Origin of the sequence: Actinomadura sp. NPDC048032 (genome assembly GCF_040653175.1) — a bacterium.
GTDB classification, from domain to species: domain Bacteria; phylum Actinomycetota; class Actinomycetes; order Streptosporangiales; family Streptosporangiaceae; genus Spirillospora; species Spirillospora verrucosospora.
This window is the reverse complement of record NZ_JBEZJP010000004.1, coordinates 1-55,734: the sequence shown is the minus strand read 5'-3', so window position 1 is coordinate 55,734 and position 55,734 is coordinate 1. Positions and strand designations below refer to the sequence as shown.

53 protein-coding genes and 1 pseudogene (1 of these 54 only partly in view) are annotated in these 55,734 nt (G+C 73.4%); 29 read left to right on the top strand and 25 right to left on the bottom strand.

Annotation, left to right across the window (positions count from 1 at the left end):
* From AB0C69_RS01475 to AB0C69_RS01465, 3 genes are all read right to left on the bottom strand, one after another.
* A protein-coding gene (locus tag AB0C69_RS01475) for an FAD-binding oxidoreductase (RefSeq protein WP_360348300.1) crosses the window boundary here: on the bottom strand, positions 1-33 show its 5' end (the start). Its footprint begins 1,515 nt before the window's first position; only the first 33 of its 1,548 coding nucleotides appear in the window; the start codon lies at positions 31-33; its stop codon lies off the left edge, out of view.
* A gap of 257 nt (positions 34-290) precedes the next feature.
* Entirely contained in the window at positions 291-1,175 is an 885-nt protein-coding gene (locus AB0C69_RS01470; protein WP_360348297.1) for a hypothetical protein, read from the bottom strand.
* Positions 1,176-1,536: 361 nt separating this feature from the next.
* A complete protein-coding gene (locus AB0C69_RS01465) occupies positions 1,537-2,475 on the bottom strand; it encodes a helix-turn-helix domain-containing protein (protein WP_345183348.1) in 939 nt (312 codons plus the stop codon).
* 129 nt (positions 2,476-2,604) lie between these two features.
* Here AB0C69_RS01465 and AB0C69_RS01460 point away from each other — a divergent pair, with 129 nt between their 5' ends.
* A complete protein-coding gene (locus AB0C69_RS01460; protein ID WP_360348293.1) occupies positions 2,605-4,881 on the top strand; it encodes a PA domain-containing protein in 2,277 nt (758 codons plus the stop codon).
* 93 nt (positions 4,882-4,974) lie between these two features.
* On the opposite strand, the gene AB0C69_RS01455 is transcribed toward AB0C69_RS01460, so the two are convergent.
* Positions 4,975-5,466, bottom strand: a complete 492-nt coding sequence (locus AB0C69_RS01455; protein ID WP_345183352.1) for a hypothetical protein — start codon at positions 5,464-5,466, stop codon at positions 4,975-4,977.
* Between the two features lie 703 nt (positions 5,467-6,169).
* On the opposite strand from AB0C69_RS01455, the gene AB0C69_RS01450 reads away from it, so the two are divergent.
* Positions 6,170-7,447 (top strand): M14 family metallopeptidase, encoded by a 1,278-nt coding sequence (locus AB0C69_RS01450; RefSeq protein ID WP_360348290.1) that lies wholly within the window; start codon positions 6,170-6,172, stop codon positions 7,445-7,447.
* A 47-nt stretch (positions 7,448-7,494) separates the two neighbouring features.
* On the opposite strand, the gene AB0C69_RS01445 is transcribed toward AB0C69_RS01450, so the two are convergent.
* Both AB0C69_RS01445 and AB0C69_RS01440 read right to left on the bottom strand, forming a co-directional pair.
* Positions 7,495-8,463: a TIGR03557 family F420-dependent LLM class oxidoreductase gene (locus AB0C69_RS01445; RefSeq protein ID WP_360348287.1), complete on the bottom strand. Its 969-nt coding sequence runs from the start codon at positions 8,461-8,463 to the stop codon at positions 7,495-7,497.
* A gap of 1 nt (position 8,464) precedes the next feature.
* Positions 8,465-9,001 (bottom strand): DUF892 family protein, encoded by a 537-nt coding sequence (locus AB0C69_RS01440; protein ID WP_360348284.1) that lies wholly within the window; start codon positions 8,999-9,001, stop codon positions 8,465-8,467.
* Positions 9,002-9,218: 217 nt separating this feature from the next.
* Here AB0C69_RS01440 and AB0C69_RS01435 point away from each other — a divergent pair, with 217 nt between their 5' ends.
* From AB0C69_RS01435 to AB0C69_RS01420, 4 genes are all read left to right on the top strand, one after another.
* Positions 9,219-9,494: a hypothetical protein gene (locus AB0C69_RS01435; RefSeq protein WP_360348281.1), complete on the top strand. Its 276-nt coding sequence runs from the start codon at positions 9,219-9,221 to the stop codon at positions 9,492-9,494.
* A 98-nt stretch (positions 9,495-9,592) separates the two neighbouring features.
* Entirely contained in the window at positions 9,593-9,847 is a 255-nt protein-coding gene (locus tag AB0C69_RS01430) for a hypothetical protein (RefSeq protein ID WP_360348278.1), read from the top strand.
* Entirely contained in the window at positions 9,844-11,160 is a 1,317-nt protein-coding gene (locus AB0C69_RS01425) for a hypothetical protein (RefSeq protein WP_360348275.1), read from the top strand. The genes AB0C69_RS01430 and AB0C69_RS01425 overlap by 4 nt, the downstream gene beginning before the upstream one ends.
* A gap of 219 nt (positions 11,161-11,379) precedes the next feature.
* Positions 11,380-12,375, top strand: a complete 996-nt coding sequence (locus AB0C69_RS01420; RefSeq protein ID WP_360348272.1) for an alpha/beta hydrolase family protein — start codon at positions 11,380-11,382, stop codon at positions 12,373-12,375.
* On the opposite strand, the gene AB0C69_RS01415 is transcribed toward AB0C69_RS01420, so the two are convergent.
* From AB0C69_RS01415 to AB0C69_RS01405, 3 genes are all read right to left on the bottom strand, one after another.
* Positions 12,362-13,579: a PP2C family protein-serine/threonine phosphatase gene (locus AB0C69_RS01415; RefSeq protein ID WP_360348269.1), complete on the bottom strand. Its 1,218-nt coding sequence runs from the start codon at positions 13,577-13,579 to the stop codon at positions 12,362-12,364. The two genes, AB0C69_RS01420 and AB0C69_RS01415, sit on opposite strands and share 14 nt — an antisense overlap.
* Positions 13,580-13,684: 105 nt before the next feature.
* Positions 13,685-14,173: an MSMEG_6728 family protein gene (locus AB0C69_RS01410; protein WP_345183369.1), complete on the bottom strand. Its 489-nt coding sequence runs from the start codon at positions 14,171-14,173 to the stop codon at positions 13,685-13,687.
* Between the two features lie 71 nt (positions 14,174-14,244).
* Positions 14,245-16,062 carry a serine/threonine-protein kinase gene (locus tag AB0C69_RS01405; RefSeq protein ID WP_360348266.1) on the bottom strand — a complete coding sequence of 606 codons (1,818 nt, stop codon included), beginning with the start codon at positions 16,060-16,062 and terminating at the stop codon, positions 14,245-14,247.
* Between the two features lie 302 nt (positions 16,063-16,364).
* On the opposite strand from AB0C69_RS01405, the gene AB0C69_RS01400 reads away from it, so the two are divergent.
* The 3 genes from AB0C69_RS01400 to AB0C69_RS01390 are packed head-to-tail and all read left to right on the top strand — an operon-like array spanning position 16,365 to position 19,859.
* Positions 16,365-17,228: an arpA protein gene (locus AB0C69_RS01400; RefSeq protein WP_360348263.1), complete on the top strand. Its 864-nt coding sequence runs from the start codon at positions 16,365-16,367 to the stop codon at positions 17,226-17,228.
* Positions 17,229-17,241: 13 nt separating this feature from the next.
* Positions 17,242-18,069 carry a class I SAM-dependent methyltransferase gene (locus AB0C69_RS01395; RefSeq protein WP_360348260.1) on the top strand — a complete coding sequence of 276 codons (828 nt, stop codon included), beginning with the start codon at positions 17,242-17,244 and terminating at the stop codon, positions 18,067-18,069.
* Positions 18,066-19,859, top strand: coding sequence for a choline/carnitine O-acyltransferase (locus AB0C69_RS01390; protein ID WP_360348257.1), 1,794 nt, complete (start codon positions 18,066-18,068; stop codon positions 19,857-19,859). Before AB0C69_RS01395 ends, AB0C69_RS01390 begins: the two co-directional genes overlap by 4 nt.
* Here the strand turns inward: AB0C69_RS01390 and AB0C69_RS01385 are convergent, their stop codons facing one another.
* From AB0C69_RS01385 to AB0C69_RS01365, 5 genes are read right to left on the bottom strand one after another with little or no spacing between them, the layout of a single operon-like run.
* Positions 19,860-20,435, bottom strand: coding sequence for an antibiotic biosynthesis monooxygenase (locus AB0C69_RS01385; RefSeq protein WP_360348254.1), 576 nt, complete (start codon positions 20,433-20,435; stop codon positions 19,860-19,862). It lies immediately after the preceding gene.
* A gap of 47 nt (positions 20,436-20,482) precedes the next feature.
* On the bottom strand, positions 20,483-21,688 hold the full coding sequence (locus tag AB0C69_RS01380) for an ABC transporter permease (RefSeq protein ID WP_360348251.1): 1,206 nt from the start codon (positions 21,686-21,688) through the stop codon (positions 20,483-20,485).
* On the bottom strand, positions 21,685-22,428 hold the full coding sequence (locus tag AB0C69_RS01375; protein WP_360348248.1) for an ABC transporter ATP-binding protein: 744 nt from the start codon (positions 22,426-22,428) through the stop codon (positions 21,685-21,687). The genes AB0C69_RS01380 and AB0C69_RS01375 overlap by 4 nt, the downstream gene beginning before the upstream one ends.
* Positions 22,425-23,552, bottom strand: a complete 1,128-nt coding sequence (locus tag AB0C69_RS01370; protein WP_360348245.1) for a peptidoglycan-binding protein — start codon at positions 23,550-23,552, stop codon at positions 22,425-22,427. Before AB0C69_RS01370 ends, AB0C69_RS01375 begins: the two co-directional genes overlap by 4 nt.
* Positions 23,549-24,061 carry a hypothetical protein gene (locus AB0C69_RS01365; protein WP_360348242.1) on the bottom strand — a complete coding sequence of 171 codons (513 nt, stop codon included), beginning with the start codon at positions 24,059-24,061 and terminating at the stop codon, positions 23,549-23,551. Before AB0C69_RS01365 ends, AB0C69_RS01370 begins: the two co-directional genes overlap by 4 nt.
* Positions 24,062-24,226: 165 nt before the next feature.
* Between AB0C69_RS01365 and AB0C69_RS01360 the strand changes: the two genes are divergently transcribed.
* The 4 genes from AB0C69_RS01360 to AB0C69_RS01345 all read left to right on the top strand — a co-directional run bounded on the left by AB0C69_RS01360 (position 24,227) and on the right by AB0C69_RS01345 (position 27,719).
* A complete protein-coding gene (locus tag AB0C69_RS01360) occupies positions 24,227-24,883 on the top strand; it encodes a response regulator transcription factor (protein ID WP_345185011.1) in 657 nt (218 codons plus the stop codon).
* On the top strand, positions 24,880-26,130 hold the full coding sequence (locus AB0C69_RS01355; RefSeq protein WP_360348239.1) for a HAMP domain-containing sensor histidine kinase: 1,251 nt from the start codon (positions 24,880-24,882) through the stop codon (positions 26,128-26,130). Before AB0C69_RS01360 ends, AB0C69_RS01355 begins: the two co-directional genes overlap by 4 nt.
* Before the next feature lie 223 nt (positions 26,131-26,353).
* Positions 26,354-26,923: a papain-like cysteine protease family protein gene (locus tag AB0C69_RS01350; protein ID WP_345185006.1), complete on the top strand. Its 570-nt coding sequence runs from the start codon at positions 26,354-26,356 to the stop codon at positions 26,921-26,923.
* 1 nt (position 26,924) lies between these two features.
* A complete protein-coding gene (locus AB0C69_RS01345; RefSeq protein WP_360348236.1) occupies positions 26,925-27,719 on the top strand; it encodes a hypothetical protein in 795 nt (264 codons plus the stop codon).
* On the opposite strand, the gene AB0C69_RS01340 is transcribed toward AB0C69_RS01345, so the two are convergent.
* A complete protein-coding gene (locus AB0C69_RS01340) occupies positions 27,716-28,771 on the bottom strand; it encodes a LysR family transcriptional regulator (RefSeq protein ID WP_360348233.1) in 1,056 nt (351 codons plus the stop codon). The genes AB0C69_RS01345 and AB0C69_RS01340 overlap by 4 nt on opposite strands.
* A 93-nt stretch (positions 28,772-28,864) precedes the next feature.
* Entirely contained in the window at positions 28,865-29,686 is an 822-nt protein-coding gene (locus AB0C69_RS01335) for a helix-turn-helix domain-containing protein (protein ID WP_345185000.1), read from the bottom strand.
* A 294-nt stretch (positions 29,687-29,980) separates the two neighbouring features.
* On the opposite strand from AB0C69_RS01335, the gene AB0C69_RS01330 reads away from it, so the two are divergent.
* Genes AB0C69_RS01330 through AB0C69_RS01310 form a run of 5 tightly spaced genes read left to right on the top strand, consistent with a single transcriptional unit; the run spans position 29,981 to position 33,848 of the window.
* Positions 29,981-31,297, top strand: a complete 1,317-nt coding sequence (locus AB0C69_RS01330) for an ATP-binding protein (protein ID WP_360348230.1) — start codon at positions 29,981-29,983, stop codon at positions 31,295-31,297.
* Positions 31,294-31,728 (top strand): roadblock/LC7 domain-containing protein, encoded by a 435-nt coding sequence (locus AB0C69_RS01325; protein ID WP_345184995.1) that lies wholly within the window; start codon positions 31,294-31,296, stop codon positions 31,726-31,728. The genes AB0C69_RS01330 and AB0C69_RS01325 overlap by 4 nt, the downstream gene beginning before the upstream one ends.
* On the top strand, positions 31,725-32,081 hold the full coding sequence (locus AB0C69_RS01320; RefSeq protein ID WP_345184993.1) for a DUF742 domain-containing protein: 357 nt from the start codon (positions 31,725-31,727) through the stop codon (positions 32,079-32,081). The genes AB0C69_RS01325 and AB0C69_RS01320 overlap by 4 nt, the downstream gene beginning before the upstream one ends.
* A complete protein-coding gene (locus tag AB0C69_RS01315) occupies positions 32,059-32,655 on the top strand; it encodes an ATP/GTP-binding protein (protein WP_345184990.1) in 597 nt (198 codons plus the stop codon). The genes AB0C69_RS01320 and AB0C69_RS01315 overlap by 23 nt, the downstream gene beginning before the upstream one ends.
* Positions 32,652-33,848 (top strand): cytochrome P450, encoded by a 1,197-nt coding sequence (locus tag AB0C69_RS01310; protein WP_360348225.1) that lies wholly within the window; start codon positions 32,652-32,654, stop codon positions 33,846-33,848. The genes AB0C69_RS01315 and AB0C69_RS01310 overlap by 4 nt, the downstream gene beginning before the upstream one ends.
* Here the strand turns inward: AB0C69_RS01310 and AB0C69_RS01305 are convergent.
* Positions 33,817-35,220, bottom strand: a complete 1,404-nt coding sequence (locus AB0C69_RS01305) for an SPFH domain-containing protein (RefSeq protein ID WP_353831787.1) — start codon at positions 35,218-35,220, stop codon at positions 33,817-33,819. The two genes, AB0C69_RS01310 and AB0C69_RS01305, sit on opposite strands and share 32 nt — an antisense overlap.
* A gap of 142 nt (positions 35,221-35,362) precedes the next feature.
* Here AB0C69_RS01305 and AB0C69_RS01300 point away from each other — a divergent pair.
* Positions 35,363-37,057 (top strand): annotated as a pseudogene (locus tag AB0C69_RS01300) (cytochrome c oxidase assembly protein); the annotation flags it as partial.
* Between the two features lie 50 nt (positions 37,058-37,107).
* On the opposite strand, the gene AB0C69_RS01295 reads toward AB0C69_RS01300, so the two are convergent.
* The 5 genes from AB0C69_RS01295 to AB0C69_RS01275 all read right to left on the bottom strand — a co-directional run bounded on the left by AB0C69_RS01295 (position 37,108) and on the right by AB0C69_RS01275 (position 42,406).
* Complete coding sequence (locus tag AB0C69_RS01295; protein ID WP_345184982.1) at positions 37,108-38,436, bottom strand: HD domain-containing phosphohydrolase; 1,329 nt, start codon at positions 38,434-38,436, stop codon at positions 37,108-37,110.
* A gap of 10 nt (positions 38,437-38,446) precedes the next feature.
* On the bottom strand, positions 38,447-39,796 hold the full coding sequence (locus AB0C69_RS01290) for an HD-GYP domain-containing protein (RefSeq protein WP_345184980.1): 1,350 nt from the start codon (positions 39,794-39,796) through the stop codon (positions 38,447-38,449).
* 561 nt (positions 39,797-40,357) lie between these two features.
* Positions 40,358-41,284 (bottom strand): NAD-dependent epimerase/dehydratase family protein, encoded by a 927-nt coding sequence (locus AB0C69_RS01285; protein WP_360348221.1) that lies wholly within the window; start codon positions 41,282-41,284, stop codon positions 40,358-40,360.
* 19 nt (positions 41,285-41,303) lie between these two features.
* Entirely contained in the window at positions 41,304-41,624 is a 321-nt protein-coding gene (gene rsrA / locus AB0C69_RS01280) for a mycothiol system anti-sigma-R factor (RefSeq protein ID WP_345184974.1), read from the bottom strand.
* Complete coding sequence (locus AB0C69_RS01275; protein WP_353831785.1) at positions 41,621-42,406, bottom strand: sigma-70 family RNA polymerase sigma factor; 786 nt, start codon at positions 42,404-42,406, stop codon at positions 41,621-41,623. Before AB0C69_RS01275 ends, rsrA begins: the two co-directional genes overlap by 4 nt.
* 182 nt (positions 42,407-42,588) lie before the next feature.
* On the opposite strand from AB0C69_RS01275, the gene AB0C69_RS01270 reads away from it, so the two are divergent.
* Complete coding sequence (locus AB0C69_RS01270) at positions 42,589-43,395, top strand: methyltransferase domain-containing protein (RefSeq protein ID WP_360348217.1); 807 nt, start codon at positions 42,589-42,591, stop codon at positions 43,393-43,395.
* A 105-nt stretch (positions 43,396-43,500) separates the two neighbouring features.
* On the opposite strand, the gene AB0C69_RS01265 is transcribed toward AB0C69_RS01270, so the two are convergent.
* Positions 43,501-44,295 carry an SOS response-associated peptidase gene (locus AB0C69_RS01265; RefSeq protein ID WP_360348214.1) on the bottom strand — a complete coding sequence of 265 codons (795 nt, stop codon included), beginning with the start codon at positions 44,293-44,295 and terminating at the stop codon, positions 43,501-43,503.
* A gap of 52 nt (positions 44,296-44,347) precedes the next feature.
* Between AB0C69_RS01265 and AB0C69_RS01260 the strand changes: the two genes are divergently transcribed.
* From AB0C69_RS01260 to AB0C69_RS01235, 6 genes are all read left to right on the top strand, one after another.
* Positions 44,348-45,400: a DoxX family membrane protein gene (locus AB0C69_RS01260; protein WP_360348211.1), complete on the top strand. Its 1,053-nt coding sequence runs from the start codon at positions 44,348-44,350 to the stop codon at positions 45,398-45,400.
* A gap of 210 nt (positions 45,401-45,610) precedes the next feature.
* Positions 45,611-46,102 carry a sigma-70 family RNA polymerase sigma factor gene (locus tag AB0C69_RS01255; protein ID WP_218826252.1) on the top strand — a complete coding sequence of 164 codons (492 nt, stop codon included), beginning with the start codon at positions 45,611-45,613 and terminating at the stop codon, positions 46,100-46,102.
* Complete coding sequence (locus tag AB0C69_RS01250) at positions 46,099-46,824, top strand: zf-HC2 domain-containing protein (RefSeq protein WP_360348208.1); 726 nt, start codon at positions 46,099-46,101, stop codon at positions 46,822-46,824. Before AB0C69_RS01255 ends, AB0C69_RS01250 begins: the two co-directional genes overlap by 4 nt.
* Before the next feature lie 85 nt (positions 46,825-46,909).
* Positions 46,910-48,181 carry a 3-phosphoshikimate 1-carboxyvinyltransferase gene (gene aroA, locus AB0C69_RS01245; RefSeq protein WP_360348205.1) on the top strand — a complete coding sequence of 424 codons (1,272 nt, stop codon included), beginning with the start codon at positions 46,910-46,912 and terminating at the stop codon, positions 48,179-48,181.
* A 17-nt stretch (positions 48,182-48,198) separates the two neighbouring features.
* Complete coding sequence (rsgA, locus tag AB0C69_RS01240; RefSeq protein ID WP_345185038.1) at positions 48,199-49,203, top strand: ribosome small subunit-dependent GTPase A; 1,005 nt, start codon at positions 48,199-48,201, stop codon at positions 49,201-49,203.
* A 56-nt stretch (positions 49,204-49,259) separates the two neighbouring features.
* A complete protein-coding gene (locus AB0C69_RS01235; protein WP_360348202.1) occupies positions 49,260-50,762 on the top strand; it encodes an FAD-binding oxidoreductase in 1,503 nt (500 codons plus the stop codon).
* Here the strand turns inward: AB0C69_RS01235 and AB0C69_RS01230 are convergent.
* Positions 50,759-51,607, bottom strand: a complete 849-nt coding sequence (locus AB0C69_RS01230) for a hypothetical protein (protein ID WP_345184957.1) — start codon at positions 51,605-51,607, stop codon at positions 50,759-50,761. The two genes, AB0C69_RS01235 and AB0C69_RS01230, sit on opposite strands and share 4 nt — an antisense overlap.
* Before the next feature lie 135 nt (positions 51,608-51,742).
* Between AB0C69_RS01230 and hisN the strand changes: the two genes are divergently transcribed.
* From hisN to lhgO, 3 genes are all read left to right on the top strand, one after another.
* A complete protein-coding gene (gene hisN, locus AB0C69_RS01225) occupies positions 51,743-52,546 on the top strand; it encodes a histidinol-phosphatase (protein WP_345184954.1) in 804 nt (267 codons plus the stop codon).
* Between the two features lie 135 nt (positions 52,547-52,681).
* Positions 52,682-52,873 carry a hypothetical protein gene (locus tag AB0C69_RS01220; RefSeq protein WP_141577897.1) on the top strand — a complete coding sequence of 64 codons (192 nt, stop codon included), beginning with the start codon at positions 52,682-52,684 and terminating at the stop codon, positions 52,871-52,873.
* A 25-nt stretch (positions 52,874-52,898) separates the two neighbouring features.
* Positions 52,899-54,089: an L-2-hydroxyglutarate oxidase gene (gene lhgO, locus AB0C69_RS01215; protein ID WP_360348197.1), complete on the top strand. Its 1,191-nt coding sequence runs from the start codon at positions 52,899-52,901 to the stop codon at positions 54,087-54,089.
* Here lhgO and AB0C69_RS01210 read toward each other — a convergent pair.
* Entirely contained in the window at positions 54,086-55,558 is a 1,473-nt protein-coding gene (locus tag AB0C69_RS01210; RefSeq protein WP_360348194.1) for a carboxylesterase family protein, read from the bottom strand. The genes lhgO and AB0C69_RS01210 overlap by 4 nt on opposite strands.
* Between the last annotated feature and the right edge of the window lie 176 nt (positions 55,559-55,734).

Below are 55,734 nucleotides of genomic sequence, written 5' to 3'. Positions count from 1 at the left end.
GGTCGTGCTGGGCAGGGTCGGGGTCTCACTCATCGGGGCATCGCCTCCGCGCACCTCGGATATGGGATGCGAGGACACCTTCCCCACCATGTCATAAAGTAGTCGATCAGTAACGAACAGTTAGCATCTTGGTCAGGTTTTCGCTCGTCGCGTCCCACTCGCCCGCAAGTCGCGGTGCAACGGCGGAAAGGGGGGCCCTCTCCGCCGTTGCGGATCAGCGGAGGCGTCGGCCGCCGCTGGGTTGGGTCAGCGGAGGCGTGCGCCGCCGCTGGGTTGGATCAGCGGAGGCGTCAGCCGCCGCTGGGTTGCGTCCCGACACGGACCGCGCCGCCGGAAGGCTCCTTGAGGGAGGAGACTCCGAAGGCGGCACCGCCGATCAGGAGGATGGCGGCCCACCCCGGAAAGAAGGCCAGCCGCTGGTCGGAGGGCAGCCACCCCGTCGCGGCGCCGGCCAGCGCCACCATGGCGTGGACCGGCGTCGAGAGCGACTGCATGACACCCACGTCGAGCCCCGAGATGCGGCGGAGCGCGGCGTTGGTCAGGACGACCGGCAGCATCAGCGTGAGCAGACCTGCCAGCCCGGCCACGAAGAACAGGTCCTGGGACACCCAGTCACCGCCCCGCAGCACGAACACCAGCGCGAACAGCGCCGGCGCCGCCAGCAGGTTGGCGAGCGTCGCGCCCTGGTCCGCCAGTCCGTGGTCCTTCATCTTCCCCAGCACGGTGACCGTGTTCCATACGCACCATGCGCTACCGAAGGCGCACAGCAGCCCCACGATCTCGCCCTGCAGGGGCCAGTTGAGCATGAGGATCCCGCCCAGCACGAGCAGGCGCCCGCACAGGTGCTTGAATCCCCACGCGGTGGCCCTCAGGCGCCAGATCCTCCTGAAGCCCACCGAGAGGTAGCCGAGTACCACGACGGCGGCGACGGTGCCCAGGTTCAGGCGCGGCACCGCGTACGGGTAGAGGACCGCGACGGCGGCGTTCCCCGCGGCCAGGCGGCCGATCAGCCCCCACATGGGGCGCTGGTACCGCCTGAACGGAGACCGTCCTGTAAGAAGCATCAGCGCGCAGAGGGCGAGGGCACCGACCGTTTGCATCGGCGCCGCCACCTCCAGCGCGTGGTAGCTCGTGGTGAAGGCGTAGCCGATGCCGGACGACACCAGGCTGGCCACGATGAGACCTCTGCCGGCGAGCCGACGGAGGTCGAGTGAAGAGGACATAGTCCTGCCCCTCTAGGTTGTGAGAGGCCGGAGCGCTCCGCGAGCGACGAGCCACCGGTTCCGCGAACCGGTGGCCGCCGCCAAGGGAGCGATCGACCACCGGCTTCGGAAACCGGCAAGAGGGACCGTGCGGGATGGTGCCGATTTATCAACTACACCGGTCGATAAACCATGAAATGGTGCTGGGCGGGCGGCGAACCGGGCATGGCCTCACAGTGAGCGACCCGCGTCACGATCCAGGATGCGACGGCGGAGGCGGTTCGTCAGCCGGACTGCCGATGCGCTCCCGCTCGCGACTCCGGACCGAGGCGTGTCATCGCTCCAGGTGGTGGGCGTAGAGGGCGCCGGCCTGGAAGCGGGTGCGGGCGCCGAGGCGGTCGCAGAGGTCGCGGACGCGGCGCTGGACGGTGCGGGTGCTGATGGAGAGGCGGCGCGCGATGGCGTCGTCGGTGAGGCCCGCGGCGAGGAGGGCGAGGACGGCGTCGTCCGGGGCGTCCTCGCCGGGGAGCGGGACGGCGGAGCGCCACAGGGCCTCGAAGAGGGAGACCAGCGCGTCCAGCAGGGCGGACGGGTGGACGATCAGGGAGCTGTCGACCGAGCTGGCGTGCTGGGAGGTGAGCGGCAGCATCGCGGTGCGGCGGTCGGCGACGGCGAGCTTGATGGGCACGGCGCCGAGGCGGGCCTGCTCGCCGGACGCGACGGCGCGGCGGACGTACTCCAGGGCGCGGGGCTCGTCGAGCGCTTCGGGGCCGTAGATGCCGCGCACCGTGATGCCGCGGCGCATGGTGCGCTCCTGCTCGTCGCTCGACACGGCGGCGTCGGTCGCGAACGGCGGCTGGACGAGGACGAGCAGCTCCTCGCGGGCGCCGTTCATGAGTTGCAGGTAGCGGCGGGACACCGCCGCCCGGCCGCTGACGACCTCGACGAGCTCCTCCGGGTGCGGGGCGGCCTCGGCCAGGAGCGGGCCGATGGCGGCACGGCTGCGGGCGATCTCCTCCTGGCGGCTGGCGACGAGGGCCTCCACCGCGACGTGGGGCGGGGTGGCGAGGAGCCGCAGCGGGCGGCCGGCCAGGCGGGTCACGAGTCCGAGTTCCTCCAGGCGGGGCAGGAGGCGGCGCAGGGCCGCGACGGACGCGCCGTGGCGCGCGGCGAGGTCGGCGAGGGTGGACGGGCCCTCCCGCAGCAGGGCGCGGTACGCCCCCTCCTCGGCGGCGGTGACCCCGAGCCCCTCCAGGAGCGGCGAATCGGACACGTCCTAAATCTACGGCGTCCCGGTCCGTTTGACGGGTTCCCGCCATGGCGGAAGCCGCCAGCGCCTTCCCTGGATCGGCCGCGGCGGCCGGCCCGACAATCAAGATCCACTTTTTGGGGAGGGATGGCCATGTGGTCGAGAACCGCGGCGGCCCTGGGGATCGGCGCGCTGGCGCTCGCCGCGCCCGCGGCGGCGGACGCCGGGCCCGCGTCCGCGTTGCGTGCGGAGGCCGGAGCATTCGACGTCACGCTGCCCACCGGTGACACGGTGCACGTCGCGGGGGGCGGCACGACCGTGACGCCCGCGCCGGGGCGCGACCCGGCGTTCTCCGTCCGGCACAGCGGAGGCGACCTGTACGTCGTCCCCGCCGACCGGCTCGGGGACGATCCGGAACGGTACAACGTGACGGCGCTGCACGAGCGGCGGCCGGCGGCGGCCGAGCCGAAGGCGAAGGCGTCCGGCGAGCTTGTCACCGTCCGGGTGAGGAGCATCGCGCGGGACGGGCGGCCCGGCCCCGGCGCGGTCGGCTTCCTGAACGTGAAGGACGCCTCGCTCGGCAACGCCCACCGGCCGCTGCCCGGCGATCCGGACGGCCCGTGCACCGACGAGGGCTGGAACGACTCGAACTGCGTGCGGCTGGCGCCGGGGACGTACTCCGTCATGGGCGTCGTGAAGACGATGCCGTCGTGGGCGGCGAGCACCGACGGCGGCAAGCCGCTCGACTACAGCCTCGTCGGCTACCCGGAGATCGAGATCACCGGGGACACCGAGATCGTGCTGGACGCGCGCAAGGCGCGGGAGGTGACGGTCCGCACGCCCGAGCACGCCACCGCGCCCGGTCCGGGGGCGGTCAGCCACCTGATGTGGACGCGCGGCACCGCGAACGGGCAGGCCGTGGACGAGGGCGTCTACCTGGGCGACGGATCGATGCTGGAGGAGCGGGTGTTCCTCCAGCCGACCGAGCGGGTCCGCACCGGGACGTTCGAGGCCTACACGCGGTGGCGGCTGGAGGCGCCCGCGATCACGATGCGGGCGGGGAGCCGGGCGCTGCGCCCGCAGTACTATCCCGCGGCCTACTTCAGCGACACCTCGGACCAGTTCCCGCGCCTCGACGGCAGCGCGGAGATGCGGGTCGCGGACGGGGACAGGCCGGGCGCCGACCTGCGCGGCCGGCTCGCCCTCGTCCAGCGCAGGGACGGCGTGCCCGTCGCCGAGCAGGTCGAGAGGGCCGCCAGGGCGGGTGCGCGCATGGTCGCCGTCTACAACGACGCTCCCGGCGTGAACGACGACCCGGGCGGCTACGGGAGGCCGCTGAAGGTGCCCGCGGTCCGCCTGTCCCACGAGGAGGGACGCGCTCTCCTGCGGGAGCGGGCGACGGTCACGGCCAAGGGCATCGTGGACAGCCCCTACCAGTACGACCTCGTGTTCCCGGAGGAGGGGCGGATTCCCGAGAACCTGGACTACGTCGCTCGCACAAGGGATCTGGCGCGGATCGACAGCGCCTACCACGGCGATGGCGCCATGACCGCCGCGCGCTACAGCAAGCGCCCCTGGGAAGAATTCGCCCTCGCGTACGCCCACCCGGTCACCGGTACTCCGAGAACGCGCGTGGAGTACGTTTCAGCCGATCCGAAAACGCAGTGGTCCGCGATGGCGGTGACTCCGGAGCAGCCTTACAACAACGCTTTCCCCGGCCCGGAGACACCGCACGTCGTGCTCGGCGAAACGAAATGGTCGTCGTACAGGGCGGGGCAGCGCGACGCGCACAGCTGGAACAAGGGACCGCTCACCGGCGGCGTCAGCGCGCAGTCACCGATCGTCCGCACCGGCGACCTGATCCGCCTCCGCGTCGGCCTGGCGGACGCGGCACGCAATTTCTCCGACGTCTACTCCAGCTCCTTTCCGAATGGCTTCGCCACCGACTTCCGCGTCCACCGGGACGGCGAACTGATCGCGCAGACGGCCTACAAGCCGAACGGCACCCTGATGACGACCCCGGAGGACGCCGAGTACCGGGTCGAGTTCGACTTCGCCAACAGTGCCCCCTGGGCCCGGCTGTCCACGCGCTCCAGAACGTCGTGGACGTTCCGTTCCGCGCGGACGGCCGACCTCACCGTCCTTCCGCTGCTCCAGGTGGGTTACGACGCGGCTCTCGACCCGCAGAACAGGACGCGTTCCAGGACGTTGAAGCTCACGGTCGCCCACCAGGACGGCTCGCCGGCGCCGCTGCGCCGCCTGTCCCTCCAGACGTCGTTCGACGACGGCGGGACCTGGACGGACGTCCCGGTGCGGGACGGCGTCGCGCGCCTCCACGGGAAGGGGGCGGTGTCCCTGAGGGTCACCGCCGAGGACGGCCGGGGCAGCTCGATCACCCAGGAGACCGTCCGCGCCTACGAACTGCACTGACGGCCGAGCGCCGTGACCCCGGCGGAGGGCCGGGGTCACGGTGCGGGGGCGGGTCCGGCCGACGTCAGGACCGGGCTCCCGCCCTGCCGGGGATCAGGGCTGCTTGTAGTCGTACTTGGCCGTGATCTTGGCCGAGGACGGGCAGAGGATGCCGCTCGTCTTGGGGACGACCTGGTTGGTGAAGGTGGCGGTGAACGGGAAGTTCGTGGCCGAGGCGGTGCCGGTCAGGGTCCCGCCGTAGGTGCAGCCGATCGCGCTCATCGAGAAGTTGTTGATCTTGACGGTGGTGCCGCTGAAGGTGCCGCTCCAGGGCAGGGCCCCGGGAGTGACGGTGACCCCGCAGCCGCCGGCGCTCGCGGACGTGTAGGACGCGTTGACGCCGCCCGACAGGACCGTGCCCTTCAGCACGGAGCTGGTGCAGCTGGCCGGGACTCCCGCGTCGATCACCATGGTGCCGTTGAGGGTGGCGGTGAACGACCCGGTGTTGACGGCCAGAGCGGGGGAGGCCGTCAGGGCGACGGTGGCGGTGGCGGCGGCCGCGACCGCGGCCGAGGCGATCGCGGCGGTCTTCGTGGTGCGAGACAAGGGGGGTCCTCATTTCGAACGGTGGGCGTCGCGCCTGCACCCGAAGGGGTGGGGTGGGAGGTCCGTCGATTCGTGCGCGGCTCCGCCCATGGCCGGTGGGGAGGCCGCCGCGAATCGGGGACCGGGCCGGGGAACCGCCCTGTCGCCCTCGACACGGGTTCCAACCGGAGTAGAACGCGTTCTAACAGAGACCATAGACAAGGGCGGTTGGGTGGTCAATACCTGGACGACACTCTGTCATTATCTGAAGATGACACTGTTCATAAAATGCCGTCGCGCATGTCCGTAAGTGGGTATCCATGCAGGATACAGACGTATTTGTGATCAGCGGCCTTCTTCGGCTCCCGTGCCACAGCCTCCTCACGCCGAAACCCCGAGAAGAGAGGCAAGGCCGGTAAGAACCGGTTACAGAGCGCCAACGGGGCATCGGGTTTACGAGGGAGCGTCCAGGCGCCTGTGAAATTTCAGATTCGCTCTGATCGGCATTGAAAACTCGGTTCCGTCTCGATGGCGCGGCATCGGTGAGCTGGCGTTTCGCCCGTGGCCTCAGTTCCCGTAACGCGCGCCTGGACCGGCCTCCCGGCCATTGTCAGGCGGGCGGTTCCGGTCCATCGTGACGGGATCGCGAGCGTCCGTGAGCGTCCGCAGGAGACCCCGCCGCGCGACGAGCGGGCGCGCAGAGCCGAACGGCAGGTACCCCGTCATGAGAAGCTCCCGCCGATTGCGTTCCCTGCTCGCCGTCCCGTGGGCGCTGGCGCTGACCCTCGCCGGGCTCGCGGCCCCGTCCGCCGCCTCGGCGCCCGGCCCCGAGACCGCGGGCCAGTACGTCGTGACCGGTCCCCGGACCGGCCAGCAGCGCAGCCAGGTCGCCCGGACCGGAGCGGCGATCGGCGCCGTCCGGGCGGGCGGGCTGGAGGTCAGCGCCATCCCGTCGGAGGTCAGGGCCATCCGGCGGCTCGGCTTCACCGTGAAGCCGGCCCCCGCGCGGACCGCGGACCCGAGCGCGGCCCCGAGCACCGCGGCGACGTCGTACCACACGTTCGCCGAGATGCGGCAGGAGGTCGACTCCGTCGTCGCCGCCCACCCGCAGATCGCCCGCCAGTTCGTCGTCGGCAAGTCCTACCAGGGCCGCGACATCGTCGGCGTGAAGATCAGCGACAACGTGGCGACGGACGAGAACGAGCCCGAAGTGATGATCATCGCCAACATCCACGCGCGCGAGCGGCTCACCGCCGAGCAGGCGCTCGACTACATCGGGCAGCTCACCACCGGGTACGGGTCCGACAGCCGGATCACGAACCTGGTGAACACGCGCGAGATCTACGTGATGCCGATGGTCAACCCCGACGGCCAGGTCTACGACATGACCAGCGACACGCAGCCGGGGCGGATGTGGCGCAAGAACCGCCAGCCCAACCCCACGTCCACGGGCACGGACCTGAACCGCAACTTCGCCTACAAGTGGGGCTGCTGCGGCGGCTCGTCCGGCAACGGCTCCAGCGAGACCTACCGGGGCACCGGCCCCGAGTCCGCCGTCGAGACGAAGGTCCTCGCCGACTTCGTGCGCAGCCGGGTCGTGGGCGGCAGGCAGCAACTCGGGATGTTCCTGGACATCCACTCGGACGCGGAGCTGGTGCTGTGGCCGTTCGGCTACACCTACAACAACACCGTGCCGGGCTCGATGTCCGCCGACGAGGAGGCCGCCCACCGCACCATCGGCCGGGAACTCGCCTCGACGAACGGCTTCGCCCCCGAGCAGTCCAGCGACCTCTACATCACCGACGGCACCACGGACGACTACACGTGGGGGCAGCAGCGCATCTTCTCGTTCACGTTCGAGCTGGCCGGAGGCAGCTTCTACCCGCCGCCGTCCGCGATCGCCGGTGAGGTCCAGCGCAGCCGCGAGGCCCTGCTGCGGCTGGCCGAATACGCCGACTGCCCCTACCGGGCCATCGGCAAGCAGAGCCAGTACTGCGCCTAGCGGCGGGCGGCACGCCGGTCCGGCCCGCGACGGGGCGGACCGGCGCGTCAGCCGAAGCGTTCGCGCAGGGCCGGCAGGAGGTCCGCCTCCGCCCAGGTCCGGAAGTCCTTCTGGTGCTCGGGACCGGACTGGCAGAACGAGATGTGGGTGAAGCCCGCGTCGGCCCACTCCTGGACCGCCTCGACGTAGTCGTCCACGTCGTCGCCGCACGGGACCGCCTCCACGACGTCCTCCGGGCGGACGGTCTTCGTGGCGGCCTCGAAGTTCGCCGGACCCGGCAGCTCGGCCATCACCTTCCACGCCGGGGCGGAGAACTTCCACGTGCTGTGGGCGCGTTGCCTGCACTCCTCATAGTCGTGCCCGAAGGCCACGGGGATCTGCCCGTAGACGGGCTTGCCCGCGCCGCCCTCGTCGTGGAAGAGCTCCACGACCTCCGGAACGGGCTGGTCGGAGATGAGAAGGTCCGCGTGCTCGGCGGCGAGCCGGCCGGCGCGCTTGCCGAAGGCCGCCATGCCGATCCGGACGGGCTCGTCGGGCAGGTCGTACAGCTTCGCGGAGTCGACGGTGAAGTGGCGGCCCCGGTAGTTGACGTAGTCGCCGCCGAACAGCGCCCGGATGATCTCCACGGCCTCGGCGAACATCTCGTGCCGGACGTCCACCGACGGCCATCCGCGCCCCACGACGTGCTCGTTGAGGTTCTCCCCCGCGCCGAGGCCGAGCGTGAACCGGCCGTCGGACAGCACGCCCATCGTGGCGGCCTTCTGCGCCACCACGGCCGGGTGGTACCGCATGATCGGGCAGGTCACGAACGTCATCAGCGGGATGTGGCGGGTGGCCTGGGCGAGCGCGCCGAGCACCGACCAGGCGTAGGCGGAGTGGCCCTGGCTCTCCAGCCACGGGAAGTAGTGGTCGGAGATCACCGAGTAGGCGAACCCCGCCTCCTCGGCCTCCACGAGGTCGGTGACGAGCTGCTTGGGCGGCGTCTGCTCGCAGAGCAGTGTGTATCCGAATTCCATGTCAGATCCCCAGCAGGTCCGTCAGATCGTCGGCGTGCTCTTCCTCTTCGGCGAGGATGTGCTCCATCAGCCGCCGGGTCGTCACGTCGCCGTCGCCGAGCCAGCGGATGATCTCCTGGTAGGACTCGATGACGATCCGCTCGGCGACGAGGTTCTCCTCCAGCATGCTCCTGAGGTCGTTCTCGTCGAAGGTCTTGTAGGTGGTGTGCGAGCGCTCGGCCAGCGTCTTCGGGTCGAAGTCCGGCTGCCCGCCGAGCTGGCTGATGCGCTCCGCGGCCCGCATCGCGTGGCCGCGCTCCTCGTCGGCGTGCTCGCTGAACTCCGCCGACACCTGCGCCCGGTCGATCCCGGTCGCGCTGATCGCGTGCTGCGCGTAGCGCATCCAGCACACGATCTCGGTGGCGAGGACGTCGTTGAGGACGCCGATGACCTCCTCGGCACGTCGGCCGTACCCCGCGGTCACGGGCCCGTCGGTCATCTTCGCGCGGGCGCGTTCCCGGATCGCCGCGACGTCGATGCTGAAGCTGCTCTCGGCCATGCACTCCTCCTGATCAGCGCGAATGTGGGGTCCCTACCCATCACGGGCCACTCATGCCTGTGCGCCGGCGCGAGGCACCTGCTCCCCGGAGGGTCACTTGGCCACCGTCCGTCACATCTGCTATACGTAGAGCTACCTCGCTCCGACCTGGGGTGAGGGAAGGGACATCCGGTATCCACCTTGAGATCCGGGCGTGACAAGGAAGAAAAGGAACCACATGAAGTCCTTCAGCTACACCGAGCTGGACAAGCTCGCCGGTGAGGTCCTGCCGGAGCGCGCCGTGCTGTCCACCCTTCTCGTCGGGGGCGGCGAGAACGAGAACGTCAACATCAACCACGGCGGCGGCAACGGCGGCACGACCGCCATCGTGAACGCCTGCCAGAGCCAGCAGACCCGTCCCGACAGCGGCCTGCTGCAGCTCGTCGGCCTGCACGCGCAGAACGACGCCAGCTCGCAGTCCTGCGTGCCGGGCGCCGCGATCTCCGGTCACTGAGCCGAGCGCGCGTAACCGCGGGCTTCTGCCCGCACTCGGAAGGGCTGGCGGCTTCCGCCAGCCCTTCCCCCTTCCCACAGCGATGCGAAAGCGATCCCATGAGCTCTTCCAACCCTCAGCGGCTCACCTATGCGGAACTGGACCGGCTGACCGCGGAGGTCCTGCCGCGGCGGCTCGCGCTGTCCGCCGGGACGGGCGGCGGCCACCACGGCGGCGACACCGAGGTCTTCTACGCCTGCCAGGCCACCCAGTCCGCCGGCACGTCCGGCCTGCTCGGCACCGGTCTGCTCGCCGAGGCTCCGACCTCCACGGTGTCCTGCATCCCCGCCGTCGTGGTGCACGACAACCGATGAGCGCGCCCGCCGCCCTCGCCCTGCCCGCCCTGGTGGACGGCGCCGAACTCGTCGGCGAGTTCAAGAACTCCGGATACCGGGAGCCGCCGCAGCTGGTCCGGCTGCCGAACCGGCAGCTCGTCCGGCTGCCTCCGCTGCTGTTCCTGGTCGCCAAGGCGCTGCACGAGCACCGCCACCTGGCGGGCGAGGGCGACGTGGCCGCCTCTCTCGCCACGGTGGCCGACTCGGTCAGCCGGGAGGCGGGCGCACGGCTGTCCGCCGAGCAGATCGTCTACCTGGTGGACCGCAAGCTCGCCCCGCTCGGCGTGACCACCTTCAGCGACGGCACCGCGCCGCGGAGCGTGCGCTCCGACCCGTTCCTGGCGCTCAAGTTCAAGATCGCCGTCTTCCCCGAGTCGGTCACCTGGGTCATCGGCGGCCTGTTCGCCTGGCTGTTCCGCCCCTGGGTGATGGCCCCGGTGCTCGCCGCGTTCGTGGCGGGCGAGTACTGGGTGCTCACGTCCAAATCGATCGCCGACGCCATGTCGACGGCGATCCTCAAGCCGGTCAGCATCCTGCTGGTGATCGCGCTCGGGATCGCCTCGTGCGCGTTCCACGAGGTCGGGCACGCCTCGGCCTGCCGGTACGGCGGCGTCCGCCCGGGCGTCATGGGCTGCGGCATCTACCTGGTGTGGCCCGCGTTCTACACCGACATCACCGAGTCGTACCGGCTCGGCCGCGGGGGGCGGCTCCGCACCGACCTCGCCGGCGTCTACTTCAACGCCATCTTCGTCATCGGGCTGACCCTGCTGTACGCGCAGACGGGGTTCGCGCCGCTGCTCGTCGCCATCGTCTACGTCAACCTGGAGATCGTGCAGCAGCTGCTGCCGACGCTCCGGTTCGACGGGTACTACATCATGTCGGACCTCATCGGCATCCCCGACCTGTTCCGGTACATCGGGCCGATCCTGCGCCGGACGCTCCTGCGGCGCCCCGCCGACGCCCGGCTCGAAGACCTCAAGCGCTGGCCCCAGATCTTCGTCACGGTCTGGGTGCTGACGGTGATCCCCATGCTGGCGTTCCAGATCGTGCTGATCATCACCCAGGTCCCCCGGCTGGTGGCCCAGGACTGGGGCATGATGCGCCGGCTCGCGCACGCCGCCGCCGACGGGGCGGACCCCCTCACGCTGCTCACCTCTGGGCTCCAGATCGTCCTGCTCGTCCTGCCGCTGGTCGGTGTGGCGTTCATCCTGTACAGCCTGGTCCGCGGGGTGGTGCGGTGGGCCGTGCGGTACGTGAACGCGCCCGTCGCCGAGGCGGCCTCCGGGACCTGACAGACCGTTCTCGCCAACGCGCCGGGTGCCGCCAGGGGGGCACCCGGCGCGTTCTTTTCCCGTTCCGGGAAATGCATTTTATAAGCTTTTCCGGTCGCCGCTTCGGACCGTGAGGGCCCGGGAATCCCCGGGGACGGGGAGAGAAACTCCACGCAAAAGATCTCTTCCTTTCCCAAGGCCGGCCCCTCCTCGCCGCCGGTGTCTCCGGAAGGCCCCGCGTTGCTCCGTCGCCCTGCCCTCGCCGCGTGGCTGGGGGCCTTCGCGCTCCTCCTGCCCCTCGCGCTCGCGGACCGGTCCGCGGCGGCCGCCCCGCCCCGCGCCGAGGTCGCCGCCGAGACGGCCGTCGCGCCCCGCACCCTGGACCTGACCATCGCCTCTCCCGCCATGGAGGGCCGCCAGAAGGTGCGGCTCCTGCTCCCGCCGGGCTGGTCGCGGGACGCGGCGCGCACCTGGCCCGCGCTGTGGCTGCTGCACGGCGGCGTCGACGACTACACCGCCTGGACGCGCGACACCGACGTCGCGGAACTCACCGCCGGCGCCGGGATCATCGTCGTCATGCCGAACGGCGGCCGCTGCGGCAATTACTCCGACTGGTGGAATTACGGGAAGGGCGGCCCGCCGCGCTGGGAGACGTTCCACATGACCGAGCTGCGCGGCATCCTCGAACGCGACTACCGCGCGGGGACGCGACGCGTGATCGCCGGGAATTCCATGGGCGGCCTCGGCGCCATGCTGTACGCGGCGCGGTTCCCCGGCGCGTTCGCGGCCGCGGCGGCGTTCAGCGGCTACCTCGATACCCTGTACGGCCACGAGCCCGGCGACGACTCGACCGGCTGGGGACCGTCCCTGGCCTGCCCGGGCACCGACTGGCGGCGGGTATGGGGCGACCCCGACGGCCAGGCTGAGATCTGGCACGCCCACAACCCGGCCGACCTCGCCGGACGGCTGCGCGGCGTCCGGCTCTGGGTGGCGAGCGGCAACGGGAAGGCCGGGTCGCTCGGCGGGCTGCCGTTCACCGACCCGGTGGAGGCCGGCGCGAACGACCACGCGCACGCGTTCGTCGACCGGCTGCGGGCCCTCGGCGTCCCGGTGACCGCCCGCTTCTTCGACGGCCAGCACGACTGGCCGTACTGGCAGCGCGACCTGCACGAGGCGTACCCGATGCTCCTGGACGCCCTGGGCCTCGGCCCCTGCCACGGGCTCAGTCGTTCTTGAGCCGCTCCGCGGGGTCTTCCAGGCCGAGGGGCCCGTGCCATTCGAGCAGCAGGACGGTGGCGTCGTCGTCCAGGCGCCCCGCGTGATGCTCCAGGATGCTGTGGACGAGGCGCCGCAGCGTCTCGGGGACCGACAGCCCGTCGGCCTCGCGCCGGATGATGAAGTCGACGAACCGGTCCAGCCCGAACTCCTGCTTGCTCGGGTCGCGCGCCTCCACGATCCCGTCGCTGTAGAACAGGATCCGGTCACCCGGTTCCAGTTGCTCGCCGCACAGCTTCGGCCGCACGCCGAGGCCGGTGCCGAGCGGGGTGCCGGGCGGGCATTCCAGCGTGGTGACCCACCGCGACCCGCGGATGACGACCGGCGGGGGGTGCCCGTGCGAGACCCAGGACAGCTGCCCCGAGGGCAGGTCGAGCTCGGCCAGCACCCCCGTGACAAAGCGCCCGCTCGGATCCCGTTCCAGGAGCGCCGCCTCGACCGCCTGCGCCGTCTCGACGAGCCCGGCGCCCTGGATGCGGGCGTTGCGGCAGGCCGCGACGGCGAGGTTGGAGGTGAGCCCGGCGGCGGTGTCGTGCCCCATGGCGTCGAAGATCGTGAGATGGACGGTGTCGCCCGCGAGCGCGTAGTCGAAGGTGTCGCCGCCCAGCATGTAGGCCGGCTCCAGCGCGGCGCCGATGACCACTTGGTCGTTGGCGAAGGTCATCGGGGGCAGCAGCCGCCACTGCATCTCCGCCGACACGGTCATGTCCCTGGTCCGCACGAGCCGGGAGAAGGAGTCGCTGTACGGGCCCTTGCTGACGATGATCAACGCGACCAGGCCGGCCAGGGACTCGGCCTCCTGGCGGGCCCCGGTGTCGTCGCGGCGGACGGTCACGCGCAGCACGCCGATCCGCTCCGCCCCGTCGAGGATCGGCACCCAGTAGTGGTGGTTCCCGTCGTCGAACGTCTGCCCGGCCGCGGGCTCCATCGTCTGGAAGGCCCGGCCCGCGACCGTCCCGTCGATTCTCAGTTCCCGGGTCTCGGCTCCGGGGTTCCGCCCGGCGTCCGGGCCCTCGCCCGTCAGCAGCCGCAGCACCGTCTGCTGGAGGTCGACGACGTAGATGATCGCGTCATGCAGGCCGCGGGCGGCGGCGTGCCGGGCCACCGCGCCCGGCAACTGCTCCATCGACATCAGATGGCTGGCCGCCAGCAGCTCTCTCAGCATCGGTTCGCCGCCCTGCCTGCTCGGGTTCTCGGGGGTCGTGCACTCCACCGTCCCGCGGGCGGACCACCTCTCACCAGGACCGCATTCCCCCCTTTTCGCAGGACACTACCCTCCCGCGGCATGTCCATGTGGCATCCGGTCCGAGGCGGGCCAGACGTAGGGCAGGTCGTCGGGCACGCCGGGGAACAGGGGCCGGTAGAAGCCGGGGTCCTTGCGGACGAGCGCCGACCGGTGGCTGAGGTGGAAGGCGCGGTCGCCGAGCCAGGGCGGCAGCTCCCCCGCCGCGGCGAGCCGCTCCTGCGCGCGCGGGCCCCGGACGCCCCGCACGTCGGCGAGCTCGGCCGTCAGCGTCGCCGCGCAGGTGTCGCCGTGGCCGAGCCCGCACCAGCGCCCGCAGATCTCCAGGCCGTACCGGACGAGCGCCTCCTCGTACCCCGTCCACATGAGCGCCGCCGGATGGCGCCGCCAGCCGTAGCCAGGCACGGTGAGCGCCCGCAGGACCTGGACGGTCTCGACGCGCTGCTTGCCGAGCCGCCGCCGGTCGAGGACGCCGGCCGTGGCCGCGAAGTCCGCGTACGGCAGAAAGGTCTGCACACCGCCCCCCCGGATATGCCCCGTCCGGCATACCTACCCGGCGGTACACGGCGGACGCGTCGCGCCCGAGGTCAGGTCCGGGACGGGGAGGGACCGGAGGGCAGCAGCGCGGCGATCTCGGGCTTCAGCAGGCCGCGGACGTTCGCGTAGGAGGTGCCGAAGTTCAGGTTGCCGCAGCCGTCGCTGCCTCCCGCCAGGAAGGAGATCTCGAATCCGGAAGGGGTGAAGAACGGGAACAGGAACGGCACCTGGCCGAGCGTCGCCGGCCGGTCCCTGCGCGGGGAGAAGTCGGCGAGCTCGAACGGACCGTCGGGACTGCAGTCCTGCCACCGGCGCTCGTTCGGAGCCGGCTTCTGCGGGACGAGGGAGTTGAGCCGGCGCACGCCGTCCGCGGTGAGCGTCGACGGCTGGAAGACGTCGGCCGCGGTCAGCCTGCGTCCGGTGCGCAGGTCGACGGTGACGACCTCGCCGCCCGGGGAGCCGTCCGCCTGCTGGCAGTTGTCCGACAGCATGAAGTAGCGGACCGACACCAGGCGGGGTCCGCGCAGCCCGAGCCTCGTCTCGGTGCCGAGCTTCACGGGCTTGCCCTTGCAGTCGATCTGGGAGGCGACCCGTCTCGCGGAGGCGACGAGCCGGTCCACCGGCCCGCGGAGTTCGGCGTTGACGCGGCGCTCCTGGGCGGGGTCCTTCAGTCCGGTGACCTTCGGGTAGCGCGCGTTCTGGACCTCGATCGCCGGGCCGGTGAGCTTGCGGTTGTCGGCGACGAGGGTGACGACGGGGGCGGGTGCGGCGGCGGCGGGCGGCTGGGGTTTCTGGTCCTGCACCGCGTAGACGACGCCGCCCGCCGTCCCCGCGACCACGGCGGCGCCCACGGCCGCCATCGTGCCCTTGCCGACCGCGGTGGCGAGGAAGCCCTTGCTCACCGCCGCGCCCGTGGTCCCCGCACCGCCCGCGCCGCCCGCACCGGCCGTGCCCGCGGTGCCCGCCGCGCCCGCGGTCGCGCCGGCCGCGGCGGCGCCCGGCGTGACGGCGAGGGCGCCGAGCGGGAACAGCGCGACCAGCGCGACGGCGGCGGCGGCCAGGGCGCGCATGCCCCGCTGCTCCCAGTCGCTCCCGTACGCGGCGATCGCGACGGACTCCAGCCGGGTGACGAACTCCGCCGCGCCCGGCGGCCGCTGCCCCGGGTCCTTGGCCATCCCCTCCAGGACGAGCCGGCGCAGCGGCTCGGGCACCTCCCGCACGTCGACCTGCGCGGTGAGGTGCTGGTTCATCAGGGCCGCCCGCTCGGCCGTCGCGAAGGGGCGCCGCCCGGTGACGCACTCCACGAACACGCACGTCGCGGCGTACACGTCGGTGGCGGGGCTGGCGGGTTCGCCGCGCCACTGCTCCGGCGCCATGTAGACCGGCGTCCCCGACATCGAGCTGCCGCCCGCCAGGACGGCGATGCCGAAGTCCACGAGCTTGCTGAGGCCGTCGCCCCGCACCACGACGTTCGCCGGCTTGTAGTCGCGGTGCACGACGCCGACGGCGTGGGCGGCCGCGAGCCCGAGCAGCGAGCCCTTCAGCACGAGCAGCGCCGCCTCCGGGGCGAGAGCCCCGTGCTCGCGCAGCACCTCCTTCAGGGACGCGCCGTTCACCGCCTCCATCACGATCGCGGCGCCGTGCTCGCCCTCCACGAACTGGTAGAGGCGCGCCACGTACGGGCTCGTCAGGCGCCCCAGCATCTGCGCCTCGGACCGCAGCGCGCCGACCGCGCCGGGGTCCCCGCCGACCAGGTACTTGATCGCAACCGGGGTCCCGGACGCCGTGTGGCGGGCCAGGACGACCCGTCCCTGCGCGCCCCGTCCGAGTTCGCGCTCCTCAGTGAACCCCGTCAGCCGCCAGTCCATCCCGCGCTCCCGCCGCTCTTCAGATCATGCTTCACAGGACGGTGACGCCACCGCGTGAGGAAAGGTTCGCGGAAAGTCCGCACGACCGCCGCGTCCGGGGGCCGGGCAGGGCCTCCGGGGACGGCCGGTGAGATGGGACACACCGCCCGCCGCGCGACCCCCGGCCCGGAGGCCTCCGAAGCCACAGGTCACGGGCCGCGCTTATCATTCCATGACAAAGCGCGAAGGAAAAGCGCGGCCGGGAATTCGCGGAAGGAATGTGCTACAACCCGTTGGGGTTCGCCGACCGCGAAAGGATCTTCATGGGCGCAGCGGAGGCTCTCGCAGGGGTCGTCGACACGGAGCGCTATCCGCTGGCCGCGCCGGGGGGCGCCGGCTGGGACGTTCTCGTTTCCCGGACCAGGGCCGAACTGGCGAAAACGGGCTGCTGCGTGCTGCCCGACTTCATTCGCCCGGCATTGCTGGACGCGCTGCGCGCGGAATGCGGAGCGATCGCGCCGCACGCGCATTACGACGTCGAAACGGTGAACGCCTACAACATCGATGTGAGCACGCCTTTGCCGGAGGACCATCCGGGGCGCCTCACCGTCGAGCGGGGCAACGCGTTCGTCGCCCGCGACCACATCCCCGCGGACTTCCTCGTCCACCGGCTCTACGCGAACGGGCTCTTCCAGCGGTTCGTGGCGGCCTGCTTCGGGCTGCCCCGGGTGCACGAGCTGGCCGATCCGCTGTCGGGGCTCGTCCTCAACGTCGTCAACCCGGGAATGGACCATCCCTGGCACTTCGACACCAACGAGTTCACGGTCAGCCTGCTGACGCGGGAACCCGAGGACGGGGGCGTCTTCGAGTACTGCCCGAACATCAGGTCGGCGGAGGCGGAGAACTTCGGCGACGTACGCCGCGTGCTGACCGGCCGCGGCGGCGACCTCGTCCGGCGGCTCACGCTTCGCCCGGGTGACCTGCAGTTGTTCAAGGGACGGTACTCGCTGCACCGGGTCGCCGCGGTCCGGGGGGACACGGCGCGGCACACGGCGATCCTCGCCTACAGCGAGCGCCCGGGGGTCATCGGCAGCGTCGCGCGCACGAGGCAGCTCTTCGGCCGCGTCCTGCCCGAGCACCTGGCGGCGGAGGGGCGCGCCGTCCGGGTCGACCGGCTGCTGGACTAGGAGGCACCCGCCCGTGCGCACGGACGCCACAGGGAAGATCTCGCTCGACCACATCTACACCAGCCCCGATCCCCGCGCCTACTTCGGCACGCTGCGCGAACTCCACTACGACATCCCGGAACTGGCCAAACCGCATTTCCAGCGACTCATCGCCGAATACCGGGAGGCGCGCGGTGTCCCGGTGCCGACCGTTCTCGATATCGGCTGTTCCTACGGCATCAATGCGGCCCTGCTGAAATACGGCGTGACGATGGCTGACCTGTACGATCGCTACGGCGGTCCCGACGCCCTCGGATACACCCGTGCCACGCTGCTGGCCCGAGACCGGGAGTTGGTCCGTTCCCGTGAGACGACGAGCCGGCTGCGCTTCCTCGGCCTGGACGCCTCCGACAGCGCCCTTTCCTACGCGCTCGACGCCGGTTTCCTCGACGGCGCCGTCCACGCGGATCTGGAGAACGACGAGCCGACAGCCGAGCAGCGCGTCCAGCTCGCCGGGACGGACGTGGTCATCTCGACGGGGTGCCTCGGATACGTCACCGAGCGCACCATCACCCGCGTCGTCGAGGCGCACGGGGAGCACCGGCCCTGGATGGCGCACTTCGTGCTGCGCATGTTCCCGTTCGACCCGGTCGCCGACGCGCTCGCGGCCGCCGGGTACACGACGGTCCGCCACGACGGCCTGTTCCGCCAGCGGCGGTTCGCGACGCCGCAGGAGCAGGCGCTCGTCCTGGACCGCCTCGCCGACGTCGGCGCCGACCCGAGCGGCCTGGAGACCGGCGGCTGGTTCTACGCGCAGCTCTACGTCTCCCGCCCGAACGACAGAACAAGAGGATCGATGTGAACGCCGGCGATGAACTCTCGTCCCGCACCTTCGGCAACGAGGAGCGCCTGCCGCGGGTGCCGCTGCCCACGCTCGACGAGACCTGCGAGCGGTTCCTCGAATGGTGCGGCCCGCTGCTGACCGCGGAGGAGCGGGCCCGGACGGAGGCGGCGCTGGCCTCGTTCGCCCGCCCGGGCGGGCCGGGCCGCACGCTGCACGCGGCGCTGGAGCGCTACGACGCGAGCGAGGGGGTGGACAGCTGGCTGGACACCTTCTGGCCCTACCGGTACCTCGGCCGCCGCGACCGGATCGCGCTGAACGCCAACTTCTTCTTCCTGTTCAAGGAGTCGCCGGAGGGCCAGGTCGAGCGCGCGGCCGGCCTCGTCGCCGGAGCGCTGGACTACAAGCTCCGGCTCGACCGCGAGGAGATCCCGCCCGTCGTGCAGCGCGGCCGGCCGCTGTCGATGGCGCAGAACCGGTACCTGTTCTCCACCACCCGCATCCCCGGCGCCGAGCAGGACACCGTCCGCGCCCCCTACACCGCCGAGTGGCCCGGCCCCTCGGACGCCCGCCACATCGTCGTGCTCTTCCGCGGCAACATGATCCGGATGGACGTGCTGGGGCCCGACGGCCGCCCCCACACGCTGGAGGAGCTGCGGGCGGGACTGGCCGCCGTCATGAGGGCGGAGGCCGCGCCGGAGCCGTCCGCCGGGCACCTCACCACCAAGGCCCGCGCCGAGTGGGCGGCGAGCCGCGAGGCGCTGCTGGCCCTCGGCAACGCCGAGGCGCTCGACGACGTCGAGACTGCGCTGTTCTGCGTGTGCCTGGAGGACTTCGTCCCCGCGAGCACCCTCGACGCCTGCGACCACCTGCTCCACGGCGACAGCGCCAACCGCTGGTTCGACAAGGCCGTCTCCTTCGTCGTCTTCGGGGACGGCACCGCGGGCATCAACGTGGAGCACTGCGGCCTGGACGGCACCACGATCCTCAGCTTCGTCGACGCGCTGCTGGGCGAATCCCCGGAGAAGCTGTCGCACCGGTCGGGCGCCCGGTCGCAGGGGCTCCCGGCCGTCCGGGCGATCGAGTTCACCCTCGACGACGCCCTGCGGCGCGACATCGGCGACGCCGCGGCGGCGTTCGCCGCCTACGGGGCGGCCACGGCCACCGCGACCGTGTCGTTCGACGACTTCGGCACCGAAGGCATCAAGCAGCTGAAGATGTCACCGGACGCGTTCGTCCAGATGGCCTACCAGCTCGCCCACAAGCGCGCCAAGGGCCGCGTCGGCGCCACCTACGAGTCGATCGCCACCCGCCAGTACCGGAACGGGCGGACCGAGGCGATGCGGGTCGTCACCCCCGAGGTGCTCCGCTTCGTCGAGGCCATGGACGACCCGGCCGCCGGGCCCGGACCGCGCCGGGACGCGTTCCGCGCCGCCGCCGACGCCCACGTCCGGCGGGCCAGGGAGTGCCAGGCGGGGCAGGCGCCCGAGCAGCACCTCTGGGAGCTCCAGCTCGTCCAGAAGCGGCGCGGCGCCGAGCTGGGCGTCACCGAGCCGCTCCCGCTGTTCGAGTCCCCGGGGTGGCTCGTCATGCGGGACGACTACCTGAGCACCAGCTCGGCGCCGTCGGTCAACATCCGGTACTTCGGGTTCGGGTCGACGAGCGAGCAGTGCATCGGCGTCGCCTACGTCCTGCTCCCCGACCGGTTCAACGTCTACCTGAGCACTCCGCGGCCGGTGGCGGGCGCGATGCTGGAGTTCGCCGACCGGCTCCGCGAGGCCGTCCGGGAGCTGCGGGAGCTCCTGGCGTGATCACCGGCCGGGCCTCGCCGGCCGGTGCCTCCGCCCGATCGGGTAGAGCCAGCGCCGGAACACACGGCTGAGCCCGGGCATCACGAACAGGGTGAGCAGCGGGATCACGATGACGGGGAACGTCAGCGCCCGCACCGGCAGCGGCCACGACTGGGTCAGCGGCGTGACGAACGCCTGCAGCAGCAGGCTGAGCGGGTACACCGCGCAGAAGGTGACCACGATCATCTTGAGCTTGGAGGGCGGCGGGACGGACTCGCCCGGCAGGTTGAACCACGTCTCCAGCCCGGTGGTGTCCTGCCGGTGCTCGTCGGCGATCCCGCTGACCCGCTCGATCCACTCCGCGCGCTCGCCGGAGTGCAGCCACCGGTCGAGACTCTTCTGGTCGGCGAAGTTCACGACCGTGTAGTACCGGTGCCGCGACCCCTCCGCGCGCAGCCAGGTGGCGCCCTGGTGGCCGGAGTACCGGGTCGCGACCTCGTGGAGCCCCTCCGCCCACTCCTCGAAGTCGCGCTCCCGGCCCGGCTTGACGTCCCAGGTGAACACGACCGTGACGGGCTCGGTCTCCGTGGAAGCCATGGCTGAGATCTCACCCGTCACGTCCGGTCCATGCATGTATGTCCCGGTCAGGTGGCGGCGAGCGCCTCGGTGGGGCTGAGGCGGGACGCCCGGATCGCCGGGTACAGGCCGGCGACCGCGCCGATGAGCAGGGTCGCGGCGACCCCGCCGAGCACCGCCCACGCGGGGATCACCACCGGCCACCCCTGGGAGACGGCGTAGCCGGCGGTGACCAGCGCGCCGACGGCCGCCCCGCCGGCGCCGCCGAGCGCGGACAGCAGCAGCGACTCGGCGAGGAACTGCGTGCGGATCTGGCCGCGGGTCGCGCCGAGGGAGCGGCGCAGCCCGATCTCCGACCGGCGCTCCAGCACCGAGATGACCATGGTGTTGGCGACTCCCACGCCGCCGACCAGCAGCGCGACCGCGCCGAGGCCGAGCAGCAGCCCGGTGAACGCCTCCCCCGCCGCCTTCCTGGCCGCCAGCGCGTCCGACGGCCGCGACACCTCCACCTCGTTCGGCGCCTCCGGGTCGGCGGTCGCGGCCAGCACGTCCCGGACGTCCTCGACGCTCGCCTCCGCCGACCGGGTGTAGATCGTCGTCGGATGGCCGTCGAAGCCGAGCCGGGACCGCGCCGCCGGCCAGCCGACCAGCGCGGCGCTGTCCAGCTCGGGGGCCAGCACCACCGGCTCCAGGATGCCGATCACGGTGAACCAGCGGCCGCCGATCAGTACCTGGACGTCCGGGGCCGCGTGCCCGATCCCGAGGCGCCGCGCTGCGGTCGAGCCGAGGACCGTCGCGGGGAAGCCGCCGGTCGCGGCGTTCAGCCACACGCCGCCGCGCAGTTTCGCCCCCGTCGCGGCGCGCAGGTCGGCGCGGGCCGCGTACGCCGAGATCCCGTTGGTCTCCGTCTCCGGGATCCTGCCCGTCCGGTAGACCTTCGCGCCGTCCAGCAGACCGGTCGCCGACACCTCCCGGACCGGGGCGATCCGGGCCACCATGGCCTCCGACTCCAGCGGCAGCTCCGCCTTCTCTCCGGTCAGGGTGTTGCCGGGCGAGACGGTCAGCAGGTTGGTGCCGAGCGCCGCGAGCGCCCGGTCGAGGTCGGCCCGGGACGAGGAGGACACCCCGACGACCGCGACCATCGCGGCGATCCCGATCGCGATGCCGAGCGCGGACAGGAACGCCCGCAAGGGCCGGGTCCGCAGGCCCACCGCGCCGACCCTGAGCACGTCGCCCGGCCACAGCCGCGCCGGGCGCAGCGTCCCGGCCGTCATCGCGCCGCCCCCGCCGGGCGCGGGCCGTCCCCCGCCGGGCCGTCCACCGCGGCGGCGTCCTCCACGACGGCGTCCTCGACCCCGGAGTCCTCCACCACCAGGCCGTCGCGCATCCGGACGCGGCGGGGCAGGGCCGCCGCGATCTCCCGGTCGTGCGTGATGAGCACGACGGTGGTGCCCGCGGCGTGCAGCTCGCGCAGCAGCGCCATCACCCCCTCGCCGGACGCCGAGTCCAGCGCGCCGGTCGGCTCGTCCGCGAGCAGCAGCGCGGGCTCCCCGGCGACCGCCCTCGCGATCGCGACCCGCTGCCGCTCGCCGCCGGACAGCTCGTGCGGCTCGTGCTCCAGCCGGTGGCCGAGCCCGACCCGCTCCAGCGCCGCCGCGGCCCGCCGGCGCCGCGCCGCCGGGCGCAGCCCGGTGTACAGCAGGCCGTCCGCGACGTTGTCGATCGCCCGGGTCCCGGCGGTCAGGTGGAAGTGCTGGAAGACGAACCCGATGCGGCTCGCTCGCAGCGCCGACAGCCGCGCGTCCGGGAGCCGCCCCACATCGTGGCCGTCGACGCTGATCTCGCCCGAGGTGGGGCGGTCCAGGGTGCCGAGCATGTTGAGCATGGTCGTCTTGCCCGACCCGGAGGGGCCGACGATCGCGACCAGCTCGCCCGCGCCGACGTGCAGCGACACCCCGGCGAGCGCGTGCACGCCGCCCGGGTAGGACTTCCTCACGTCCCGCAGTGTGATCATTTCGGCACCCCCACGAGCACGCCCTCGGCGATCCCCGGTCCGGAGACCTCGACCTTCCCGTCGGCGAACAGCCCCGTCTCGACCGGGACATAGGACGACGTCCCGCCCTTGACGACCTCCACGCCGAAGCCGCCCTCCCGCAGCGCGACCAGCGCGGACACCGGCACCGTCAGCACGTTCTCGCGCCTGCCCGCGGTGAACCGGACGTCGGCGGAGGCGAGGGCGTACCGGGCCGCGGCCTTCCTGGCCGCGGCGGAGTCGAGCCAGATCGTGACCTCCACCTTCGTCTCCGGGTCCTCGCCCTGCCCGCCCGGCTCGATCACGGTGGTGACCTCGTCGATCTCGGCCGCGACCGGCCGGCCCTCCGGGAGGGTCACCTCGACCCGCGCGCCCTTCTTCGCCAGCCGCTGGTCGGCGGTGTCCAGCTCGACCGTGACGGCCTGCGCGGTCCCGGTGTAGCCGAGGATCTTCTTGCCGGGCGCGGCGGGCTCGCCCGGGTTCGCCGCGACGGTCTCGACCCGGACGGGCCCCTCCGCGTAGGCGACCCGCCCGACCTCGACGGTCCCGGTCTCCGGCGCTCCGATGTCCTCCTGCCATTCCCGGACGGCCTCGGCCGTGCCCGAGGTGTACTCGTCGTCCACGGTGAAGCCGTCGTAGCCGAGCGCGCTGAGGTTCCGCTCGAACCGCTTCACGTCGGAGCCCTCGGTGCCGGCCCGCAGCGGCCGGTAGGACGGCTTGGACCCGTACATCAGCACGACGGGGTCGCCGTCGAGCTCGTACAGCCGATGGCCGCGGGTGACCTCGTCCCCGCTCTCGGGCAGCCAGGTGATCGTGCCCCTGGCCTGGCTCGTCGCGGTCAGGGTCGGGCCGTAGCCGAGCCGCCCGTCCTCGGTCTGGGTGTCGCTGAGCGTCTCCCGAGCCACCTTCGCGGTGCCGGGCGGCAGGGCCGCGGCCCGTCCTCCCTCCCGGCCCCCGCCCGCGGCGAGCGCGGCGACGGTGGCGGCGCCGCCCGCCGCGACGACGGCGGCGACGGCCAGAGCGATCTTCAGGCGGGGCCCGCGGCGGCGGGCGCGGCGGCCCGCGGGCTCGGCCGGCGCGCGTTCCGCGACCGTCTCCCCCGTCACTTCCCGCCGCCCTGCAGGACCTTGTCGCACGCCTGCTGCGCCGTCTCCAGGTCCGGGTCGTCGCCGACCGTGTTCTTGTCGATCCGGATGCCGGGCTGGTTCGGGTCGGGGTCCGGGAACTTCTCCACGCCGTTCTTGCGCATGCACGCGGCGAACTCGCGCGCCCGCTCCTGCATCTTCGGATCGGGCGCGCCGGTGCGGTCGGCCATGGGGTTGTACTGCCGGCACGCCTCCATGGCCTTGTCCATGGCGCCCTTGTCGCCCTTGTTCTGGATCCGGATGCCTCCGCCGGGCTTCGGGTCCTCCATGTCGACGCCGTGCTCGCGCATGCACTGGGCGAACTTGACGCCGCGCTCCTCCGGAGCGAGCCGCTCGCCGCCCTGCTTCGCTCCGCCCTGCTTCGCGCCCCCGTTCGCCGAGGCCACGCCGTCGCCCTTGCCGTCAGAGCCGCACCCGGTCAGGGTCAGCGCCAGCGCGAGCGGCACCATCGCCAGGATCCGCAGTCGCATGTCTCCTCCTCACTCCCGGCCGGAGCGGTTCCGGCCGGCGAGGAGCGATGCAACCCGGAGGAGCGTTTCCCCCGTGTTTCCGCCCTCCCGCGTTCTCGCCGGGAGGCGGCCGCTAACGGAAACGAAACACGTCCTCCGGCACCATCGGCGTTCTGAGGAGGCTTCATGAGAGTGCTGGTGGCAGAGGACGAGCGGCTCCTGGCCGACGCGATCGCCGAATGGCTGCGCGACGACGCGCACGCCGTCGACCTGGCCCACGACGGCGCGGCCGCCCTGGAGCGGCTCACCGTCAACGACTACGACGTGGTCGTGCTGGACCGCGACCTGCCCCTCGTCCACGGCGACGACGTGTGCCGCGAGATCGTCCGGGGCGGGGGCGCGGCCCGGGTCCTGATGCTCACCGCCGCCGCGGAGGTCACCGACCGCGTCGCCGGGCTCGGCCTCGGCGCCGACGACTACCTGACCAAGCCGTTCGCGTTCCCCGAGCTCGCCGCCCGCGTCCACGCGCTCGGCCGCCGCTGCCGCCCGGCCGCGCCGCCGGCGCTGCACCGCGCCGGCATCACCCTGGACCCGGCGCGCCGCGAGGTGTTCCGGGACGGGCGCTACGTGCCGCTCGCCCGCAAGGAGTTCGCCGTCCTGGCCGAGCTGCTGCGCGCCGAGGGCGCCGTCGTGTCCTCCGAGCAGCTCCTGGAGAAGGCGTGGGACGAGCACGCCGACCCGTTCACCGGCGCCGTCCGCCTGACCGTCCTCAAGCTGCGCCGCAAGCTCGCCGACCCGCCCGTCGTCGAGACCGTCAAGGGAGCGGGGTACCGGATCCCATGAGGCTGTCACTGCGCGCCCGGCTCACCCTCACCTACGGCGGCCTGTTCCTCGTCGCCGGGGTGGTGCTGCTCGGCGCGACCTACGCCCTGTTCGACCAGCAGCTGTCGCGGTCCAGTACGAAGGTGCTGGCGACCCGGGTGAACCCGGCGCCCGGCACCGCCCCGCCGGCCGGGAGCGCGCAGCAGGCGTCGCAGGAGGCGAGGGCGATGGCCGACGCCGACCGCTGGATGCGCGATCGGCGCGAAGAGCTGCACGACGCCGCCGTCACCTCCCTGGTCACCCAGGGGTCGATCGCGCTGCTGGTGGTCGGGGGCGCCGCGGCGGGTTTCGGCTGGCTCATCGCGGGCCGGGCCCTGTCCCCGCTGCACCGCGTCACCGAGACCGCCCGCCGCATCGCCGGCTCCCCCGCCGCCGACCGCGGCCTGCACGAGCGCATCGCGCTGCGGGGCCCCCACGACGAGGTCAAGGAGCTCGCCGACACCTTCGACGCGATGGTCGACCGCCTCGACCGCTCCTTCGACGGCCAGCGCCGCTTCGTCGCGAACGCCTCCCACGAGCTGCGCACCCCGCTCACCCTCGGCCGCGCGCTGGTCGAGGTGGCGATGCACCGCGAGTCGGCGTCCCCGGACGTCCGGCAGCTCGGCGAGACCCTCCTGCAGATCAACGCGCGGCACGAGCGCCTCATCACCGGCCTGCTGCTGCTGGCCCGGTCCGAGAACGAGATCACCAACCGGGCGCCGGTGGACCTGGCGGACGTCGTCGCCCACGTCGCCGCCCAGACGGCGCTGGAGGCCGACGGCTCCGGCATCGCCGTCGAGACCGACGCCGCCGAGGCCATGACGGCGGGCGACGCCCTGCTGCTGGAACGCGTCGTGCAGAACCTGCTGGAGAACGGCCTGCGCCACAACACCGACTCCGGGTGGGTCTCCGTCTCCTGCCGGACCGAGAACGGCCGCGCCGTCCTGGAGGTCGCCAACTCCGGCCCGGCCGTCCCGCCCTACGAGATCCCCGCGCTCTTCGAGCCCTTCCGCCGGCTCGACGCCGACCGCCTCGTCACCGCCAAGGGGGCCGGTCTCGGCCTCTCCATCGTCCAGTCCATCGTCCGCGCCCACAACGGCACCGTGACCGCCGTGCCCCGCCGGGAAGGCGGCCTCACCGTCACCGTCGCCCTCCCGTCCGCGGATCCGGAGCCGGAGCCGGAGCCGGAGCCGGAGCACCGCCCCGGCCCGCTCGCCGCCCGCGCCTAGGCGCGGGCCGCCTTCGCGGAGAAAAGCCGAGTTCACCGGGGTTATTCCGCTTTGTTATGGCCTGCTGGCATTACCGGGTCAAGACCGCGAATGAGACTTTTGTCGCGTTCATTCGGCCTCTCGCGGCCTCCCCGCCCGGACACTCCCCCGGCGCCGGACGGGAATCGCTCGGCTCCCTCGCGAGAGGCGGTGCGGCCCTCGCCGGGAGAAAAGGCGGAAGTGCATGAGAACGCGTACCCGACCCGCCCGGGCGCGCCGGCGGCTCGCGGCCGGACTCGCCGGGGCGGCCGCCGCCCTCGCGGCGTCCACCGGCGTCGCCTCGGCCCAGAATCTGCCGATCACGCAGCAGGTGCAGCAACAGGACCAGTGGTGCTGGGTCGCCAGCGGCCTGACGATCGCCAAGTTCTTCGGCAAGGGCAACGTCAGCCAGAACGACTTCTGCGCGCTCGGACGCGGCTACCCGCGCGGCAGCGCCTGCCCGAACCAGGCCGGCTACCTGGAGTACGACCAGCGCGCGTTCCAGGCGCTCGGCGTGTCCCCCGGCCAGGTCAGCGGCCCCCTGTCGTACCAGGCGGTCACCACCGAGATCAACGGGCAGCGGCCGATCCTCACCGGCATCTACTGGACGGCCGGCGGCGGCCACGCCCAGGTCATCTACGGCTACTCCGGCCAGACGGTCTCCTACGGCGACCCGTGGCCCTCCAGTCCCCGGTACGGGGAGATGGCGTACAGCAGCTACGTCAGCAACTACCAGTTCCGCTGGGGCCAGGCCCTGTCCAGGATCGGAGGCTGACATGCGCACGACCGCGAGACTCGCGACCGGAGCCCTGATCGGCGGGACGGTCCTGCTGGGCGGCACCGCCGCGCAGGCCGCCGGGCCGTCCTCCGACGAGGCCGCCGCGGCGAGGGCCGCCGCGTCCCCCGCCGCGCAGCAGAGGCTCGGCGCGTTCTTCGTCCACCTCGACCAGCACCGGCGCGGGCGGCTGGTGAACCAGGCCGTGCCCAAGGCCGAGGCGCAGGCCAAGGCCCCGCGCCTCGAAGGAGCCGTCCAGCGCGTCTACTCGCTGAACCCCGCGTTCGTGAAGGGCGACGGCGGCGCTCCCGTGGCGACCTTCGCCTACATGGCGGTCGGCGCGGCGTCGGCCACCGGGCAGCACGCGACGGTGTGGCTGACCAGGTCCGGCGCGGGCTGGCAGGTCATGAACGTCATCTCCGGGTCGGAGGAGGCGGTCTACCCGGCGCGGGCGCGGGGCGGCACGGTGTTCACCGAGCCGCAGATCCACGCGTGGTACCGGCTGAAGGACGGCCGGGTCACCGCGCTCAACGGCACCGCCGCGTCGTCGGTCGGCAGGTCCGGCGTCACGGTGGCGGCGTACCGGAGTCTCGTGCGCTCCCGGTACGCCGACAAGCTCCCGGGCAGCGCCTACCAGCGCTCCGGGAAGTTCGGCGGCTTCTCGCCCGCGACCGGCGTCAGCGATCCGGCGCCGGACAGGGGCCCGGCGCCCGCCCTGCTGGCGCTGGGCGCGGGCGGTGCGGTGACCGCCGCGGGCGTCGCCCTCGCGCGGCGCCGCCGCCAGGACGGCTTCTAGCCGCCCTCCCGCGGGTTCCCGGAACCGCCCCTCTCCCCGGGCCCCGCACCGGCGCCCGTCCCCGCTCCCTCCGCCGGGCCGGCGGGGACGGGCAGCGCCGGGTGCGCCTCGGGATGCTCGTCCCACCAGTCGCCGTAGGCGCGCTGGGCCCGGACGAGGTCCAGGTAGACGGCGTCGAACACGTCGCGCAGCCGGGCCGCCGCCCGCCCGGCCCCGGGCCGCCACATCAGGACGACCCGCTGGCCGAGCGGGTCGCCGGTGATCCGGCGGAACGCGACCCCCGCGCGGGGGGCCGCGGTCGGCTGGTAGATGCCGACGGCGCGCCCGGACCGGATGAGCGACGCCGAGATCTGCCAGTCCGTCGCCCAGTACCTGACCCGCGGCCGGAACCCCGCCTCGGCGCACACGCCGCGCAGGTAGGCGGGCCAGGGGCCGTCGTCGAGCGGATCGTCGATCCAGTCGTGGTCGGCCAGGTCGGCCAGGTCGACGGTCGCGCCGGCGGCGAGGGGGCTGGAGCAGGACATCCCGACGAGCGCCGGCTCGCGCTCGACGAGCACGAGCCGCTCCAGGCCGCCGCGCGGCCGCGGCGGACGGTCGACGGGCTCCTGGAACAGCCCGATGTCGAGGGTGCCGGACGCGAGCAGCGCGGGGATGCGCCCGCCCCCGGGATCCACGCGCAGGTGCAGCCGCGACTCCGGGGAGAGCGAGCCGAGATGGTCGCCGAGCCGGGTGAGCACCGGGCACGCCTGCACCCCGACCCGCAGCAGCGGCGCGGCGGCGGGTTCGCTGACCCGGTGGGCGAGCGCGGCGTTCAGGTCGTCGATGCCGGCCAGCGCGGCCCGGGCGCGGGTGGCGACCTCGGCGCCGACCGGCGTCGGCGTGACGCCCTCCGGGGAGCGGACGAACAGCTGCACGCCGAGGTGGCCCTCGACCCGGCGCAGCATGGTGCTGACGGCGGGCTGGGTGAGGCCGAGCCGGGCGGCGGCCTTGCTGATGCTGCCGGTCGCGGCGATCGCCTCGATCATCCTGAGGTGGTGGGGGCCGAGGTCCACGGGCGCGCTCCTGACCGTCTCTCCGCCCCGTCCGGTGATCTCAGCCGCATGGTAACCCGGGATCGGTCCGGACCGGCTGGAAATCCGTGCCCGTCAGCGGGCGGCGCCGTGCCGGCGCAGTTCCCGCGGGCTGACCCCGAAGCGCTGCCGGAACGCGTGGCTGAGCGCGCTGGCCGAGGAGAACCCGGTGGCGTGCGCGAGGTCGGTGATGGTGACGTCCCGGTCGAGGGGGTTGCGGAGCCGGTCGCGGACGAGCCGGAGCCGCTCCTCGCGGATCAGCTCGCGGGGCGTGGTCCCGGCGCGCTGCAGGGCGAGCTGCACCTGCCGCAGCGACCAGCCGAGGTCCTGCGCCATCGCGGCGCCGGTGAGCCCGGGGTCGGTGGCGTGCTCGCGGACGTAGCGGCGCACGACCGCCTCCACCTCGGCGAGGTGGCCGGGCGCGGGCGGGCGCTCGTCCCCGGCCAGCAGCAGGCACAGCAGCTCGGTGATCCGTTCGCAGGCGGCGTCGAACTGCGGCGCGGTGAGGCTGCGGCGCTCCTCGCCCACGGCCCGCACCATGTCGGCGACGACGCGGCCGAGGCCGGCGGACAGGTCGAGGCCGGTCGCCGGGAGGACGGGGCCGCCCAGCCGGCCGTCCATCTCGCGGGCCGGGATGGTCATGACGAGCGCGCGGGCCGGGCGCGGCTGGACGACCCGGAACGGCGCCGCGGGCGCGATGAGGCCGCCGGTCCCCGGGCGCAGCCGCGCCTCGCGGCCGTCCTGCACCATGAGCATCTCGCCGTCCAGCGGGAGCAGGAACCGGTAGCCGCGGTCGCGGCGCGCCTGCCCGGGGGCGCGGTCGTACTCCGCCCGGTCCGACAGGTGCAGCACGAGTCGGTACTCGGCGCCGTTCGCCCCGCCGAGCGCATCGTCCACCCCGGGCCCCTCCGCCGCTCTAGATCACCTTCGGGCGAGCGTAGTACCGCCGTCACCTGCGAAACAGCCGAATCCATCGGAAAGTAACGTGATTCGGACGATGGGTGATCTTGCGATGCGCCCGGCGGCAAGTTCTCTGCGCGCGAGCACAAGCGCGGCCCCGCGCACCCGTCCTACGGTGCCGAAACTGCGGCGTATCCGCGCCGCCCCCACCAGCCATGAGGCGGTCCGCCGGGTGTCGCCGACACCGGACCGGGCCCCACCTCGCCCGAAGACTTCTGCACCGAGGATCTGATGGAGCAATTCCTGTTGGCGGCGGCGCTCGTCGTCGTGGCGGGCGCCGGCATCGCGGCCGCAGCCCTGCTGGTACGCCAGCGGCGGGAGACGGCCGGCCTCCGCGCGCAGAACGCCGCCCTGGCCCGCGGGCTCGACCTGCGCGAGAGGGAGCTGCGGCACCTCGCGGACGTCCGGCTGCCCGAGCTCATGGAGTCCCTGCACAACCCCGGCGTGCGCGTCACCGGCCCGCTGCACGACCTCGACCGGGAGGCGCCCGCCTACGGGCAGGCGCTGCGGACCGTCACCGAGCTGTTCGCCGGGTCCGCCGCACGCGTCCGGGAGCGGGCCGACCTGTCGGCCAAGTCGACGCTGCGGGCGATGATGCGCGCCGTGCAGAGCCTCGCCAACGAGCAGCAGCTCGCCATCTCCGACATGCAGGAGCGCCACGACGACCCGGACGTGCTGGAGGGCCTGCTCCGCGTCGACCACATGAACGCCCAGCTCGGGCGGCGCGCCCAGGCCACCGCGGTGCTGTGCGGGTCGTGGCCGGGCCAGCAGCGCTCGGCGTCGTCGATGAGCGACGTGGTGCGCGGCGCCACCTCCCGCATCCGCGACTACCTGCGGGTCAACATGCAGGGGCCGGTGAACACCGCGGTGACCAGCCGGGCCGTGGAGCCGATCGTGCTGACGCTGGCCGAGCTGCTGGACAACGCGGCGCGGCACTCGCGCCCCGACACCACCGTCGAGGTCAACTTCCAGTCCACGCACAACGGCGTCGCCATCATGATCGACGACGCCGGGGTCGCGATGGACGCCGAGGAGCTCCAGCGCGCCGCCGACCTGCTGTCCGGCGACGCGTCGGTCGACATCCACCGGCTCGGCGACCCGCCCCGCGTCGGGTTCGCGGTGGCGGGCGTCCTCGCCGCGCGCTACGGCTTCCGGGTGTCGGTCGACACCCGCTCCCCCTACGGCGGCGTGCGGGCCGTCGTGTTCGTGCCGTCCGCGCTGCTCACCGACCTCCCGGGCGAGCACGCGCCCGACCCGGCCGCCGCGTCCCGCCCGGCCGCGGAGGGCCCCGCGCCCGCCGCCTGGACCCCCGCCCCCGCCACCCCCGGCGGGCTGCCGAAGCGCACCCGCGTCGCGGTCGCCGAACGCCCCGCCGAAGAACAAGAGCCGCCCGCCGTGCCCGACGCGGGGGCGCCGCCGCCGCTCAGGCCGGCCCGGGAGACCGCCGCGGGCCTCGGCGCCTGGCAGCGCGGGACGCGGTCCGGCCGCGCTTCGACGCCGTCCGACGGCGAGGGCCCCGGCATCGAGAGCAAGGACCTGCGGCCATGAACGAGGGATGGAACGGCGCGATGGACGACGGTACGAACCGGCTGGGCTGGATGCTGGACGACGCGCTGCGGATGCCGGAGACCCGCTACGCGATCCTGCTGTCGGCCGACGGGCTGCTCATGGCGCACTCCGAGCGGATCAACCGGGACGAGGCGGAACGGCAGGCCGCCGGCATGGCGGGCCTGCAGTCGCTCGCCCGCAGCACCGCCGAGTTCTGCGGGGACGCCGGCACGACCTGGCGGCAGACCGTGAACGAGTTCGACGACGGGTACGTCTTCCTCGTCGCCGCCGGCCCGGGCGCCTACCTGGCGGTGTCGGCGACGCAGCACGTCGACATGGAGACCGTCTCGTTCCGGCTCCAGGAACTCGTGCAGCGGCTCGGCAAGGAGTTGACCACCCCGCCGCGTCCGGGCGCCGGCCGTCCCGCATGACCCCGCGCCGCAGCAGGCGGGCCCTGGTCCGCCCGCACGTCGTCACCGGCGGGCGGGCCCACCCCACCCGCAACGTGTTCGATCTCGTCACCCTCGTGACCGCGACCGGCGACCTGCCGCGCACCGGCCTGTCCCCGGAGAAGACGCGCATCGTCGAGCTGTGCCGCGGCGGCGCGCTGTCGGTGGTCGAGATCTCCGGCCATCTGAGCCTGCCCGTCGGGCTCACCAAGGTGCTGCTGTCCGACCTCGTCGACAGCGGGCACCTCTCCACCCGGGCCGCCGCGCCCTCCGCCCAGCAGTCCAAGGCCCGGCTCCTTCAGGAGGTGCTCGATGGACTCCGCGCTCGCCTCTGAGACCCCCTACCTGCGCGAGAGCGTCCGGACCGCCGTCAAGATCCTCATCGTGGGGCACTTCGCGGTCGGCAAGACCACCTACGTCGGAACGCTCTCGGAGATCCGCCCGCTACGCACCGAAGAGCGGATGACGCAGGCCGGGGCGGCCGTGGACGACCTCGCCGGCATCAGGGACAAGACGACCACGACCGTCGCGATGGACTTCGGCCGCCTCACCCTCAGCGACGACCTCGTCCTGTACCTGTTCGGGGCGCCGGGGCAGCAGCGCTTCACCCGGCTGTGGGACGACCTCGCGCGCGGCGCCCTCGGCGCGCTGATCCTGGTGGACACCGCCCGCCTCCAGGAGTCGTTCGCCGTCATGGACATCGTGGAGAAGCAGGGCCTGCCGTACGCGGTCGCCGTCAACCACTTCGACGGCTCGCCGCGGTTCCCCGAGGCCGAGGTGCGCGAGGCCCTCGACCTCACGCCGTCGACGCCGCTCGTCAGCTGCGACGCCCGCGACCGCGTCTCCTCGACCGAGGCGCTCATCTCCCTCGTCGACCACCTCCTCACCCTGGACGGGGAGCACCCATGACCATCGACCGCACCGCGACCGGACGCGTCCCGCTGTACGGGCCGGAGTTCGCCAGGAACCCGCAGGCCGCCTACGCCCGGATGCGCGAGTACGGCGACTTCGCGCCCGTCGAACTGGCGCCGGGGGTGCCGGCGACGCTCGTCCTCGGCTACGACGCCGCCCTGGAGATCCTGCGCGACCCGGCCACGTTCCCGCGCACCAGCGAGGTGTGGGAGGAGGCGGTCGGCCCCGAGTGCCCGGTGCTGCCGATGTTGATGGCGCGGCCCAACGCGCTGTTCACCAACGGCTCCGTGCACGCCCGCCTGCGGTCGGTGATCGTCGACAGCCTGGACCGGGTCGACCCGGTGTCGCTGCGCGAGAACGTCGAGCGCAGCGCCGACACCCTCATCGACCGGTTCAGCCGCGACGGCAAGGCCGACATCCTCGGCCAGTACGCCCGCATGCTGCCGCTGCTGGTGTTCAACGAGCTCCTCGGCTGCACGCCCGAGATCGGCGACAAGCTCCTGCGCGGCATGAACGCCATCTTCGACACCGTCTCCGCCGAGGAGGGCAACGCGCTGCTCGGGGAGGCGGCCGGCGAGCTGATCGCGCACAAGCGCGCCAACCCGGGCGCGGACGTGACGTCCTGGATGCTGAGCCACCCCGCAGGACTCGACGACCTGGAGACGATCCACCAGGTCATCCTGCTGATGGGGGCCGGCACCCAGCCGGAGGGGAACCTCATCGCCAACGGCATCCTGCTGCTGCTCTCCGACGACCGGTTCGGCGGCGACCTGTCCGGCGGCGCCCTTCCCGTCGAGGACGCGCTGGACGAGATCCTCTGGACCGACCCGCCGATGGCCAACTACGGAGGGACCTTCCCCCGCCAGGACATCGACTTCCACGGGTACCGGCTGCCCGCCCACCAGCCCGTCCTGGTCAGCTACGCCGCGGCGAACACCGACCCGTCCCGGAGCATCGCCGACCGCCGGGGCAACCGCGCCCACCTGTCCTACGCGGGCGGCCCGCACAGCTGCCCGGCCAGGAGCCACTCCCGGCTCATCGCGTCCGTCGCGGTCGAGAAGCTCCTCGACCGGCTGCCCGAGGTGGAGCTGGCCGTCCCCGTGGAGCACCTGGAATGGCGGCCGGGCCCGTTCCACCGGGCCCTCACCGCCCTCCCGGTCACCTTCCCGCCGGACCAGGCCCTTCCGTAGCGGCGCGCAGCGCGCCGATGACGGCGGCGAGCTGCGTGACCAGGCCGGCGACGCCGGCCTGGTCGGCGCCGTTGACGGTGACGGTGCGCAGCTCGTCCGGCTTGGGCAGCCTCGCCATGATCTCCGGCAGCGACGCGATGAGCCGCGCCTGGACGGCCGCGGGCGTCCGCTCGTTCTCCAGCGCGGCGCGGGCGGCGTCCCGCTCCAGGTCGAGCAGCGCCTGCTCGTGCCGCGACCGGGCCCGCAGGTCGGCGAGGGCCAGCTCGCCCTCGGTGCGCAGCCGGGCCAGCTCGTGGTCGCGCTCGATGCGCAGCCGGCCCGTCTCGGCCTCCTCCTCGTGCCGCTCGCGCTCCATCCGCAGCGCGTGCCGGGTGGTCTCGGTCTGGAGCTCGGCGAACTCGCGGGTGTCGTCGTGCTCGCGCCGGGTACGGCGCAGCTTCTCGGCCGCCTCGGTGTCGAACAGCTGCGACTCGTTGCGGGCGCGCAGCTCGGCGAGCTCGCGCTCGTGCTCCAGCCGCTGCGTCTCCTTGATCCGCGCGGCGGCCATCTCCCGCTGCGCGACGGCCTCCTCGGCCTCCAGCTCCGCCAGCCGCGCGATCTGCCCCTGCTCGGCCCGGTAGGGCTTCTGCAGGTTCTCCCAGAGCCGCGACGAGCTGACCACGGCCTCCTTGATCTGCACCGTGACGATCCGCAGGCCGAGCCCCTGGTCGCTGTTGTCCTCGCCCTCGGCGACCGCGCGCAGCCGGGCCGTCAGCTCTTCGATGATCGGCTGCTTGTCGCTGAGGACGTCGCGCACCCCCATCGTGGCGACCTTGTCCTTGATCGCCGCCTCGGCCTGCTCGCGGAGCTGGAGGTTCACCAGCCGCATCGGGTCGTCGCCGCCGAAGTCGAGCTTGCGGTAGGCGGTGCCGAAGTCCTGAATGATCCACTGCACGTAGCCCTGGACGAGCACGCCCTGCAGCTCCCGGCAGATGCAGTACGCGTTGATCAGGATCGTCTGCGTCGCGCCCGGCACCACGAGGAAGGAGTCGGTGGACGGGTTGAAGCGGAACGACACCCCGAGGCCGATGTGCAGCGGTTCGGCGCGCCCGCGCCGGGTGTGGACGACGAACGCGTTCGGCGGGACGAGCACGTTCTTCCACCGCCAGAACCCGCTGATCCGCACGTCCACCGGCCCCGGGCCGGGGCGGTCGGCGGGCGCCGCGCCGCCGAGCGCGCGGTCGCGCTTGGCCAGCGGTCCCGGCGCCGGGACCGCGCCGGGCGGGCCGGGGGGCGGCGGCGGAGAGCGCCGCGCCTTCAGGTCGTCCTCCAGCACCGCCTGCTGCGCGACGACCTTGTCCAGATAACTGTTGCCCTGGTCTGAGGCGCTCATCTCGCTCCCCCGGAATTCGGTGTGGCCGATACATTAATGAACCTTTTGCTTTGATGCGTGCGTATTTGCGGTCGTGGCAGCACAGGAGGCGACGGCGACGCGCGCAGGGGAACGGCGGGAAGCGGCCGGGACGGACCTGCCGATGCTCGCGCTCGGGGCGGGAGCGATCGCGCTGGTCGTCCTCGCGCTCGCCGTGCGGCTCGGCGGCGCGTTCAGCGAGACCGCGGCGCCGGAGCTCTCCCAGGCGGGCGCGCTGGCCAAGACCGGCCTGGTGACGGCGCGGCTGGGCGGTAACGCCGCCGCCGTCCTGACGGTCGGATGGCTGCTGGTCGCGGCCGTGTTCGTGCCCGGCACGCCCGCCGCACGGAAGTGCCTGCGCGCCGCGTCGCTCACCGCCGCGGCCTGGGCGGCGTGCACGCTGGCGCTGATCGTGTGCACCGTCCTCGACCTGTTCGGCGTGGGCGTCACCAAGGTCACCGGCGACATGATGCGGACGTTCCTCGTCGAGCTGCCGCAGGGGCGGGCCCTCCTCCTCGTCCTCGCCGCCACGGCCGCCGTGTCGGTCGCGGCGAGGCTTCCCCGCGCCGCCGGCGGGGCCGGGTACCTGCTGGCGGGCGCGCTCGCCGGGATGCTGCCGCCGCTGTTCACCGGGCACGCCGCGAGCGGCGCGGGCCACGCCCTCGCCGTCTACAGCCTGGTCGCCCACATCGCGGGCGTCGCGCTGTGGACCGGCGGCCTGGTCGCCCTGGTCACCCTCGCCCCGGCGGTCGGCGACCGGCTTCCCCGCGTCGCCGAGCGCTACAGCCGGCTGGCGCTGGTGTCGTTCGCCGTCGTCGGCGCCAGCGGCGCGGTCAACGCGTGGGTGCGGCTCGGCGGGCCCCACCTCGGATCGCGGTACGGGGCCCTCGTCGTCGCGAAAGCCGCCGCGTTCGCCGTCCTCGGCGCGATCGGCTGGCGGCACCGCCGCGCCACCCTGCCCGCCCTGCGCGGCGGGAGGAGCGCGCGGCCCTTCCTGCGGCTCGGCGCCGTCGAGGTCCTCGTGATGGCGGCGGCGATGGCGCTCGCGACCGGCCTGTCCCGCACGCCGCCGCCGGAGGTCGCGCCGGGCACGCTGGACGTCGTCGCGCTGCGGCTCGGGTTCCCGCTGCCCGGTCCCGCCGGGGCCGGCCCGCTCCTGCTCGACTGGTGGATCGACCCGCTGTTCCTCGTGCTCGTCGTCGGCGGCGCCGTCCTGTACGGGACGGGCGTCGCGCGGGTGCGCGGCTGGCCGCTCCGGCGGAGCCTGTCCTGGGCCGCCGGGCTCCTCGTCGTCCTTCTCGCGTCCTGCGGCGGGCTCTCCCGGTACAGCATGGTCCTGTTCAGCGCCCATGCCGTCCAGCACGTTCTGATCGGCCTGGTGGCGCCGGTGCTGCTGCTCCACGGGGCGCCTCTCCGGCTGGCGCTGGAGGCGGCGCGCGGCCCGGCATCCGGCAGCGGCGGGGCCCTGCTCGCCGCCGCTGCCGGATGCCGGGCAGTGCGGGTGCTCACGGACCCGGCCGCGGCGTCCGTGCTGCTCCTGCTCAGCCTCTACGCGTTCTACGGCTCGCCGCTGTTCGGGGCGTCCCTCGGCAACCACGCCCTGCACTCGCTGGCGCTGGCCGCCTTCCTGGCCGTCGGGCTCGCCTACTTCCACGGGACGACCGGGACGCCGATGCCGCTCGCCCTCCTGCCCCTCCACGCCATCGCCGGGACCGCCCTGGCGCGGAACGGGACCGTCCTCGGCGGCTGGTACGAGCACCTCGGCCGCCGCTGGGGCGCGTCACCGCTGGAGGACCAGCACCTCGGCGCCCTGCTGCTCTGGACGGCGGCCGCCGCCGTCACGCTCGCCGTGGCGGCGGCCCACGGGCTCTACTGGCGGGGCCCCCGGTCCACGACCCGGCTGAGCGCCTCCACCACCGTCGGGTCGTACTCGGAGGCCGAGTCCAGCCGCAGCCTCTCCAGCACGGCGGCGCCCCGGTCGCGGTCGGCGGAGTCGCCGACCAGGTCGTCGTAGGCGTTGGCGACCTTGATGATGCGCCCGGCGAGCGGCGGCGGGAGCGGCCGCTCCCCCGAGTCGCCGGACGGCTCGCGCCCCGTCCGGTAGGGGTGCGACGACAGCTGGACGATGTGCGCGACCCGGTCCAGGACGCCGGTCTGCTTGATCACCTCGGCGCCGAGCTCGGCGATGCGGCGCTGCTCGGCCGGGGACGCCAGCACCGTCGCGCCGCCCGGGATCGGGTCGCCGAGCGACAGCTGCCCGATGTCGTGCATGAGGGCGGCGTACTCCAGTTCGAGCAGCTCCTCCTCCGACATCCCGAGCTCGCGCCCCATCGCCACCGCGAGCTTGGACACCCGGTGCGAGTGCCCCGCCTCCACGTAGCCGCCGACCTCGGTGACGCGCGACAGCGCCCGGACGGTCTGCAGGTAGGTGGCGCGGATCCCGGCGTAGCGGCGGAACGCGAACTGCGTCACCAGGATCGGCACCGTGAAGATCAGCAGCGCGGCCTCGCCCATCGCCGTCGTGGAGACCGCGATGAGCATGGCGGTCGCGCTGGTCGCGGCGCACAGCGCCATCTTCGCGTCGATCTCGTCGCGCAGCGCGATGCCGAACCGCGCCCGCACGGCCTCCGCGCGGATCATCGCGGCGATCAGCATGTCGGTGAAGCAGGACAGCACCACGACGAAGCACATGACGGCCAGCAGCAGCTGCCAGGGCAGGTGCAGGGACAGCAGCGGCCGGAAGCACAGCGCGACGACCGCGACCGTGAACAGCCGCCGCGCCATCGCGTCGGGCCGCGGCGACCGGCCGACCGCGATGTGCGGCAGCGAGCCGACCAGCATCCCGGCCGCGGCGACCGCGACGACCTGGAGCGCGGAGTGCTCGGCGGCCACGACGCCGAGCGGCGCGTCCGGCGCGGCGCCCTCCGGGCCGACGCCGACCAGCATCGCGTACCCCATCGCGCCGGCGCTGGCGATCGGCGCGACCTCCCGGTTGCCCGGCATCACCATGCGGAACAGCTCGCCGAGCGCGATCAGCACGCCGAAGATGATCGCCACGTCGGGCTGGCGCAGCCCGACGGACCCGACCTCGGCGATCGCGACGATGACGAACAGCCCGGCGGTGGCGATCAGCAGGAGCTGGCCGGAGTCGATGGTCTGCCACGCGGCCCGGTCGCGGGCGCGCGCCTCCCCGCTCACCGCCGCCCCCTCACTGGCGCACCCCGTCGCCGCCGGCGACGCGCAGCGGCGCGCTCGGGTCGTCGTGGTCCTGCTGGGTGGTCTCGACGACGTCGTCGTCGGGCAGCACGACCGGCCGCGGCGGCTCCCAGCCCTCCCGCTCCAGCGCCCGCAGGAACGCCTCCACCATCGCGGGGTCGAAGTGGTCGCCCATCCCGCGGCGCAGCTCCTCGACGGCCTCGTCCTTGGTGCGGGCGGCCCGGTAGGAGCGCGTCGAGGTCATCGAGTCGAACGCGTCGGCGACGGAGATGACCCGGGCGAACTCGGGGATCTCGTCGCCCGCGAGGCCCATCGGGTAGCCGCGCCCGTCCATCTTCTCGTGGTGGTGCATGATGCCGGCGAGCGCCTCGTCCAGGAAGCCGATCTCGCGGACGATCTCCAGCCCGCGCATCGGGTGCAGCTGGATCGCGGCGAACTCCTCCTCGGTGAGCGAGCCGGACTTCTGCAGCACCTTGGTCGGGACGCCGAGCTTGCCGACGTCGTGCAGCATCCCCGCGTACCGGATGGCCTCGACCCGGTCCGCGCGCATCCCGATCTCCTGGGCGATCATCACCGAGCCGCGGGAGACGCGCTCGGAGTGGCCGCGGGTGTAGAAGTCCTTGGTCTCGACCGCCTGGCACAGCGCGGCGAGCGTCGCGGCGTGCGCCTGCTGCTGCGCGTACGCCTGGTCCATGGCCCAGCGGGCGATGAACAGCGGGAGCAGGACGAGGATCGCCGCGAACAGGCCCACCCGCGGCCAGAGCCCGGCGATCAGCAGGCCGACCATGCCGTAGCCGAGGCAGCCGATCGCGAGCTGGCCGCTCTCGCGCAGGAGCTCGCGCGGCGAGGCCTGCCGGCTGAGCAGCAGCACCCCCGCCATCAGCGTCAGGTTCACCAGGACGAAGGCGACCAGCGCGCCGAGGAACGGCCCGATGACGTTCTCGACCCAGCGGGCCTTCTCGGGGTGGAACCGGTCGCCGTCGAGGAGGTTGAACACCGTCCCGGCCATGAAGCCGCTGAGCGCGAACTGCGCGCCGTTGAAGAGCCGCTTGACCGGGGCGAAGATCCGCTGCCCGGTGACCAGCGCGCAGAGGCCGAGCAGCGCGGCGCCGACCGGGCCGAGCAGCACCACCGACGCCAGGCTGGCGGCGAAGCTCAGCGACACCCTGGCCCGCGTGATGTTCAGCCGCGCGGGCGCCGAGTCGCAGATCAGGAACAGCAGCGCCAGGACGGCGAGCTTCGTCCAGTCGATATCCGTGAAGGACGACGTCGCGATGAGGCCCGCCGCGAGCGCGACCACACCGCAGACGTACGCCCAGGCAGCGAGAGGTAGTCCACGCATTGCCGCCCCTCGGGGAGTGACGAGTTGGCAGGCCGCCACCGGGCTCACATGTGCCAGCCGGCACCTAGACCCAGGACACGCCCTTGGTCATCATCAGCGACGACGACGACGGGACGCTCGGGCGCCGCCCGTGTCCATGCGGTGTCACGCGCTTGTGCATGGCTCCTTGCCTCCCCCCAGCCGAGCCGGGCCGACCGGCCTCGCGGCCGGCCACCGGGACCGGTGCGGTCCAGGTCTCCCGGGCGAGCACGTACCCCGAATTCCTCGGACTGCACGCGCTCCGTCACTGATTTCGGCATAAGCCTAACGCGGACTGCCCAGGTCACACAGGCGTGCAGGAAAACGTGAGCAAAGCGTGAACCAATCGTCACCTTAGGTGATCAATTGTCCTGGTTGAAAATCCAATCATCGGCCCTCTATCCAGCCTGCACAAACCGCCTGCACAAACCGCCTGCACAATCCCGCTGCACATCATGAATGCACGTGCATCCGCAAATGCATCCACCTAATTCCTTAAAGGTCGGCGAACGAGGCCCCGGAGTGGGAGAAAGCGTGGACCAATCAGCGGCGCGCGGGGTTCCGTTCCCGCGCCCAGGCGACCGTCTCCGCAAGCCCTTCGGGCAGGCCGACGGCGGGCTCCCAGCCGAGCGCCTCCCGGGTCCGGCGCGGATCGACCGACATCGCCGGCAGGTCTCCCAGCCGGGGCGGCGCGAACTCCGGGTCGTCCGGCGCCCCCGCCGCCCCGGCGACGAGCGCGTGCAGCTCGCGGTCGGTCGTCTGCAGGCCGGTGCCCACGTTGAGGCGCAGCCCGCCGCCCGCCTCCCCCGCGGCCCGGGCGTACGCGTCGACCACGTCACCGACGTAGACGTAGTCGCGGGTCTGGGAGCCGTCGCCGAAGACCCTGGTCGGACGGCCCGCCAGCAGCGCGTCCGTGAAGATCGAGACGACCCCCGCCTCGCCCTCCGGGGTCTGCCGCGGCCCGTAGACGTTCGCCAGCGTCAGCGTCGTGAAGTCGATCCCGTGCAGCTGCCGGTACATCCCGGCGTACACCTCGCCGGCGACCTTCGAGGCCGCGTACGGCGACGCGGGGCGCAGCTCGGCGTCCGGGGGGACGGGCAGCGCGTCCGGCACCCCGTACACGGCGCAGCTGGAGGTGAACACGACCTTGCGGGCGCCCGCCGCCCGCGCGGCCTCCAGGACGTTGGCCGTCCCGACCACGTTGGTGCGGGCGTCGCCCAGCGGGTCGCCCACGCTGACCCGCACGCTCACCTGCGCGGCGAGATGGAAGACCACCTCGGGGCGGCGGGCCGCCGCCCGCTCGGCGAGCGCCGGGTCGGCGACGTCCATCTCCCACAGCTCGACCCCGGGCCGGGCGTTCGCGCCCGACGACATGTCGTCGACTCCCACGACCTCGTGGCCGTCCGCGAGGAGCCTGTCGACGAGATGGGACCCGATGAATCCGGCCGCGCCGGTGACGAGTGTCAGCACACCGGAAAGATACCGGCGGTCAGGCGCTCTCCGGCTTGCCGGCGCCACCGGACGCCGGGACCTCGCCGGCCCCGGACGCCTGGATCTCGCCGCAGATCTCCTCGATGCGGCCGAGCACCTTGGCGCGCAGTTCGGTCGGGGCCTGCTCGCACCCGCACGACTTGCTCACGAGCTTCTTGACGGCCTCTTCGAGGCCGTACTCGCGCAGGCACGGGCCGCACTCGTCGAGGTGCTGGCGCACCTCGCCGCAGCCGCCCTGGTCGAGCTCGCCGTCGAGGTAGGTGTACACGCGGGCGAGCACCTCGTCGCAGGGCGTGTCGTGGTGGTTGCCGCAGCTCATGTCGACCCCCTGCTCGCGCGGGTGAGCCCGCGCTCGTCGGCGTAGTCCTCGAGCATGCCGCGCAGCTGGCGCCGGCCCCGGTGCAACCGGGACATCACCGTGCCGATGGGCGTGCCCATGATCTCGGCGATCTCCTTGTAGGCGAACCCCTCGACGTCGGCGAGGTAGACGGCGATCCGGAACTCCTCCGGCAGCTCCTGGAGCGCCCGCTTGACGTCGGAGTCGGGCAGGTGCTCCAGTGCCTCGGCCTCGGCCGACTTCAGACCGCTCGACGTGTGCGACTCGGCACGCGCGATCTGCCAGTCCTCGATGTCGTCGGTGGCCGCCTGCTGCGGCTGGCGCTGCCGCTTGCGGTAGGTGTTGATGAACGTGTTGGTCAGGATGCGGTACAGCCAGGCCTTGAGGTTCGTCCCCTCCTTGAACTGGTGGAAGGACGCGAACGCCTTGGCGAACGTCTCCTGGACGAGGTCCTCGGCGTCGGCCGGGTTGCGCGTCATGCGCAGCGCGGCCGAATACAGCTGGTCCAAGAACGGGAGCACGTCGCGCTGGAAGCGCTCCTGGCGCTGCTCCACGGTCTCCGCGGTGCCCGGTACCTGACCCACCCCCTCGGCTCTGGCGCCCGTGGCCTTGACCGGCCGGGCGGCGCCATACCCCTCAGACGATATCGACCCCACAGACGATATCGGTCCGCGCGGCCCTCCGACGCGGGCGGGGGCCCGCGCGTCGCCGCGGGGCGCCGCCGTGCCGGCTCTCCGCTGCTGATCGGCGACGGCTGTGGTCATCCGGCTCGCACCTCCGCTTTCGCTGCTCTGTGAGAGGGTGCAACACCGGAACGCCCCCGCCGATTCCCGGGCGGGGGCGGGCGCTCCGCGACCGTGTCGCCGGGTCCCGTCCCTCACTCAGGGTGATGACCGGCCCCGGACGGGGAAAGATGTGACGTACACGGCTAGAACAGGAGCAATTGGTGCACTCGGTGCCTTCGGCGCGACCTTCCGAGCCCACCATCGCCAGCCTGCGGGACACCTCCGGTGACGGGTCAGGGGACTCCCTGGCGCGCTACTGGACCTTCTACGAGGCGGTGGCGGACGCCCAGCTCACCCGGTGGCTGCCGCGCAGGCCGTCCCGCGTGCTCGACATCTCGGGCGGGCAGGGGCACAGCGCCGCCCGCGCGGCCGCGGCGGGCCACACGGTGCTGGAGGTGCGCGACCCCGAGCGCCGGGGCCGTCCGGCGCCGCTCCGCCCCGGCGCCCCGGAGGGGCGGACCGCCCGCACGGTCCCGCTGATCGCCGACTCCGGCACCCTGTCCTACCTCGCCGACGCCTGCATGGACGCCGTGATCGCCGAGAACCGCGTGCTGTCGCGGCACCTGGCCACCGAGGCCACGATCGGCGAGATCGCCCGCGTGCTGCGCCCCGGCGGCCGGGTCCTGCTGTGCGTCGACTCCCTCACCCTCGGCATGGCGCTGCTGGCCGAGCGCAACTACTGGGCGCACCTGTCGGACGTCCCGAGCGCCGAGGTCGTCCTCGTGCCCTGGCCGGACGGGACGATCACCCGCTCGTTCTCGGCCCACCAGCTCCGCGAGCTGCTCGCCGACGCCGGCCTGGAGGTCGAGTGGATCCGGCCGCGCACGGTGCTGTCCCCCTCGACCGTCGAGCACGTCCTCGGCGAGTCCCCGCGGGCGCTGCAGCGCCTCGTCCGCACCGAGATGGGCGCACGTCAGACCGACGAGTCGCTCGGCATCCACCTCCTGGCCAGCGCCCGGCTGCGCTAGCCGGCGCGTCACGCCGTCACGCCGTCACGCCGGCCGTGGCGGAATTGTCGCGCCCGGAGCGCTCCCCGAGCGGAATGGCGCCGGACCCTCCGGCGCGGCCCCGTGTCAGAAGAGACCCTCGGAATGGTCACCGGAACCACCCCCGGAATTTGCCGGTTCTATAAGTTCCGGGCCGTTGTTCCGCACGTTGTTGACGGCCTTCGAGACGGGATAGGCGTCCATTGTCCCGGCCATGGCGGGAACGAGGAGGCCGCGCACCTGCTCGGTGTCGGTGAGCGCGGGGTCGAGCCAGGCGTCCCACCGGTCCGGTTCGACGACCATCGGCATCCGGTCGTGGATGCGGCCGAGGTCGTCCGGCGCGTTGGTGGTGATGACGGTGCACGTCCACACCCACTCGTCCTCGGGTGACTTCCACAACTCGTACAGGCCCGCCATCGCCATGACCGCGCCGTCCTTGGGGCGGATGAAGTACGGCTGTTTCCGCGGCTTCCCCTTCGCCTTCTTCTCCCCCTCGGCCGGGTCGGCCCCGTCGCCCTGGTCCTGCAGCGTGTACCACTCGAAGTAGCCGTCGGCGGGCAGCAGGCAGCGGCGCCTGGCGAACGCCCGGCGGTAGGACGGCTTCTCGTGCACCGTCTCGACCCGGGCGTTGATCATGCGCGACCCGATGGACAGGTCCTTGGCCCAGGACGGCACGAGCCCCCACCGCACCGTGCGCAACTGGCGCACCGCGGCCGCCTCGTCGGGCTCGTCCTTCGGCCGCCGGTCGAGCACGACCGGCACCTGTTTGGTGGGGGCGACGTTGTAGTCGGCCTGGATGTCCCCGTCCACCGCGTCGAGCTGCACCTGGAACTCGTCCAGGAGCTCCTGCCGCGCGCGGGAGGTGGCGTAGCGTCCGCACATGGGTCCCATCCTGCCGCGCTTGAGGCGCGGCGCGCTGGGCATGTAGCGGGCTATGCGACCCTTCACGACCCTGGCCCGCCCGTTCGTGGCGGCGCCGTACATCATGACCGGCCTGGAGGCACTCCGCGACCCGCGCGAACGCGCCGAGCGGGTGGGCCCGGCCGTCAAGCCCGTCGCCGACCGGATCGACTGGCTGCCGAAGGACCCCGAGACCCTCGTCCGCATGCAGGGCGCGCTCAGCCTCGGCACCGGCGCGCTGCTGCTGACCGGGAAGTTCCGGCGGCTCACGACGCTGGTGCTCGCCGCCCAGCTCGTCCCCGCGCTGGCGACCGAGCACCGCTACTGGACCGAGGACGACCCCGAACGCCGCGCGAACGAGCGCTCCCACCTGCTGAAGAACGCCGGCCTGTTCGGCGCGCTGCTGATGGTGGCGACCGAGCCCCGCCGCGCGCCGCGCACGGCCGAGCTGCGCCGCGCCGTGCGGGAGACGCAGATCAAGAGCGGCGCGGAGGCCAAGGCGATGCGCCGCGAGGCCGCCGCGACGCTGCGGGAGGCGCGCCGCGAGGCGTCCCGTCAGGTTCGCGTCGCCCGCGCCGAGGGCGGGCGCAAGGCCGCCAAGGCGTCCGGCCGTGCCAAGTCCGCCAAGTCCGGCGGCATGTTCCGGCTGGGCAAGGCGGGCGGCAAGGCGGGCGGCGCGCTCACGGCCGCCGGGGCGGCGAGCGGCGCGCTGAAGGCCGGCAAGGCGGGCGGCAAGGCCGGAGGCAAGGCGGCCCGCAAGGCCGGCGGCGCGCTCAAGAGCGCGGGCGCGGGCGGCGCCCTCGTCGCGGGCAAGGCGGCCGGGAAGGCGGGCAAGGCGGCCGGGAAGGCGGGCAGGGCCCGGGGCAGGAAGAGCGGCAGGGGCGGCGGCGCGCTCAAGGGCGTCCTGGCCGCGGGGAGCGCGTTCAAGCTCGGCCGCGCCTCCAAGCCGGGCAAGGCCGCGCGGGCGGGGCAGGCCGTGAAGGCCGGGACGGCGACCCAGGCGGCGAAGGCCGCCAAGGCCGGCCGGACGGTCAAGGCCGGAACCGCCGCCCAGGCGGGCAAGGCCCTGCACGCCGTCAAACGCTGACTTCCCGAAGAGAACCTTAAAAGAGTCTCAAGGGCGTTGAACCGAAGGCGGGGGCGGTCCCGTACTGCCAGATGACCGCCCTTCCAGCACGACGGAGACGCCCCGGCCATGGCAGTTCCCGGATCGACCGGCCGCCCCGGCGGCGGCCTGCGCAGCCTGCTCCGCCGCCCCGGCGCGGCGCGGGCCGCGCAGACCGCGGCCGACGAGGAGATGGCGGCCGAGCTGTACCGCGAGTACCATCGGCCCCTCCTCGCGTTCGTCCTGCGGCTGACGGGCGGCGACCGCCCCTGGGCCGAGGACGTGGTGCAGGAGACCATGATCCGGGCATGGCGCAGCGCGGACCGGCTCGACGACCGGACGTCCTCGCTGATGCCGTGGCTGGCCACGGTCTCCCGGCGTATCGTGATCGACAACCGGCGGCAGCGCGAGGTCAGGCCGCCGGAGGTCGGCGACGGGCCCCTGGAGAACCTCCCGATGGCGGACGAGATGGACGCGCTGCTGCGCAAGGTCGTGGTGACCGAGGCGCTGGAGTCGCTCTCCCCCGCGCACCGGCAGGCGCTGACGGAGACGGTGCTGCGCGACCGGACGGTGAACCAGGCCGCCGAGCACCTCGGCATCCCGGTGGGGACGGTCAAGTCCCGCGTGTACTACGCGTTGCGCGCTTTGCGGGTCGCCTTGGAGGAGAGGGGGGTGACGTCATGAGTTCCCAGGTCGAGCACACCGATGTCGGCGCGTACGCGCTGGGCCTTCTCGAAGAGGGCGACCGTCGGGCGTTCGAGGCGCATCTGCGGGGATGCGGGTCGTGCCAGGCCGAGCTCGGGGAGCTGTCCGGGGCGGCCGGCGCCCTGTCCGGGCTGTCGCCCGCGGCGGCCGGCCCGATCCCGGACGGGCCCGGATGGGAGGGCGCCGGCGAGCCGTCCGCGCCCCCGGCGCCGGTGATCGACATGATGCGGCGCAGGCGGCGGGCCGACCAGCGGTTCCGGCGCGGCGCGTACCTCGCGGGCACGGCCGCCGCGGCCGCGGCGCTGGCCGCGGGCATCGGCATCGGCGCTGCCGTGAACGACGAGGCCCCCGCCCCGAAGCCGCCCGTGACGCAGGCCCTCACCGGCCAGAAGTTCCACGCGGCCGACGCGAGCACGGGCGCGTCCGGGACGGTCGCGCTGGTCGACAAGGGCTGGGGCACGCAGGTCGGGCTGGAGCTGAAGGGCGTCCGGGGGCCGCTGAAGTGCCACCTGGAGGCGGTGTCGCGGACCGGCGAGCGCAGCGTCGTCGCCGGGTGGAGCGTCCCGGACAAGGGCTACGGCGTCCCCGGCCAGCCCAAGCCGCTCGTCATGCAGGGCGGGACCGGGCTCAGCCGCCAGCAGATCGGCCACTTCGAGGTCCGCCTGGACGGCGGCGGAACGCTCCTGACGATCCCCCTCTGATCGTCCCCTCTGATCGCCCCTTCTGATCGCCGCGGGCCGCCCGATCGTCCCGCTCTCTCCGGCGGCGGCCCGATAACCTTGGGGCATGGCCTCTCCGCACTGGTCCGCCCCGGTCGCCCATGCCCCGGTGGACGCCACCGTGCCGCTGCCCGGCTCGAAGTCGATGACCAACCGGGCGCTGGTCCTCGCCGCGCTCGCGGAGGAGCCCACCCGCATCGTCCGGCCCCTGCACAGCCGCGACACCGAGCTGATGGCGGGGGCCCTCCGCGCGCTCGGCGCCGGCGTCGGGGAGGACTCCGCCGACTGGCAGGTGCTGCCGGGGCGCCTGGAGGGCCCGGCGCGCGTCGACGTCGGGCTGGCGGGGACGGTGATGCGGTTCCTGCCGCCGGTCGCCGCCCTGGCGTCCGGCGAGGTGTTCGTCGACGGCGACCCGCGAGCCCGCGAGCGGCCGATGGGCCCCATCATCACGGCGCTGCGGGCCCTCGGCGCCGAGATCGACGACGGGGGGCGCGACGCCCTCCCGTTCACCGTCCGGGGCACGGGCTCGGTGGCCGGGGGCGGGGTGACGATCGACGCGTCGGCGTCGTCCCAGCTGGTGTCGGGGCTGCTGCTGGCCGCGCCGCGGTTCGACAAGGGCGTGGAGGTCAGGCACGAGGGGCCGCCGGTCCCGTCGGCGCCGCACCTGGCGATGACCGTCCAGATGCTGCGCGCGGCGGGCGCCGAGGTCGAGGCGGGGCACGACGCCTGGCGCGTGGCGCCCGGTCCGCTGCGCGGCGGCGAGGTGATGATCGAGCCGGACCTGTCGAACGCGGCGCAGTTCCTCGGCGCGGCGCTGGTCACCGGCGGGCGCGTCACCGTCCCGGACTGGCCGGCCGAGACGACCCAGCCCGGCGACGCGCTGCGGGAGCTCCTCGCCGCGATGGGCGCCGAGGTGACCCGCGGGCCGGACGGGCTGACCGTGCGCGGCGGGGACGGTTTCGGCGGCCTGGAGGCCGACCTGCACGAGGTCGGCGAGCTGACGCCGGTGCTCGCGGCCCTCGCGGCGCTGGCCGGCTCGCCGTCCCGGCTGACGGGCATCGCGCACCTGCGCGGCCACGAGACCGACCGGCTCGCCGCGCTGGTCGCCGAGATCAACGGGCTGGGCGGCGACGTCCGGGAGCTGCCCGACGGCCTGGAGATCCGCCCGCGCCCGCTGCGCGGCGGCGTCTTCCGCACCTACGACGACCACCGGATGGTGATGGCGGCGGCCCTGCTCGGATTGGCCGTTCCCGGCATCGAAGTGGAGAATCCGGGCACCGTCGGCAAGACTCTTCCGGACTTCACCCGGCAGTGGGCGTCGATGCTGGCGTCCGCCTGACAGCAGGGAACGGACCACTGGCACGGAAACACGACTACGACGAGGACGACGTCCGGGTGCGGCCCGGGCGCCGCGGGTCGCGTCCGCGCACCCGCCGCCGTCCCGCGCACGAGGACGCCTCGCCCGGCCTCGTGACGGCCGTGGACCGCGGCCGCTACCGGTGCCTGGCCGACCCCGGCACGGACGACGAGCGCGCCGTCACCGCGATGCGGGCCCGCGAGCTCGGCCGCAAGGGCGTCGTCGTGGGCGACCGCGTCGCGCTGGTCGGGGACGTCACCGGCGCCCAGGACACCCTGGCCCGGATCGTGCGGGTCGAGCCGCGCACCTCGGCGCTGCGCCGCACCGCCGACGACACCGACCCGTTCGAGCGGATCATCGTCGCGAACGCCGACAGCCTGGTCATCGTGACGGCGCTGGCCGACCCCGAGCCGCGGCCCCGCATGATCGACCGGCAGCTCGTCGCCGCCTACGACGCCGGCATGGCCCCGCTGCTCTGCCTCACCAAGGCCGACCTCGCGTCCCCGGACGCCCTGGTCGCCGAGTACGCGCCGCTCGGCGTCCCCTACGTCGTGACCGAGCGCGGCGGCGACCTCGGCGAGCTGCGCCGCCGCCTCGCCGGCCGCACGAGCGTGCTCGTGGGCCACTCCGGCGTCGGCAAGTCGACGCTGGTGAACTCCCTCGTCCCGGACGCCGAACGCGCGGTGAGCCACGTCAACGCCGTCACCGGCCGGGGCCGCCACACCTCCTCCTCGGCGCTCGCGCTGGAGCTGCCCGGCGGCGACGGCTGGATCATCGACACCCCGGGCGTGCGCAGCTTCGGCCTCGCGCACGTCGACCCGGAGAACGTGCTCGGCGCGTTCGACGACCTCGCTGAGGGCGCCGCCGAACGCTGCCCGCCCCGCTGCGACCACCTCCAGGACGACTGCGGCCTGGACGGCTGGGTCGAGGAGGGCCACGCCAGCCGGGCGCGCCTGGACTCCCTGCGCCGCCTCCTCGCCGCCCGCGAGGGCGAGCCCGAATAGGCCGCGGCGCCGCGGATTCCGCCCGCCAAAAGGTGATCTAGCGCGACAATGGCCGCATGGAGCGGCGAGCGATGCTCAAGGCGGCGGCCCTCGGCGGGCTCGGCGGGCTCGGCGTCGCCGGGTGCTCCGATGAGCGGCCCCGCCCGCGCCGGGCTCCGTCCTCACCGCCGAGGCCGACGCCGACCGGCCCCGCCGACTGGAACGCCCTGGAACGCGGCCTGGAGGGGAAGCTGGTCCGCCCGTCCGACGCGTCCTACCAGGAGGCCAGGCGCCTCTACATCCCGCGCTACGACCGGGTCCGCCCGGCGGGCGTCGCCTACTGCGCGACCCCGCAGGACGTCGCGGAATGCGTGGCGTTCGCCACGGTGAAGCGGATGCCGGTGGCGGTGCGGTCCGGCGGGCACAGCTACGCGGGCTGGTCGACGGGCCCGGGCCTCGTGATCGACGTCTCCCCCATGGACGGCGTGAGGCGCGACGGCGACCGCGCGGCCGTCGGGGCCGGGACCCGGCTGATCGACCTCTACGACGGGCTCGCCCGCGACGGTGTGAGCGTCCCGTCCGGGAGCTGCCCCACCGTGGGCGTGGCGGGGCTGACGCTGGGCGGCGGGCTGGGCGTGACGTCCCGCGCGTACGGGCTGTCGTGCGACGCCCTGGAGGAGGTCCAGGTCGTCACGGCGGACGGACGGGTCCTGACCTGCGACGGGCAGCGGAACCCGGACCTGTTCTGGGCGTGCCGGGGCGGGGGCGGCGGCAACTTCGGCGTGGCGGTGGCGTTCACGTTCCGGACGCACGAGGTCGGCGACGTGACGCCGTTCAGCATGCGCTGGCCCTGGCGGAAGGCGGCCGCCGTGGTGCGCGGCTGGCAGCGCTGGGCACCGGCGGCGCCCGGCGAGGTCTGGACGAGCCTGCACCTCGACACCGCCCCCGATCAGGGCGCTCCGGGCGTCGAGGTGACGGGCCTCGCGCTCGCCGGCGCCGACGGCCCCATGGAACGCCTGACGGCCGCCGTGGGCGCGGATCCCGCCTCCACCACCGCCCAGAGCCGGCCCTACATGGACGCGATGAAGTTCATGGGAGGCTGCGCCGGGCAGTCGATCGAGCAGTGCCACGGGCGGGGCGCCCTGCCGGGGCGGCGTCCCGGCGGCGCCTTCCCCCGCACCGAGTACTCGGGGAAGTCGCACATCGCCTACAGGCCGCTGCCCGACGACGCGATCAGCGCTCTGCTCGCCCGGTTCGACAAGGGCAACGACGTCCCGAACCGTTCGGTCCTCATGGACGCGATGGGCGCCGCGATCGCGCGGGTCGGGCCGGGCGACACCGCCTTCCCGCACCGCAAGGGTCTCTTCTGCGTCCAGTACCTGGCGCCTGACGACGCCTGGCTGTCGGCCACGCACGCCGCGATGGAGCCCCACCTGGGAGGCGCCGCCTACGTGAACTACATCGACGCCGGTCTGAAGGACTGGGCCCGCGCCTACTACGGCCCCAACCTGGACCGGCTCAGGAAGGTGAAGGCGGCCCACGACCCCGGGCGCCTGTTCCGCTTCCCGCAGGCCGTCTAGCCCCGCGACTCCTCGAACAGGCTGCGCGCCTTGGCCTCGGCCTCGTTCAGCGCCTGCACGTGCCGGGGCGCGAGCTCCTCCACGCACCGGGTCATCTCCTCGGTGACCTGGCTGAACGCGGCCTCCTCCGCGCCGCGCAGCGCCGCCCGGACGGTCGCGGACCGGGCGCCTAGCGCCGACCACTCCAGCTCCAGCCGCGCCACGGCCTCGTCGAACGCCCGGGACGTCTCGGCTCCGGCGTCCTTCAGCTCGGCCGGGACCGGCCCCCGCCCCGCCTTGCGGGCGTGGCCGGACAGGGCCGAGATCCGGCTGGCGAGCGTCAGCCCCTCGCGGGCCAGCGGGAGCACGTCGTGGATCAGGTCGGTGACCGCCCTGGCGAGCTCCTCGACCCGGGTGAGCAGCAGCTGCGTCGCCTCCTCCAGGGCCTTGGAGGTGCGCTCGGCGACCCGCTCGGCGACGTCCTGCTGCTGCCGCGACAGCGCGGGGACGACGTCGCGGTCGAGCCGGCGGCGCATCTCCCGGCCCCGGTCGCCGTCGCCGGCGGGGCCCGCGCGGTCGGTCCAGTCGGCGAAGACCCGCTCGATGCGCTCCTCCCCGGACGCGGCGATCTCCGCGGTGATCTCCTCCATGGCCTCGCCGACGCGGGCCTTGAGGCGTTCCACCCGCCCGTACAGCGCCTCGCGCTTGAACGGGTCGTTGAGCTCGTTGAGCTGCGCCTGCAATCGACGGGAGACGTCGATGGCGTGTTCGGCCAGGGGGACGAGGCGGTCGGCGAGCTCGTCGAGCGTCTCGGCCCGGCGGGGATCGGTCAGCTCGGCCACCCACTCGGGGAGATCGTGCGCCATGGCCCCCATGCTGCCACCACCCGCGCCCGGAAGCGGGACATCGCGCCCGGCGCGCCGGTCCCGACCGTCCGAAAAGCCGGAACGGCCCGGGTACGTGTGTCGCGACGGGCGGTGATCAGGGTAGCGTGGCTCGCCGTGGCGGGCTATTCCGATGACCTGCGTCTCGCGCACGTGCTGGCGGACGGGGCCGACGACATCACGACCAAGCGTTTCCGCGCCCTCGACCTCGACGTCGAGACCAAGCCGGACCTGACGCCGGTCAGCGACGCCGACCGCAGCGTGGAGGAGCAGATCCGCGGCACGCTGAAGCGGGCCCGCCCGCGCGACGCGGTCCTCGGCGAGGAGTACGGCAGGACCGGCTACGGCAACCGCTGCTGGATCATCGACCCGATCGACGCGACGAAGAACTTCGTGCGCGGCGTCCCGGTGTGGGCCACGCTGATCGCGCTGATGGAGAACGACGAGATCGTCGTCGGGGTGGTCTCGGCGCCCGCGCTGAACCGCCGCTGGTGGGCGGCCCGGGGCGGCGGCGCCTGGACGGGCCGCAGCCTGACCCGCGCGTCCCGCATGAGCGTCTCGTCGGTGGGCGAACTGTCCGACGCGTCCCTGTCCTTCTCCAGCCTGAGCGGCTGGGAGGAGCAGGACCGGCTGCCCCGTTTCCTCGAACTGACCCGCTCGGTGTGGCGGACGCGGGCGTTCGGCGACTTCTGGTCGCACATGATGGTCGCCGAAGGCGCGGTCGACATCTCCACCGAGCCCGAGGTGTCCCTGTGGGACCTCGCCGCCCTCCAGGTCATCGTGGAGGAGGCGGGCGGCATGTTCACCGACCTGTCCGGCGTGCCGGGCCCGGACGGCGGCAGCGTCGTGTGCACCAACGGCAGGCTCCACGCGGAGGTCCTCCGCACCCTCGGCGGCGGCCAGCTGTCCCTGCGCATCTGACGGGGCACATCTGACCGGGCGCATCTGACCGGGGCGCCTCCGCCATGGCGCTCAAGCCGACTCGCGACATATCGTGGAACAGCGGTCGCCCGACGGCCGTTCTACAAGTGGGCGGTTCGTCAACGGAGGTGCGAGATGTCGACCCAGACCAAGCTTGTGATCGGCGGCGTCGTCGTCGGCTTCCTGACCCTGTTCGTCTTCCCGTGGTGGCTGAGCGCGCTGATCATCCTCGGCGTCCTCGGCGCGCCGCTCGTCGGGTACATGATGCTCGACCCGTCCCAGCGCAAGCGGGTGCGGGCGCAGGGGCGCAAGCGCCTCGGGAGCTGAGCCGCGCCCCCGCTAGGGTGCGGATGTGGCGGAGACACGGGTCGGCGTCGTCGGCGCGGGCATCGTCGGGCTGGCGATCGCCCGCAGGCTGACGCTGGAGCGTCCGGGGCTGAGAGTGACGGTCCTGGACAAGGAGGACCGCGTCGCGGCCCACCAGACGGGCCGCAACAGCGGCGTCGCCCACGCGGGCCTCTACTACGCGCCGGGGTCGCTGAAGGCGACCCTGTGCAGGCGCGGCATCGGCCTGCTCAAGGAGTTCTGTACCGACCGGAACCTGCCGTACGAGGAGTGCGGCAAGCTCGTCGTCGCCCGCGACGAGGCGGAGACGGCTGCGCTGGAGGAGATCGAGCGCCGCGCGACGGCCAACGGCGTCCCCGGGCTGCGGCGGCTGGCCGGCGGCGAGCTGGCCGAGATCGAGCCGCACGCGGCGGGCGTGGCGGCCCTGCACTCCCCCACCACGGCGATCGTCGACTTCCCGGCGGTGGCCCGCGCGTTCGCGGCGGACGTCGCGGACGGCGGCGGCGAGGTCAGGCTCGGCTTCGAGGTCGTGCGGATCGGCCGGGCGGGCGACCGCGTCACGGTCGCCTCCCCGCACGAGCAGCTGACCTTCGACCGGCTGGTGGTCTGCGCCGGTCTCCAGTCCGACCGGGTGGCGCGGCTGGCGGGCGACTCCCCGGCCCCGGCGATCGTCCCGTTCCGCGGCGAGTACTACCGGCTCGTCCCGTCCCGGACGGATCTCGTTCGCGGTCTCATCTATCCCGTCCCCGACCCGCGCTACCCGTTCCTCGGCGTCCACTTCACCCGGCGCGTGGACGGCGGCGTGGACATCGGCCCGAACGCCGTCCTCGCCCTCGCCAGGGAGGGCTACCGGCGGCGCGACGTCCGTCCCGCGGACCTGTGGGAGGCGCTCCGCTGGCCCGGCTTCCGCCGCCTGGCCCGGCGGCACTGGCGCACGGGCGCGCGGGAGCTGTACGGGTCGGCGGTCAGGCGGGCGTTCGTCGCCGAGGCCCGCCGCTTCGTCCCCGAGCTGACGGCGGCCGACGTCGTCCCGGCCCCCGCCGGCGTCCGCGCCCAGGCGGTCGACCCCGACGGCACGCTCGTGGACGACTTCCGCATAGGCCGCCTGGGCCCGATCACCACCCTCCGCAACGCCCCGTCCCCCGCAGCCACATCCTCCCTGGCCATCGCAGAGCACGTAGTGAAAGAGCTGCTCTAGTCCCAGAGTTCGCGGTCGTCGCTGTGGGGGTCGTGGACGATCGCGTCGCCGGGGCCGTCGAAGACCATCACCGCGCGGTCCGACGGGTCGAACCGCTCCCAGCCGGGGTCGCCGTCGACGGCGAAGCGGGTCCAGGCTCGATGCATGCGGTCGGCGAGCGCCTGCGGCGGGTTCGGCCCGGTGAGGCCCTCCTCCTCGCCGGTGAGGTTGTCGAAGACGAAGCCGAGCTCCAGCGCGTGGCAGGCGCCGAGGTCGTGGTTCGGCGACCGCCACGCGAACTCGTACATCCAGGTGCGCCCGCCGGACGCGCGGTGCCCGGCGGCGGCGCGGTGGGCGGGGATGCGGAACAGGCTGTCGGTGATGATCGTCGCGAGCAGCTCGCCGGACGTCGCCTCCGGATGGTGGGCGCGGTAGGCGGCGGGCAGCCCCGGCGGGACGCCCATGCCCGCGGCGACCGCGCCGACCAGTTCGTCGGTCAGGTCGGCGGCGATGCCGGTCGGCATCAGGAAGAATCGGAACTCCTCGGTGGTGTACCCGATGAGCAGGTCCACGTCCCGCCCGGCGCCGGCGGCGATGGCGTCCTCGGGGCGCCGGGTGATCAGCTCGCCGTCCAGGACGGGCGTGAGCGCCATGCCGCCCGCGGCGGTGGTGGCGCCCCAGCGGCCGGGGTCGGGCAGCATCGCGACCTCGGCGGCGACCTCGTTCTGGACGGGGATGACGGCGGCCGGGTCGAGCGCGGCGAACGCCTCGGCGGTGGGCTCGACGCCGAGCCGGGCCGCCATCTCCTTGGTGACGAGCAGGGCGTCGGCCGGGTCCTGGGCGATGCTGCCCGCGCCGCTCTGCGCGACGGCCCGATGGAAGAGGCCGAGGTCGAGGGAGAGCAGGGTGGTGACGCTCATCCCGCCCGCCGACTCGCCGAACACGGTGACGCGGGCGGGGTCGCCGCCGAACGCGGAGATGTTGTCGCGGACCCACTCCAGGGCGGCGATCTGGTCGAGCAGCCCGCGGTTGGGCGGAGCGCCGGGCAGATACGCGAAGCCCTCGACGCCGAGCCGGTAGTTGATCGTCACGCAGACGACGCCGTCGCGGGCGAAGTTGCGGCCGTTGTAGACGGGCACCGCGCCCGATCCGTTCCGGAAGGCACCGCCGTGGATCCACACCATCACCGGGAGGCCCTCCTCGCCGTCCGGAAGGCGGGGAGTCCACACGTTCAGGTTGAGGCAGTCGTCACCGGGGATCTGGGGGTCGGGCACGAGAGCGGCGAACACCGGGGGGTAGCCGGGCTTGGGCGCGGTCGGCCCGTACTCGACGGCGTCACGGACACCGTCCCAAGGCTCGGGCGGCCGCGGAGCCTGAAACCGGTCGGCCCCGAACGGCGGCGCGGCGTAGGGAATCCCGAGAAACGCGGTCACACCGTCCCGCTCCGCGCCCCGGACCTTCCCGTAGGACGTCTGCACGACCGCCGCCATGCCCCACCTCGCTTCTAGAACGAAATTCGATACCCAAAGCCTACGGGACACACCCCCGCAATCACCTCAACCCAAGGGCACTGCCCATGACCTCCCACCTCAGCCACCACCGCGACCACGCAACAACCTCAATAGTTGCGATCGCGTCCGAAGGCAGGTTCGAGCGAAGCGAGAAC

Bases quoted from the DNA above. Each gene is read 5' to 3' on its own strand.
- AB0C69_RS01250 (WP_360348208.1), top strand. From the start codon at position 46,099: ATGAGTTCCCAGGTCGAGCACACCGATGTCGGCGCGTACGCGCTGGGC.
- AB0C69_RS01360 (WP_345185011.1), top strand. From the start codon at position 24,227: ATGAGAGTGCTGGTGGCAGAGGACGAGCGGCTCCTGGCCGACGCGATC.
- aroA (WP_360348205.1), top strand. From the start codon at position 46,910: ATGGCCTCTCCGCACTGGTCCGCCCCGGTCGCCCATGCCCCGGTGGAC.
- AB0C69_RS01315 (WP_345184990.1), top strand. From the start codon at position 32,059: ATGGACTCCGCGCTCGCCTCTGAGACCCCCTACCTGCGCGAGAGCGTC.
- AB0C69_RS01405 (WP_360348266.1), bottom strand. From the start codon at position 16,062: ATGGACTGGCGGCTGACGGGGTTCACTGAGGAGCGCGAACTCGGACGG.
- AB0C69_RS01425 (WP_360348275.1), top strand. From the start codon at position 9,844: ATGAGCGCGCCCGCCGCCCTCGCCCTGCCCGCCCTGGTGGACGGCGCC.
- AB0C69_RS01310 (WP_360348225.1), top strand. From the start codon at position 32,652: ATGACCATCGACCGCACCGCGACCGGACGCGTCCCGCTGTACGGGCCG.
- AB0C69_RS01325 (WP_345184995.1), top strand. From the start codon at position 31,294: ATGAACGAGGGATGGAACGGCGCGATGGACGACGGTACGAACCGGCTG.
- AB0C69_RS01355 (WP_360348239.1), top strand. From the start codon at position 24,880: ATGAGGCTGTCACTGCGCGCCCGGCTCACCCTCACCTACGGCGGCCTG.
- AB0C69_RS01210 (WP_360348194.1), bottom strand. From the start codon at position 55,558: ATGGCGGCGGTCGTGCAGACGTCCTACGGGAAGGTCCGGGGCGCGGAG.
- AB0C69_RS01220 (WP_141577897.1), top strand. From the start codon at position 52,682: ATGTCGACCCAGACCAAGCTTGTGATCGGCGGCGTCGTCGTCGGCTTC.
- AB0C69_RS01320 (WP_345184993.1), top strand. From the start codon at position 31,725: ATGACCCCGCGCCGCAGCAGGCGGGCCCTGGTCCGCCCGCACGTCGTC.
- AB0C69_RS01290 (WP_345184980.1), bottom strand. From the start codon at position 39,796: ATGCGTGGACTACCTCTCGCTGCCTGGGCGTACGTCTGCGGTGTGGTC.
- AB0C69_RS01350 (WP_345185006.1), top strand. From the start codon at position 26,354: ATGAGAACGCGTACCCGACCCGCCCGGGCGCGCCGGCGGCTCGCGGCC.
- AB0C69_RS01275 (WP_353831785.1), bottom strand. From the start codon at position 42,406: ATGACCACAGCCGTCGCCGATCAGCAGCGGAGAGCCGGCACGGCGGCG.
- AB0C69_RS01440 (WP_360348284.1), bottom strand. From the start codon at position 9,001: ATGGCCGAGAGCAGCTTCAGCATCGACGTCGCGGCGATCCGGGAACGC.
- AB0C69_RS01430 (WP_360348278.1), top strand. From the start codon at position 9,593: ATGAGCTCTTCCAACCCTCAGCGGCTCACCTATGCGGAACTGGACCGG.
- AB0C69_RS01435 (WP_360348281.1), top strand. From the start codon at position 9,219: ATGAAGTCCTTCAGCTACACCGAGCTGGACAAGCTCGCCGGTGAGGTC.
- AB0C69_RS01450 (WP_360348290.1), top strand. From the start codon at position 6,170: ATGAGAAGCTCCCGCCGATTGCGTTCCCTGCTCGCCGTCCCGTGGGCG.
- AB0C69_RS01375 (WP_360348248.1), bottom strand. From the start codon at position 22,428: ATGATCACACTGCGGGACGTGAGGAAGTCCTACCCGGGCGGCGTGCAC.
- rsrA (WP_345184974.1), bottom strand. From the start codon at position 41,624: ATGAGCTGCGGCAACCACCACGACACGCCCTGCGACGAGGTGCTCGCC.
- AB0C69_RS01235 (WP_360348202.1), top strand. From the start codon at position 49,260: ATGGAGCGGCGAGCGATGCTCAAGGCGGCGGCCCTCGGCGGGCTCGGC.
- AB0C69_RS01330 (WP_360348230.1), top strand. From the start codon at position 29,981: ATGGAGCAATTCCTGTTGGCGGCGGCGCTCGTCGTCGTGGCGGGCGCC.
- AB0C69_RS01365 (WP_360348242.1), bottom strand. From the start codon at position 24,061: ATGCGACTGCGGATCCTGGCGATGGTGCCGCTCGCGCTGGCGCTGACC.
- AB0C69_RS01400 (WP_360348263.1), top strand. From the start codon at position 16,365: ATGGGCGCAGCGGAGGCTCTCGCAGGGGTCGTCGACACGGAGCGCTAT.
- AB0C69_RS01255 (WP_218826252.1), top strand. From the start codon at position 45,611: ATGGCGGCCGAGCTGTACCGCGAGTACCATCGGCCCCTCCTCGCGTTC.
- AB0C69_RS01460 (WP_360348293.1), top strand. From the start codon at position 2,605: ATGTGGTCGAGAACCGCGGCGGCCCTGGGGATCGGCGCGCTGGCGCTC.
- AB0C69_RS01385 (WP_360348254.1), bottom strand. From the start codon at position 20,435: ATGGCTTCCACGGAGACCGAGCCCGTCACGGTCGTGTTCACCTGGGAC.
- AB0C69_RS01415 (WP_360348269.1), bottom strand. From the start codon at position 13,579: ATGCTGAGAGAGCTGCTGGCGGCCAGCCATCTGATGTCGATGGAGCAG.
- AB0C69_RS01260 (WP_360348211.1), top strand. From the start codon at position 44,348: ATGCGACCCTTCACGACCCTGGCCCGCCCGTTCGTGGCGGCGCCGTAC.
- AB0C69_RS01265 (WP_360348214.1), bottom strand. From the start codon at position 44,295: ATGTGCGGACGCTACGCCACCTCCCGCGCGCGGCAGGAGCTCCTGGAC.
- AB0C69_RS01230 (WP_345184957.1), bottom strand. From the start codon at position 51,607: ATGGCGCACGATCTCCCCGAGTGGGTGGCCGAGCTGACCGATCCCCGC.
- AB0C69_RS01445 (WP_360348287.1), bottom strand. From the start codon at position 8,463: ATGGAATTCGGATACACACTGCTCTGCGAGCAGACGCCGCCCAAGCAG.
- AB0C69_RS01345 (WP_360348236.1), top strand. From the start codon at position 26,925: ATGCGCACGACCGCGAGACTCGCGACCGGAGCCCTGATCGGCGGGACG.
- AB0C69_RS01380 (WP_360348251.1), bottom strand. From the start codon at position 21,688: ATGACGGCCGGGACGCTGCGCCCGGCGCGGCTGTGGCCGGGCGACGTG.
- AB0C69_RS01305 (WP_353831787.1), bottom strand. From the start codon at position 35,220: ATGAGCGCCTCAGACCAGGGCAACAGTTATCTGGACAAGGTCGTCGCG.